Raw genomic sequence first — 57,671 nt, 5'->3', positions numbered from 1 at the left:
AAGCTGGGCTTTATGGACCGATCGTGATCGATCCACTGGAGCCAGAGCCTTTCAGCTTCGATCGCGACTACGTCGTGATGCTGAGCGATTGGACAGACCTGGACCCGACGGCCCTGTTCGATCGTTTGAAGAAGATGCCGGGCCATGACAACTACTACAAGCGCACGGTCGGCGATTTCGCGCGCGATGTGAAGCGCAATGGTCTGTCGGCCACGTTGGAAGATCGCAAGATGTGGGGCGTGATGCGAATGACGCCCACGGATCTGTCCGACGTCAACGCCAACACCTACACCTACCTGATGAACGGCACGACCTCTCTGGGCAACTGGACCGGGTTGTTCCGCAGTGGCGAGAAGGTGCGTCTGCGTTTCATCAATGGCTCTGCCATGACGTACTTCGATGTGCGTATTCCGGGGTTGAAGATGACCGTGGTCGCGGCGGATGGCTTGTACGTCCATCCGGTTTCGGTCGACGAGTTCCGCATTGCAGTAGCAGAAACCTTCGATGTGATCGTGGAGCCCTCCGGGCAGGACGCATTCACCATCTTTGCCCAGGACTCCGGTCGCACCGGCTACGTCAGCGGCACGCTCGCCGTGCGCGAAGGACTACGCGCGCCTCTTCCGTCTGTGGATCCCCGGCCGCTGCTGACGATGGCAGACATGGGCATGGATCATGGATCGATGGATATGTCTGGCGGCAGCAAGGGCATGGAAGGCGGCTGTGGTGCAGCCATGGGCATGCCCGGCATGACCCCACCTGCCAGCGGCAATGAGGCCTCGGCCCATGCGGGTCACGCGATGCCCGCCGCCGGCGATGGTGCCATGGCCGGCATGCAGCATGGGGGCATGCAATCACACCCTGCCAGCGAGACCAACAATCCGCTGTTGGACAACCAAGCCATGAGCGTGACTTCGCGCTTGGACGATCCGGGCAATGGCCTGCGCGATAACGGCCGTCATGTACTGACGTATTCCATGCTCAAGAGCACCTTTGAAGACCCTGACGGACGCGACCCCGGTCGCGAGATCGAGCTGCATCTGACCGGACACATGGAGAAATTCTCCTGGGGTTTCAATGGTCAGAAGTTTTCCGATGTCGAGCCGCTACGGCTGAACTACGGCGAGCGCATGCGCATCGTATTGGTCAACGACACGATGATGACCCACCCGATCCATTTGCACGGCATGTGGAGCGATGTGGAAGACGATAGCGGCAACTTCATGGTGCGCAAGCACACGGTGGACATGCCGCCAGGCAGCCGACGTACGTATCGCGTGCGTGCCGATGCGTTGGGCAGCTGGGCGTTCCATTGCCACCTGCTCTATCACATGGAAGCCGGAATGATGCGCACGGTGAGGGTCGACGAATGAACATCAATAGACGCAATACCACCCTGACTGCGCTGACCCTGGCTATCTCGCTGGCCCTGGCCAATGCGGCCAGCGCCCAATCCATGCAGCACGGCTCCATGCCGATGGAGCAGGGCGCGCAGACCCAGGCTCAGGATCACTCTGCACATCAGGCGCCGACATCAAAGCCTGCGCCAGCCCCCAAACCTACAACACCGGCCAAGACCAGCGAAGCGACTATCGATCATGCGGCGATGGGCCATGCCGCGCCGCCGGCTCAAGCAGCCGAGCCTGCCATGCAGGGCATGGACCACTCGCAGATGGGGCACAGCTCGCCCGCGAGTACACCTGCAGCGCCCAAAGCGCAGACGCAGCCGATGCAGGGCATGGATCACAGTCAGATGGCACAGCCCGCTGCGTCCGACGCCTCCAGCACGTCCACGCCTGCGATGCAGGGGATGGACCATTCGCAGATGGGCCACGGTTCGCCCGCATCCGCTACGCCAGAAGCTGGCATGCAATCGATGGAGGGCATGGACCACAGTCAGATGGGACATGGGCCTGTCGCACCAACGCAGCCGCGCACCCCGATTCCTGCGGTGACCGAGGCTGATCGTCAGGCGGCCATCGCGCCCGCACACGCGCATCCGGTGCATGACAATTCGATCAAGAGCTACGTACTGCTCAATCGCCTGGAAGCCTGGGATGCCGATCCGGGCACCGGGCTGGGTTGGGAGGGTCAGGGTTGGATCGGTACGGACCTCAATCGCGTCTGGTTCCGCAGTGAAGGCGAACGCACAGATGGTCAGACCGAGTCGGCTGATCTGGAAGTGCTCTACGGCCGCAGTATCTCCACGTGGTGGGATGTGGTGGCCGGTGTGCGCCATGACTTCAAGCCGGGGGCTTCGCAGAACTTCGCCGCTATTGGCGTACAGGGCTTGGCACCGATGAAGTTCGAAGTATCCGCCACAGCCTATCTCGGCGAAGGCGGCCAGACTGCTGCCAATGTCGAGGCCGAGTACGAACTGCTGCTGACCAATCGGCTGATCCTGCAGCCGCTGGTGGAGGTCACGGCGTATGGCAAGAACGATCCATTGCGCGGAATAGGTTCGGGTCTGAGTACCGCTGAGGCGGGCCTGCGACTTCGTTATGAGTTCACCCGAAAGTTCGCTCCCTACATCGGCGTGGTGTACGAGCGTGCGTTTGGCAATACCGCAGACATGCGACGCGAGCATGGCGAGTCTTTTGAAGACACGCGCTTGGTCATCGGCCTTCGTACCTGGTTCTAAGGGGAACTGACAATGAAATCCAACAAGAAGATGTGGGTATGGCTCGGCGCCGGCGTGGCATTGGTTGCGGTGGTCGCAACCGCCGCGGTCTCTCTGGGCGTGTACAACGTGGCCGCTGATGATCCGCATAGTCGCCCGGTGTATGCGCTACTTGAAACGGCGCGTGAGCGTTCCATTGAGGTGCGCGCCGCCAAGCTTCAGGTACCCACGAACCTGGATGATCCTGAGCGTATCCGCCAGGGTGCGGGCAACTACAACGCTATGTGTGTGACCTGTCATCTTTCGCCAGATGCGGCGGCCACCGAGATGAGCAAGGGTCTGTACCCCGCGCCACCAAACCTAAGCAAGCACCCGGTGGGTCCAGCTGAGGCGTTCTGGGTGATCAAGCACGGCATCAAGGCCAGCGGCATGCCTGCGTGGGGCGGCAGCATGGACGATGAGTTCATCTGGAACATGTCGGCCTTCCTGCAGAAGCTGCCCAAGCTGGACAAGGCCGGCTACCAGGCGTTGGTGGCCAGCAGTGATGGCCATTCACACGGTGGCGGTGAGACCGGCGGGCACTCGCATGGCGAGGAAGCGGGTGCAGATCACCATGGCGGCGGTGATAGCGAAGAGATGGGTGATGGCCATGGCCATGGCCAGGGGCATGAAGCAGGTGGCATGGGCATGGACATGAGCAAGCCTAAGGAAGGCACCACGCATGTGCATGCCGACGGCAAGACGCACGTGCATGCGGCCGAGCCGGCAAAGCAACCTGCGCAGGCCAAGTCCGAGGGCGAGCACGATCAGCACGGCTCCATGCCAGCCAAACCAGCCGAGCCAGCTCCCAAGGCCGATGACGGCCACGATCACCAGCATTGATCCCTTCATGGAGCTGCCCCGGCTCCACGCCCGAGCGCCTCGGCGCTCGGGCATCTCTTAAGGAAGCATGATGAACACTTCACGCAGCTGTCTCTTTCTGCTGGCCACGGCCTTGTCGCTGACCGCATGCGCGCGCCCCGAATCGGCTGTCAATTCAGAGGCGGCATCGGACGCCCAATCTCCGACATCGGCGGCTGCGCAGCAGGTCACTCAACCGCAGCGTCCGTTGCCGTTGGTCAAAGTACATAAGAGTGCGACCTGCGGTTGCTGCCAACTGTGGGTGGAGCATCTGGAGAAAGCAGGTTTTACGGTTGAGGTGCACAACAGCGAAGACCTCAACCCGATCAAGGCGCGCTTGGGCGTTCCCTATGGACGCGGCTCGTGCCATACCGCCGAGATCGATGGCTACATCGTCGAAGGTCATGTGCCGGTGCAGGACATCCTGCGCCTGCTTCGTGAGCGCCCGGTAGGCCGTGGATTAGTGCTACCGGGGATGCCCGCCGGTTCTCCTGGTATGGAGATGCCCGACGGACGTGTTCAACCCTATACGGTGGAATTTGTACTGCCCGACGGCACCACGCAGCCTTACGTCCTGCACGGTCAACGCAGCTGACAGTTTGCTCGCGATCCCTTCTTCCAGACCAGAGTGATCCATGTCCCCTCATTCCCACGATGAAGCCGGCAAGGCGATGCCGCAGGGTGCCAGCGATGGTCCAGACTCGGTGCGTGATCCGGTATGCGGTATGCAGGTCTCTGCGGCTAGAACGCCGTACCACGCCCTGCATGGCGGAACGAAGTATCACTTCTGCTCAGCCAAATGCCGAGAGCGGTTCATCACCAGTCCCGTCCGCTATACGGACGATGCTCCCCAGCAAGTTGAAGTGACCGCCCCAGCAGCGGTGGCCCAACCCAGCGGTACCCACGCCACGGTCTACACCTGCCCGATGCATCCGCAGATTCGTCAGCCAGGTCCCGGCACCTGTCCGATCTGTGGCATGGCGCTGGAGCCGGAGATGCCCTCGCTGGAGGAGGACGACAATCCGGAGTTACGCGATTTCACCCGAAGGTTCTGCTGGACATTGCCCTTGACCTTGATCGTCCTGGTCTTGGCCATGCTGGGACACCGTCTGCCCGGCTCGTCCACGCAGGCGCGCACCTGGATTGAGCTCGTGCTGAGCGCTCCAGTGGTGCTCTGGGCGGGGTGGCCATTCTTTGAGCGCTGCCTACAGTCCATCGGCAATCGCAGCCCCAACATGTGGACGCTGATCGGCATCGGCGTGGCCGCCGCGTTTGGCTACAGCGTGGTGGCCACCGTTGCACCGGGCCTGTTTCCGGACTCTTTCCGCGAGCATGGACGGGTAGGGGTCTACTTCGAGGCGGCAGCGGTCATCGTCTCGCTCACCCTGCTCGGACAGCTGCTGGAACTGCGGGCGCGTTCCAAAACCTCGGCGGCCATCAAGTCCCTGCTGGGATTGGCGCCCAAGACGGCTCGCCGCGTCAAACCCGATGGGGGCGAAGAGGACGTTGCGCTGGATCACGTGCACGTGGGTGACCTGCTTCGCGTACGACCGGGCGAGAAGGTGCCGGTCGATGGGGAGGTCATCGAAGGCCGCACCAGTGTCGATGAGTCGATGCTGACCGGTGAACCCATTCCGGTGGAGAAGGCTGTCGGTGATCACGTTATAGGCGCCACGCTCAACGGGACGGGCGCCTTGGTCATCCGGGCGGACAAAGTCGGATCCGGGACGGTACTGGCGCAGATTGTGCAGTTGGTAGCCCAAGCCCAGCGCTCCCGCGCGCCGATGCAGCGTATGGCGGACAAGGTGGCGTACTGGTTTGTCCTGGCCGTGCTGGCCACGGCGGTGCTCACGTTCTTCGGATGGGGTCTGTTTGGACCCGAACCGTCCTGGACTTTTGCCGTCCTCAATGCCGTATCGGTTCTGATCATTGCGTGCCCGTGTGCCCTAGGTTTGGCTACCCCCATGTCGATCATGGTCGCCACTGGCCGCGCTGCGCAGGTCGGGGTCCTGTTCCGCGATGCTCAGGCGATCGAGCAGCTACGTCTGATCGACACGTTGATCGTGGACAAGACCGGTACGTTGACCGAGGGCCGTCCAGCCTTTCGCGACACGCTCTCCTACGCCGGTTTCGATGCCGATCAGATCCTCAGCTTGGCTGGCAGCTTGGAGCAGGGCAGTGAGCATCCCTTGGCCGAGGCCATCGTGGCGGAAGCCCAGCGACGTGGCTTGAACCTGGTGGCCGCCCAAGATTTTGATTCGCTCACCGGTCAAGGCGTTCGCGGGCGCGTGTCCGATCAGGATGTGGTGCTTGGCAACCAAAGCTTGATGGCATCGGTAGGGGCTGATGTTGCGCCCTTGCAGAGCAGCGCCGAGCGTCTGCGCAAGGAAGGCGCCAGCGTGATGTTCCTGGCGGTCAATGGACGATTGGCCGGCGCCATTGCGGTAGCAGATCCCATCAAAGTCACGACTTTGCCTGCCTTGAACCTGCTACGTGCCGATGGCCTGCACGTGGTGATGGCCTCCGGTGACGCACAGGCGACGGCCGAGGCCGTGGGGCGCACGCTGGGCATCGAGGATGTGCGTGGCGGCGTCAAGCCGCAGGACAAGGCCGAACTGGTCCAGCAACTCAAGGCCCAGGGTCGTCGTGTGGCCATGGCTGGCGACGGCATCAACGATGCGCCGGCCCTGGCGGCAGCCGATGTGGGCATCGCGATGGGGACGGGCACGGATGTGGCCATGTCCAGCGCCCAGCTCACCCTGGTCAAGGGTGATCTGAGGCGCATCGTGCAAGCCCGTGCCATCTCGTCTTCGACGGTGGCCAACATGAAGCAGAACCTGGGCTTCGCCTTCGTCTACAACGCCATCGGCGTGCCTATCGCCGCCGGCCTGCTGTATCCCAGCTTCGGCCTTTTGCTCAGTCCGATGATGGCGGCCCTGGCCATGAGCCTGAGCTCGGTTTCGGTGGTCACCAATGCCTTGCGTTTGTCCGGCTCCACCGTTGTTGCCACCTCCCCCCCTGACCGCGCCGATGAGCCTGCGCGCGGCCATTCCTGTCACTGATGGCTCATATCCCACAAGGAGTACTGCAATGAAGCGTTATGCCTCCCTCTCGATGATGGCCCTGTTTCTGATGGCGGGCGCGGCCTTCGCCGGCGGCCAGACCACCACGCCCACCACCGACCACGGTCAGCACAAGCCGATGGACCACAAGAAGCAGGAGCATGGTCAGCACAAGCCGGCCGCGGCCGATGCCGATTTCACCAAGCTCGATACCAACAAGGATGGTGCGCTGTCCAAGGAAGAACTGGCCAAGCACAAGCTCGCGCCGCACTTCGGCATGCTTGATGGCAACAAGGACGGCAAGCTGAGCCCGCAGGAATTCGCTGCCGGCAAGGGTATGTAACTGCTATCTCCCCGGGGGCTGGTTCCTTGGCCCCCGGGATTCGGCGATGTTCTGCCATTCCCACGGAGATCGACATGTCTTCTTCGCACGGTAAGCACGAAAGCACGCACACGCAGCATTCAGAGCAACACGCCTCGCACGGAAGTTCCGGTCAGACGCATCAGGGCCACTACGGTCGCCTGCTGCTGATGATGGCCTTGTCGTTCCTGGCCATGTACGCCCTGATGTATGCCATGGTCGATCAGTGGGCCAACGTCTATAACAACGTCAACCAGTTCTACATGGCGGGCCTGATGGCCGCGCCGATGCTGTTGATCGAGCTTTGGCTCATGTCCAGCATGTACCCCGATCGTCGGCGTAATCTGATCCTGGCCGGCGTGACCGTGGCGTTCATGCTGTTCTGCTGGTGGGGAATTCGCACGCAGGCAGCGGTCACTGACAAGCAGTTCATCCGTTCGATGATTCCCCACCACGCTGGCGCCATCCTGATGTGCGAGGAGAATCGCCTGAAGGACCCTGAGTTGGTGAAGCTCTGCCAAGACATCATCACCTCGCAGACACAGGAGATCGCGCAGATGAAGCAACTGTTGGCTGAGCGCTCCCGCTAGCTCACTGCCTTTTGCCAGCCGGTATCACCCCATTGAGCGTGCGCACTGACCATGCGGTGGATCAAACGCGCGGCCACACGTGCGGTGGCCTGATCCGGATCCAAGGGCGGACACAGTTCCGCCACGTCGACCACACGTACCTTGCCCGAGGCCATGACCAGATCCAGCAGGGCTTCCAGGACCTCCAGACTCACTCCGCGTGGGTTGGGGGCACTCACGCCCGGGGCCACAGCCTGCGGCAGCACGTCCAGGCACAGCGTCAGGTAGATCACGTCAACCGCCTCACACCACGCACGCAGCACCTCAGCCTGTGCCAGCCAGTTCCAGGTGCACAGCACGTCATCGGTGAGGTAATGGGCGCCTTCGCGCTCGGCCGTGGCGAATAGACGCGGTGTGTTGCCGGATCGACTTACACCAATGCAGTGATACTGCAGCGGGGAGCCACTGCTGCGGGCATGCTCCAGTGCCTGCAGGAAGGGCGTGCCCGAGCTCGCACTGCCTTGCTCACGCAGATCAAAGTGTGCATCGAAGTTGAAGATGCCGATGCGAGCGTTGGATGCGCCCAGGTGACCCCGCAGTGCGGCGTAGCTGGCATAGCCGATCTCGTGCCCGCCGCCCAGACCAATCACCCAATTTCCCTGATCCAGCAGTTGCTGCGCTCGATGGGAGTAGTGGGCCTGCGCCAACTCCAATGCCTGATCCGCGCAGGTGATGTCGCCCGCATCGTAGAGCGGAGCACAGTGGAGCACGGGCAGGTTGGCCAAGGCGTTGCGAAGTGCACCGGGTCCTTGTGCGGCGCCCAGTCGGCCGCTGTTACGACGAATCCCTTCATCGCTGGCAAATCCCAGCAGAGCAATGCCGGGCGCCCCAGGCTGCGGGTCCAAGACCACCCTTTGGTGCCAGCGTTGCGTATCGGCGGTGGCCGGCAGGTCCACGCGTCCGTGCCACGCCAGATTCACGCGCGCAGATCCTGCAGCGGCCAGTCCAGGAACGCGCGCAAACCGCCCCGCTCGATCAAGGCTTCCATCGCCTGCATTTCCGGGGCCAGATAGCGATCCTCATCGTAGCGGGGGACCTCGCTACGCACCTGTGCATGCACTGCCTCCAATGCCTGCGAAGACGCCAGCGGCCGCCTGAACTCAATGCCTTGGCAGGCGGCGAGCAGCTCGATGGCCACGATCCGGCGCACGTTGTCGGCTACCTCGCGCGACTTGCGCGCGGCGAAGGTGGCCATGCTGACGTGATCCTCCTGATTGGCCGAGGTGGGCAGGGAGTCCACGCTGGCCGGGTGGGAGAGGGTCTTGTTCTCGCTGGCCAGGGCGGCCGCGGTCACGTGCGCGATCATGAAGCCGGAGTTCACGCCCGGATTGGCGACCAGGAAGGCGGGCAAGCCGGAGATCGTGGCATCGATGAGTAGGGCGATGCGCCGTTCCGACAGTGCGCCAATCTCGGACACCGCCATCGTCAGCTGGTCCGCGGCAAAGGCCACCGGCTCGGCGTGGAAGTTGCCGCCGGAGATCACCTCGCCGGTGTCGGTGAATACCAGCGGATTGTCGGAGACTGCATTGGCTTCGGTCAGCAGCACGTGGGCGGCGTGCTGCATGACATCGCGCACCGCGCCCATGACCTGAGGCTGACACCGAAGGCTGTAAGGGTCTTGCACGCGGGTGTCGTTGTGAAGGTGCGATTGGCGAATGGCACTGCCGGCCAGCAGCCGCTGGTAGTGCGCAGCCACTGCTATCTGGCCCGGCTGGCCACGCACGGCGTGGATGCGCGGATCGAACGGAGCATCGGAGCCGCATGCCGCATCCACGCTCATCGCGCCGGTTAGCACGGCGGCTGCATAGACTTGTTCGGCAGCAAACAGCGCCATCAGCGCAATACCCGTGGACACTTGGGTACCGTTGAGCAGCGCCAGCCCTTCCTTGGCGGCCAGTCGGATGGGAGCGATCCCGGCGTCTTGCAGCGCTTGGCTGGCCGACATGATCTGCCCGTCGACGCGTACCTGGCCTTCGCCCATGGCCGCCAAGGTCAGATGCGCCAAGGGGGCCAGATCACCGGATGCACCGACCGAACCCTGGGCGGGGATACAGGGCCAGATCCCGGCGTTGTAGACCGCGATCAGGGTGGTCAGCGTCTGCTCGCGCACACCCGAGTAGCCCCGCGCCAGGGAAGCGATCTTGGTGGCGAAGATCAGGCGCACGCAGGCATCGTCGAGCAATGGCCCCATGCCCACGGCGTGCGAACGTACCAGGTTGGTTTGCAACTGTTCCAGTTGCTCGCGTGGGATGTGGACTTTGGCCAGTTTGCCGAAGCCGGTGTTGATGCCATAGGCCGGCTCGCCGGCGGCCACGATGGCCTGCACGGCCTGCGAAGAGGCGCGGACGTTGTCCCAGCAATCTGCGTCCAGGGCGATGGGATCAGTCCCTTGCGCGATCTGCCGCAGCTGGGCCAACGTCAGCTGGCCCGGTGTCAGGGTAAGCATGCGATTCACTCCAGAATGGCCGGCAGGGTCAGGCCATGCTCACGGGCACAGGCCAGTGCCTGCTCGTAACCCGCATCGGCGTGGCGCATCACGCCCGTGGCTGGGTCGTTCCACAGCACACGCGCCAGCCGGCGATCGGCTTGCTCGGTGCCATCGCACACGATGACCACGCCCGAGTGTTGCGAGAAGCCCATCCCGACGCCGCCGCCATGATGCAGGCTCACCCAGGTCGCACCGCCACTGGTGGCCAGCAGCGCGTTGAGCAGCGGCCAGTCCGCGACCGCATCGGAGCCATCGCGCATGCCTTCGGTTTCACGGTTGGGGCTGGCTACTGAGCCGCAGTCCAGGTGATCGCGTCCGATAACAATCGGTGCTTTGAGCTCGCCATTGCGCACCATTTCGTTGAAGGCCAGCGCGGCCTTGTGGCGCTCGCCCAAGCCCAACCAGCAGATCCGTGCGGGCAGACCTTGGAAGGCAATGCGCTCGCGGGCCTGGTCCAGCCAGTGGTGAAGATGCGTGTTGTCAGGAAACAGTTCTTTGACCTTGGCATCGGTCTTGTAGATGTCTTCTGGATCCCCGCTCAGGGCCACCCATCGGAACGGGCCCATGCCGCGGCAGAACAGCGGACGGATACAGGCGGGCACGAAGCCGGGGAAGGCAAAGGCGTTGTCCACGCCCTGATCCAGCGCCACCTGGCGGATGTTGTTGCCGTAATCGATCGTCGGCACGCCCATGGCGTGGAAATCGAGCATCGCGCGCACATGCGTGGCACACGAGGCCGCAGCAGCCTGCGCCAGCTCGCGTCGCTGACCATCGTCACCGCCGCGCGCCTGTTCCCACTGTGAGAGGGTCCATCCGGCGGGCAGATAGCCATTGATCAGGTCATGCGCTGAGGTCTGATCGGTCACGGCGTGAGGGCGGGAACCTCCATTGCGCGCGCGCGCGACGAACTGCGGCAACAGTTCGGCCGCATTACCCAGCAAGCCCACCGATACCGGCGTCGGGCTGTGTTCGATGATCTGCAAGGCTTCATCGATGGAGTAGGCCTTGTGATCGACATAGCGGGTGCGGATACGAAAATCGATCCGAGACTCCTGGCACTCGATCACGATGCTGCTGGCCCCGGCTAAGGTCGCCGCCAACGCCTGCGCGCCCCCCATACCGCCCAAGCCGGCGGTGAGGATCCACTTGTTCTGCCAGTTACCACCATAGTGCTGGCGACCCAGCTCAACGAACGTCTCGTAGGTCCCCTGCACGATGCCCTGGCTACCGATGTAGATCCAACTGCCGGCGGTCATCTGCCCGTACATCATCAAGCCCTTCTTATCGAGCTCGTTGAAATGCTCCCAGGTCGCCCAATGAGGCACCAGGTTGGAGTTGGCGATCAGTACGCGCGGTGCATCCGGATGCGTGCGGAACACGCCTACCGGTTTTCCCGATTGCACCAACAAGGATTCATCGTCCTCTAGCGCCTGCAACGTGGCCAGGATGCGATCAAAACTTTTCCAGTCACGCGCGGCACGACCGATTCCACCGTAGACCACCAGATCTTCCGGGCGCTCGGCCACGTCGGGATCCAGGTTGTTCTGGATCATGCGGTAGGCCGCTTCAGTCAGCCAGCTCTTGCAGTGCAACTGGGTGCCGATCGGAGCGCGAACGGTGCGCGTAGGGGAAGCGGAGCGTTCCAAGGTATCCATCAAATCCTCAAGGGGTCAGGGGGGCGCCAACCTGGAAGGTGCCCACAAAGCGGTAACGAGATGCCGGGTGAATCAACCGCACAAAGCTGGCCACCTGTCCGCGCGACCATGTACGTCGGGTCAGCACCAGCAACGGATCGCCTTCATTGACCTTCAGTTGCGCAGCCAGACGCTTGCTGGCCGTCTCGGCTTCAATCACATGTTCGGCGCGCTCTAGCGGCGCAACGCGCATCAGGTACTGGTGCGGAATCTCGGTGTGGAAATCGATGTCCAGGTAATCCGGCGCCACGCTGGGTTGCACAAAGCGATCCTCCAACTGCACGGGCTTGTCATCGCTGTGGTGGAGCAGGCGGCTGTGGAACAGCTCCGTGCCCGGTGTCAGGCCGAAGTTGGTCGTCACACTGGAGCGCGCCTCGACCGTCTCGCAGATCAGCACCTGGACCGAGTGTGTCTGGCCGCGGGACTGAATCTCTTCGCGAATGTTGCGCACCTCAAACATCGCCGATTCGGCCTTTGGCCCGGCGACGAACGTGCCCACGCCTTGCACTCGGGTCAGCACGCCGGCGTCGGTCAACTCGCGCAGCGCTCGATTCACTGTCATGCGAGACAAGCCGAACTTGGCCGTCAGTTCGTTCTCGCTGGGGACGCGACTGCGCGCGGGCCAGTCGCCGTTGGTGATGTGACGCAGGATGAAGTGCTTGAGCTTCTGGTAGTGCGGCTTGGGTTCGTCCATGGCCCAAGCATTACATGTCTATACAACCAGTCCAACCACTTTCGATGCTGTGCTGCACAAGCAGTTGACACTAAGAATTTCCTCGTGCTATTGCTGTGGTATAGACAACCTGCGGGTTCGCCACACGCTCATGCCTTCGCTTCGCGTGCTACTGCGTATGTTCCTGATCCTCGTGCTCTGCGCGGATGGGATCCTGAGCGCGCAGGCCACCACGCGGATGGCCGTGCGGCATATTCCTCCCCCAGGTGCGGTGAATGGCACCCACTCGGTGCACGGCGGCGCGCGTGTCAATGAACGCGTCAAGATTAGTAACGATTGCAACAAAATTCGTCCCGGTGGCATGCAAGCCGGGCAGGGTGATCAGAACGATCATCAGTGCGACTGCAGCACCACCTCCTGCGACTGCAGCTGTGTGCTCACCTTCTTCGCAGGGCGTGTGCCGGTCATCTTTGCCGCCCAGCACGCCCTGACGAGCACCTACCTACCTACGCCTGAGTTGCCGCCGCTGCGACGACAAGTATCCCGGCTGTTCCGACCTCCCATCGGCTAATGCTGCTTGGTCGCCATTGATTGGCGACGTCTACGCACGCCCTGATGTCGCATAGGCCCCCACGTCTGGGGCACCAGGGTCATACGCATGCATTGCCCTTCGGGGGAGAGAGAACCCATGTACTTCAAGCGCAATCCTTTGGCGGTATCCGTCGGTGCCCTTCTGTGCGCCGGTTTTTCCACGGTGGCTCTGGCTCAGCAGGCTGAACAGGGCGCCACGAGCGAGTCGGCTAAGACGCTGGACACCGTCCAGGTCACCGGCAGCCATATCAAGCGACTGCAGCTCTCCGGTGTTGGTCCGGTCAGTGTGGTTGATGCGGAAGCCATCGAGCGCTCCGGCGCCACTTCGGTGGAGACGCTGCTGCAGCGCCTACCGGCGTCGGCCGGCTTTGCCGGCAGCCAGTCCAATGCCTACTGGGCCGAGAACGGCTACGGCACTACCCAGGTCAATCTGCGCGGCCTGGGCATTAACCGCACGCTGGTTCTGCTCAATGGTCGTCGTGTGGTCAATGGTGGCACCGGTGCCAACAGCTCGGTGGACCTGAACATCATCCCGGTAGCGCTGATCGAGCGGATCGAGGTCCTCAAGGACGGTGCCTCAGCCATCTACGGCGCCGATGCCGTGGCGGGCGTGGTGAACATCATCACCAAGAAGAACTACGACGGTGCCGAGGCGGCAGTGCGGTACGGACAGACCTTCGAAAGTGATGGCGAAGAAAAGTCGTTCGATTTCGCCTGGGGTATTACGTCGGACCGCGGTTCGTTGATGGCCGGCATCAACTACTCGGAGACCGGCGCGGTCAACATGGCCTCACGCGCACCGTGCGGCTTGGGTGAGGTCGACGGGCAACTCGAATGTGTGGGCAGCTCGGCCACCATCGGTGGGCGCGCATTGCTAGCCGACGGCTCGCGTGTGAACTTCAACCAGGATCCCAATGGTGACGGGGATTTCTATGAACCGTATTCGGCGGCCAAGCACAACTACAACGGCAATCCCTATCTCAATGCCGTCAATCCGATCAAGCGTTTGAGCTTCAGCCTGTTCGGCGACAGCACTGTGAATGAAACCACGCGCGTGTTCACCGAGCTGATGTTCACCAACCGCCAATCCGATCAGCTGGCCACACCCGGCAGCCTGGGTGTCTATCGCCCGATCAACATCGCGGCCAGCCACCCGACCAACCCGACCGGCCAGGACCTGCTGCTGCAGCGCCGCCGTCTGGAAGAGGCCGGCCCGCGCGAGTTCTTCCAGGAAACCAATACCTTCCGCGTGGTCGCGGGCATTGAAGGCCAGTTGGGCATGAACTGGGACTGGTCGGCCGCGCTGAATTGGGGCCGCAACACTGGTGTGGATGGCTCGACCAATGTGGCGAACCTGGACCGGGTGGATGACACGCTCAACACCGCGCTGTGCAGCAACACTCCCGGCGCGGCGATCCCCTGCGGTGACTATCTCGGCTACGGCGACCTGACCCCCGAGGTGCTCAACTACATCCTGTTCAGGACGCGCGACAACGGCGGCAACGACCAGAAGAGCTTCACCGCCAACATCAGCGGCCAGCTATTCGAGATGCCGGCCGGTTGGGTGGGCTTTGCCTCCGGCATCGAGGTTCGCAAGGAGCGTGGTTGGCGCGATCCCGATCCGCTGACGGTACTGGGCATTGCCAACACGAACCAACAGGATCCGATCGCCGGTGAGTACACGGCCAAGGAAGCCTTCGCCGAGTTTGCCGTGCCGCTGCTTCAGGACAGCGTGATCGCCGAGAGCCTGACGCTCAATGCCGCCGTGCGCTACTCCGATTACGATCTGTTCGGCGAAGACGTGAACTACAAGGTGGGCCTGGATTGGCAGATCGTGCCGTCCTTGAAGGTGCGCGCCAACTACGCCACGGCTTTCCGCATCCCCAACATCCCCGAGTTGTTTGGTGGCGTAGCCGAGGGCAACCTGACCACGACCGATCCCTGTAGCGGCTGGAGCAGCTTGCCGGCTGATTCGGTAGTGCGTCAGAACTGTCAGGCGTACGGCGTGCCGGCAGGTTACGTACAGCCGGGCAACACGATCCTGACCACCTCCGGCGGCAATCCTGACCTCGAGCCGGAAGATGCCAAGTCCCTGACCGTGGGTGCGGTGTGGACGCCGAGCTTCTTGCCGGGACTGACGCTGACGGTGGACTACTTCAACATCAAGATCGACAACGCGATCCAGCGTATCGATGGCTCAACCAAGCTGTCGATCTGCTACAACACCCCGGGCCTGGCGCATCCGTTCTGCGGCAATGACAACTTCACCCGCAATCCGATCACCGGTGAAGTGGACTTCCTGTCGTCCCAGCCGGTCAATGCGGCCAACGAACGGGTACGGGGCATCGACCTGGGTGGTCTGTACGAGTTCGCGGTTGCTGGCTTCGATTCGACCTTGAGCGTGGATGTGTCCTATCTGGACCAGTACGACGTGCGGCCGTTCCCGGGCGCGGATGTGATCGAGTACGCCGGCAAGATCACTGGTGGCCGTGGCAGCTTTACTCACTGGCGCGCCTTGACCTCGCTGACGATGGAACGCGAAGCCTGGTCCGGTTCTTACAGCTTGCAGTACATCGGCAAGGCGGATGACATCAACGCTAGCCCCGGCGACATTGGCGATCACGCACCCAGCGTGACCTACCACAATGTCCAGCTCAAGTACGCACCGAACAAGACTTTCGATGTGTCCTTCGGCATCGACAATCTGTACGACAAGAAAGCCCCGTTTATCCAGAGCTACACCGACGCCAATACCGACACGATGACGTATGACCTGCTGGGTCGTCGTTGGTACGCCCGCGTGGGATACCACTGGTAAGACCTGCTTGGCCTGCTCCCGTCCTGGTGACGGGAGCAGGCGTTGTCCTCTTGTCGAACGAGATCACTATGAAATCGGCTTTCTGGGCACGCAAGGCCCACAAATGGATTGGCCTGATCATTGGCGTGCAAGCGCTGCTGTGGATGATCAGTGGCGTGTACATGACGGTCATCTCCTTGGACATCATCCATGGCGATCACTTGGCCCATGCCCATCAGCAGCCGCTGGTGGCACCCACCCACTTGTCCGGTGAGGAACTGCAGCGGCGCTATCCGGGCATGACGCAGGTCAAGCTCAAGCGACTGCTTGAGCGGGATGTCTACGAGATTCACGCGCGCGATCAGGTGTACCTGCTGGACGCCACGACGGGGGAGGTGCTCTCCCCAGGTGATCAGCAGATGGCGATCGCCTTGGCAAAAGACGTCTATCAGGGCCAGGCACCCGTAGCTCGGGTCGAGTGGGTCACTCAGGCGCCACAAGAAGTGGCCACCCGCCCGGTTCCCATGTGGGCGGTGCACTACGCCGATGCCGGTGAAACCACCCTGTATTTCTCGCCCTATAGCGGCGAGCTACTGGCGCGGCGGCACAGCCTGTGGCGCTGGTTTGATTTCCTGTGGATGTTCCACATCATGGACTACGAGGCCCGTTCGGACGTCAACAACACCTTGTTGCGCGTGGCCTCGGCAGTTGGCTTGGTGTTCGTGCTCAGCGGTGCCTGGTTGTTGTTCTACAGCTTTCGCAGGAGGGCCGCAGCATGACGCCCTGGATGAGAACGCTGCACAAATGGGTCGGCTTGATCATCGGCTTGCAGTTGCTGCTTTGGATGGCCAGTGGCGTGATGATGAGCTGGCTGGACCACGATCAGGTGCAGGGCCATGAGTTCCAGGCGCACGAGCATGCGGCCCATGAGTGGCCTGCCAATGCCCGTTCGCCGGCCAGTTTCCTGGGTGGAAACAAGAAAGTCAGTCGCGTCAGTTCGGGCTGGTTGCTGGATACCCCGGTCTATCAGTTGGCCGATGCCCAGGGCATTACCTTGGCCAACGCCGTGTCCGGCCAACCCATTGCCTTGGACGCGGCCTGGGCCACACGCCTGGCGCAAGCCTCCTATACCGGCCCCGGTACGTTGAAAGCACCGCGCCTGTTGGAGTGGAGTGGTGAGGTACGCGATCACGAAGGCCGACTGTGGCGCGTGGATACCGACGATGGCCAGGACACCACGGTGTACCTGTCTGCGCAGACGGGCGAGGTGCTTTACCACCGCAACAAGACCTGGCGCCTGTTCGATGTGTTCTGGATGTTGCACATCATGGACTACACCGGGCGCAAGAACTTCAACAACCCGTTGGTGGTCACCGCCGCGATCGGCGGTCTGTGGTTGGCCCTGACCGGCATCTGGCTGCTGTTTGCCAGCTTCCATTGGAGCGAGTTCGTGCCGCGCCGCTGGCGTCCGGCCCGCGAGTTGTCGGTATTCGGTCCGGATGGGACGCGGCTGCGTACCGTCCGGGCGTCGGCAGGCGACAACGTCTACGTATCGCTGGCGCGCGAAGGCGTGCAACTGCCGTCCAACTGCGGAGGAGGGCAGAGCTGCGGCCTGTGCGAGGTGCGCTTCCGCGGCGCGGCACCCAAAGCCACCGCGGCCGATCGCGCCCACCTAGGCGCGAGCAAGGTCAAGATGGGCTATCGCCTGGCCTGCAACCTGGCCGTGACGGAAGACACCGATGTCGAGGTGGCTGGCGGGGCTAGTCTGTGGACCGAGTATGGCGCCACCGTGGAGCAGGTCACGGCCGTGACGCCTTTCCTGCGCGAGATCGTGCTCAAGCCCGATGAGGCCCCCGGGCCGGAATATCAACCTGGCGCTTACTTGCAGGTGCATGTGCCCAACTACGAGGTACCGGTGAACAAGCTCGTGCGGCCCGAGCACCACCATCAGGAGTGGGCGGGCGTGGACCTGCCCGAGAAGTTGGTCAACCGCGAACCGGTTCGTCGGGCGTATTCGCTCGCCTTGCCTGTCGATCAGGCACAGGGGCGACTGACCTTGCTGGCCCGCTTCAGTCCTGGACGATCGGACAAGAAACGCCATCCTCCTGGCAGGGGCTCAACCTACCTGTACACGCTCTCGCCCGGAGATCGGGTCTGCTTCAGCGGCCCCTTCGGCGACTTTGCGCTCAAGCCTCACGGACGGGAGAAAGTGTTCATCGGTGGCGGCGCCGGCATGGCTCCGTTGCGCGCGATGATTCGGACGCTGTTGGCGGGGCAGGGCTGTGAACGGATCCATTTCTGGTATGGCGCGCGCAGTCTCAAGGAAGCGCCCTACATCGAGGAGATGGAGCGCCTGGCCCAGCAGCACGAGAACTTCAGCTGGCATCTGGTGCTGTCGGATGAAGCGCAGAACGACGATGCGTTATTGCGGGGTCTGGTGCATGAGGTGGCGCATGACCGCCTGCTTAAGGCCCATCAGGCCTTGGCCGATTGCGAGTTCTACTTGTGCGGACCGCCGGCCATGCTTAAGGCCACACGCGAGTTGCTGACCCGGCTGGGTGTACCCGACAGCCAGGTGGCTTTCGACGACTTCAAGATCTGAAGTAGCCCCGCCGGCCGAACGTGCCGGCGGGCGGCGTGTACCGGATTTTTCCCCTGCACTCGTCCCAGTGAGTGGACGTGCTTGAGCCTGCCTGATGAATCAGCGAGTAGCCCGGTGACCACGGCGCTGGATGAGTGGTTCATATCCCATGTCCTGCCGCTGGAAGGCTTGATCCATGCCTTCCTGCGCCGGCATGGACATGAGGACAGCGAGATTCCTGATCTTAGGCAGGACGCTTACGCACGCATCTATGAAGCCGCGCGACGGGGCTTGCCCGCGCAGACCAAGCCCTTTGTCATGACCACCGTACGTAACCTGCTCATCGATCGTATCCGCCGCTCTCGCATTGTGTCCATCGAAGCGATGGCCGATGTGGAGCAAGCGGTCATGCAAAACGATGAGGTCACGCCTGAGCGACATCTAAGTGCCCGTGATGAACTGCGCCGCTTGCAGCAAGGCTTGCAGAAACTGCCCCACAAATGTCGACAGATTGTGGAGTTGCGCAAGATCTACGGTCTATCCCAGCGCGAAGTAGCCGGACGGTTGGGGATCGCCGAAGATACGGTAGAGCGCCAGACTCTGTTGGGTATGCGGGCCTTGGCAGACTTCATGCTCGGCGGTACCGGCAAGATCCAGCGTCCGTCACGGCGCTTCAACAAGGAACGTTCGCAGCCATGAGCCCACACAAGGACATCGAACAGGTCGCGGCGCAATGGATCAACCGTGCCGAGTCCCCACAATGGACTGCACAGGACCAGATCCAGCTGCAAGCCTGGCTGGAACAGGACACCGCCCATCGTGTGGCCTGGCTTCGTTTGAAGTCGGTGTGGACGCGCGCAGACCGGTTGGCGGCCGTGCGCGCCGTGCAGCCGCCACGCATACACCGTTGGCGAGCGCCGATGCGCTGGGCCATTGCCGCGAGCGTTGCCATGCTGGCGGTGCTGTTCACCCTCACGGGGTGGGGCCCTGGCACGCGCTACAGCACCGAGGTTGGCGGCCGGGAGGTGATCGCCCTGTCGGACGGTTCCCGCCTGGAGCTCAACACGCACACGCAGCTGCGGGCGCAGGTGGACCCCTCGCTGCGCCACGTGTGGCTGGACAAGGGCGAGGCATTTTTTGATGTGAAGCCCGATCCGGCGCACCCGTTCGTCATCCACGCCGGCGAGCATCGTGTCGTGGTACTGGGAACAAAGTTCTCGGTCAGGCAGGAACGCGAACGCCTGGAAGTGGCCGTGCTGGAAGGCAAGGTACGCGTTGAGCCGCTGGTGGCCAAACCGGGACGGCCGCCGGTGATCGTGCAGGGCGGGGGGCTGCTGTATAGCAAGCCGGCGGGCACGCTGGTGGCAGTCAACGCTCAGGACAAGGTGCGCCGGTCCTTGAGCTGGCGCCATGGCACCCTGGAGTTCGATCAAACCACGTTGGCGGATGTGGCGGCCCAGTTCAATCGCTACAACGATAAGCAGTTGGTACTGATGGATCCGGAAACGGCCCACATGCGTGTGGGCGGCAGTTTCGATGCCACAGGTGTGGATGCCTTCGCACGTCTGTTGGCCACCGGCTTCAACCTGCGCGTGGAGACGCAGGGTGATCAGATTCGCGTCTCCCAGCCGCACTGAGACGCCAGCAGAAATCAATCTGAAATATTTCATACCGGAAGCGTGCCGTCCTCTCGTCACAGATATCAGGCCGATTCGCGCCGACCTGGGGAAAATGCATGGCACGTACGAAAGTGGCGAGGACAGCATTGGCTGTCATGTGTGGTCTGGTCATCGCGGCCTCCGCCGCTGCACAAACGAACAGTTTTGATATCCCCGAAGGGGATCTGAAAGTCGCGCTGGAAGCCTATGCCCGGCAATCGGGTGTTCGCCTGGTCTATTTGAGCGAAGATGTTCGTGATCGACGCACCGCAGGCGCCCGTGGGGACATGTCCCAGGATGCAGCGCTGAACCGCCTGCTCGCCGGAACCGGGCTGACGGTCAAGCGCGATCAAAGCGGCGCGCTGGCGATCGTGCGAGAAGGTGCCAACACGCCGACGCCTACGCGCAACGCACCGACTTCCGGTGTAGGGCAAGACGGTCCCGATGCCTACAGCGCCTCCCTCTCCGGCGGCGCCGACGCCTCAACGCCGTCGGCCGCTTCACCCACCACCTTTGATGCGGTCCAGGTGACCGGCAGTCACATCAAACGCGCCCAGATGTCCGGTGTGGGCCCCACCACGGTCATTGATGCCGAGACCATCCAGAGCTCCGGTGCCGTCTCGGTCGAGACGCTGCTGCAGCGCTTGCCTGCATCGGCCGGTGCAGCCGGCTCGCAATCCAACAACTTCTGGACGGGTAACGGAAACGGCACCACCCAGATCAACCTGCGTGGCTTGGGCGTCAACCGCACCTTGGTACTGCTCAACGGCCGACGCGTGGTCAACGGTGGTACAGGCGCCAACAATTCGGTGGATCTGAACGTGGTGCCCTTGGCCCTGGTTGATCGCATCGAGATCCTGAAGGACGGCGCATCGGCCATCTACGGCGCCGATGCCGTGGCCGGCGTGGTGAACATCATCACGCGCAAGGAAATGGATGGCGTGGAGCTATCCACCCGCTATGGTCAGACTTTCCAGGGCGATGGCGAGATCGGCTCCTTCAACCTGGCCTTCGGTACCACCGGCGAGCGCAGCTCAATGTCTGGCGCCCTGACCTATGCCGAAAGCGGCACGATCACCATGGCGTCGCGGGCACCGTGTCCGTTGGGTGTGGTGGCCGGCACCCTGCAGTGCGTGGGCAACTCGTCCACCATCGGTGGGCGAGCCCGACTGGCCGATGGTCGCGTGGTCAACTTCAACCAGGATCCCAACGGGGATCCACGCTCCTACGAGCTCTATGATCCGGCCAAGCACAATTACAACTACAACTTGTTGCTCAATGCGGTCAGCCCGATCAAGCGAGTGGGCTTGAGTGGCTTTGGTCAGTTCGACCTGACCGAGAACACCCGTCTGTTCACGGAACTGATGGCGACCAATCGCCAGTCCAATCAGCGTGCCTCACCCAATACCTTGGGGGTGTATCGCACCATCCGGATCGCCGCCACCAATCCCACCAATCCCACCGGCCAGAACCTGACCCTGGAACGTCGGCGTCTGGAAGAAGCCGGGGCGCGCATCACCGAGCAGGAGGTCGATACGTTTCGCACCGTGCTTGGTTTGGAGGGGCAGTGGGGCGACAACTGGGCGTGGAATGTCGCGATGAACTGGGGCCGCAACTCTGCTACGGACAGCTCGACTAACATCGCCAACCTGGATCGAGTAGAGAACACTCTCAACACCAGCCTGTGCAGCAACACACCAGGGGCGGCTATTCCGTGCGGCAACTACTTGGGCTACGGCAACCTGACGCCCGAAGTGCTGGATTACATCCTGTTTACCCAGCGCGGCTCGGGTGGCAACAGCCAGCAGGGTTTTAGCGGCACCATTTCCGGCGCCCTGTTCGATTTGCCCGCCGGTAGCGTCGCCTTCGCCTCGGGCGTGGAGTTTCGCAAGGAACGCGGATGGCTGTACCCAGATCCGCTGGTAGTCAACGGCAGCGCCAACATCGTGCGTCAGGATCCGATCGAAGGTGAGTACTCGGCCAAGGAAGCCTTTGTCGAGTTTGCCGTCCCGCTGCTGCAGGACGTCCCGTTGGTGGACTACGCGACCCTGAACCTGGCCGGCCGCTATTCCGACTACGACCTGTTCGGCAGCGACACCAACTACAAGGTGGGGCTGGATTGGCAGGTGGCCGAACCGCTGAAGATTCGTCTCAACTACGCGACGGCTTTTCGTATCCCCAGCATCCCGGAGTTGTTTGGCGGCATCGGCCAAGGCAGCCTGACCACCCTGGATCCGTGCAGCAACTGGAGCACCTTGCCCGCGGACTCGGTGATTCGGGCCAACTGCCAGGCCGCCGAGGTGCCGACCAACTTTCGTCAGTTGGGCAACACCATCCTCACCACGACCGGCGGCAATCCCGACCTCAAGCCTGAAGATGCGCGGACCTTCACGGCAGGCTTTGTGTGGACCCCAGGCTTTGCGCCGGGGCTGACGCTCACGGCCGATTACTACCGTATCCGCATCGAGAATGCGATCCGTAGCATTGAAGGCTCGGTCAAGCTGCGTGCGTGCTACACCACGCCGAACTTGGCCCATCCGTTCTGCTCACCGGCCAACTTCACTCGTGATCCGGTCACCGGTGAGGTCAACTACCTCTCGTCCCAGCAGGTCAATGCGGCCAGCGAGGAATCCGAAGGCGTGGATATCGGTGTGCTGTATCAATTCGATGTGGCCGGCTGGCAGGCAAGCGCGAGTCTGGACGCCTCGTATCTTGAGCGCTACGACGTCACTCCCTTCGCCGGTGCCACCACCATTGAGTACGCCGGCAAGATCACCAGCGGCTTGGGTAGCTACACCCAGTGGCGTGGCTTGGGCTCACTGCGCATGGGCAAGAACCGTTGGACTGGCGTCTATTCGGCGCAGTACATCGGCAGCGCGGACGACATCATCGCTGTACCCGGCACGATCGGCTCGCATGTGTCCAGCGTGGTGTACCACAACCTGCAACTGAGCTACGGCATCAAGAAGAAATGGGACATATCGGCCGGCGTAGAGAATGTGTTCGATAAGAAGGCGCCGTTCGTTCAGAACAACCCCAACGCCAACACCGACACCATGACGTACGACTTGCTGGGTCGTCGCTGGAACGTCCGTTTTGGTTACCACTGGTAAGTCACGATCCCAAGGAGCTACACATTATGAGAAACACGCAACTATCCGCCGCACTATTGCTGTTCGCTGTGGCCGGCAGCGCCGGCGCGCACGACCTGTTTGTCGCTTTCTCCAAGCCCGGCACCGCAGCGGGCGAGGCGAACACCGCCTTGGTGAACAACGGCACCTTCGATGAAAGTGCTGGCGCAGTCACCCGGGCGCGTCTACAGGACGTTTCGCTAAGCCATGGTGGTGCCAAGGCGGCCCCGGACTTGGCCAGTTGGAAAGAGGTCGGCAAGCAAAGCCAGCTCACCGTGCATCCGGCGGGCGAGGGCACCTATCTGCTGGGCGTCTCGACGATGGCTTCCACCAGCACCCGTACGGCCAGCGAGTTCGGCAAGTACCTGGAGTTGGAAGACTTGCCCGATACTCTGGCCACCTATGATGCGAGCAAGTTCCCCAACGGTGTCACCTACAGCTACACCAAGCATGCCCGTGCCATTGGCCAGGTGGGCACGAAACTGACCGACGACTTCGCCGCCTCGCTGGGCTATCCGTTGGAGATCCGCCTGGCCCGCAATCCTGGAAGCGTGAAGGTCGGCGAACAGCTGTCGTTCCAGGTGCTGCAGCAGGGCACGCCAGTGCCCAACCTGCGCGTGTACGTCGGCCATCGTGCTGACACACCGGTCAAGGGCGGGCACGGTAGCGCCACGCTGCTGCGTACCGATGCCCAAGGCCAAGCCAGTTTCCAGGTGAACGCCGCCAAGACCTGGTACATCCACACCAATCACATGGTGCCCTCTACACAAAAAGGGTTGGATTTTGTGTCAGATCGGGCGTCCCTGAGCTTTGAGATTTCCCCGCACGCCGGGCACTGATAAGTAAGCACGTAGGCGGTACTCTCCCCTTTGACGCCAGTCATGACTTCTTCCATGACTGGCGTCTTTTTGTGGAGACGCACCTCAAGTGCTCAGTCTGTCTCTCATTGGTCGCCCCGCGCCGCGCGCAATCCACGTCGCCGCACCAGATAGAACGCTGCGGGAATCACCACCATGGAGAGTACCGGTGCGGTGAGCATGCCACCCAGCATCGGCGCGGCGATACGTTGCATGACCTCCGAGCCGGCACCGGCACCGATGAACAGCGGAAACAAGCCGGCCAGGATGACGGCTACCGTCATCGCCTTGGGGCGTACGCGCTGCACGGCACCTTCGTAGATGGCCTCTTGCAGGGTAGCGACATCTTCCGGCGCACCGCTGGCCAAGCGCTGCTCCCAGGCATGACGTAAGTACAGCAGCATGATGACGCCGAACTCAGCCGCGACGCCGCCCAGGGCGATGAATCCGATCATGCTGGCTACCGAAATCGCATGGCCCAGCCCCCAGATCAACCAGAAACCACCCACCAATGCCAAGGGCAAGCTGAGCAGGATGATGGATACATCGCTGAGCCGGCGGAACACCATCCAAATGACCAGGAAGATGATCGCCAACGCCGCGGGCACCACCCACTGCAGGCGTGCCAATGCCCGTTGCAGGTACTCGTACTGCCCTGACCAGGCCACCCCATAGCCGGCGGGCAGGCTCACCTGGGACTGCACTGCGGCTTGCAGGTCCTCGACCACCGATCCCAAGTCGCGATCGGCCACATCCACGTAGATATAGCCCACCAACCGGCCGTTATCGCTCTTGAGCATCGGCGGGCCTGGGCTGACCGACAGCTCCGCCACCTGGCTCAAGGTCAGTTGCACACCGCCTGGCGCGATCAGCGGCAGATCCTGCAAGGCCTGCAACGAGTCACGCTGGCCACGGGGGTAGCGTAAGACGATGGGATAGCGCTCGCGCCCCTCGATCGTTTCCCCGATTGGATCACCGCCAACGACCGTGGCAATCAGTTGCTGGAGTTGGCCTTGAGTGAATCCATAACGTGCAGCGATCTCCGGGCGCACCTGTACATCGACATAGCGCCCGCCGGTGACGCGTTCGGCCAGTGCCGAACTCACGCCGGGCACAGTCTTGGCGACCTGCTCGATCTGCTGGCTCAGGCGCTCGATCTGCTCCACATCCGGTCCGGAGACCTTGATCCCAATCGGGCTCTTAATGCCGGTGGCCAACATATCGATGCGATTGCGAATGGGCGGTACCCATAGATTGGTCAGACCGGGAATCTTGACCGCGGCATCCAATTCCTGGCGTAGCTTCTGAGGGGTCATGCCCGGGCGCCATTGATCCCGCGGCTTGAAGGTCACGGTGGTCTCAAACATTTCGATAGGTGCCGGATCGGTCGCACTTTCGGCACGGCCCGCCTTGCCGAACACGTGCTCGACCTCCGGTACGGTTTTGATCATCCGGCCCGAGAGCTGAAGCAACTGGCGCGCCTTGTCGGCTGACAGGCCTGGCAGCGCTGTGGGCATGTACAACAGGCTGCCTTCTTCCAAGGGCGGCATGAACTCACTGCCCAGCCGGCTGAAGGGGATCAAGGTGAGCACCAGCAGCAGGCCGCTGAGCAGCAAGGTGACACCGGGATGTTTGAGGACCCACAGCAGGATGGGCCGGTAGCCGGCGATCAGGATGCGATTGATGGGGTTCTGCTGTTCCGGGCGAATGCGGCCGCGGATCAGGTAGCCCATCAAGACGGGGATCAAGGTCACCGACAGGCCTGCTGCGGCGGCCATCGCGTAGGTCTTGGTGTAGGCCAGGGGCGAGAACAATCGCCCTTCCTGCGCCTGCAGGGCAAAGACCGGCACGAAGGATAGGGTGATGACCAGCAAGCTGGCGAACAGGGCCGGTCCGACCTCGGCAGCCGAGCGGGCCATCAACTGCCAGCGCTCCTCACCTTGGGGTTCCCGGCCGTGCGCTTCGCGCCAGTGCTCCAGGTGCTTGTGTGCATTTTCGATCATCACCACCGCTGCATCGACCATCGCACCAATGGCGATGGCGATGCCACCTAGCGATAGCAAGTTGGCGGATATCCCCTGGGCGTGCATCACGATGAAGGCCGCCAGGATGCCCAAGGGCAGGGTGATGACGGCCACCAGCGCCGAGCGTAAATGCCACAGGAACAGCAGGCATACCATCGCTACGACCAGGAACTCCTCGCCAAGCTTATGGGTGAGGTTGCGCACTGCATCCTGGATCAGCTCGGAGCGGTCGTATACCGGGACCACTTCCACGCCCTCGGGCAAGCTGGATTGCAACGCCTGTAGTCGCGCTTTGACGTTCCGGATGGCCCCCAAGGCATCCTTACCGGTGCGCAGGACGATCACGCCGCCGGCCACCTCACCTTGACCATCCAACTCTGCGATACCACGACGGAAGGTCGGGCCGCGACTGATCGTGGCCACCTCGCCAAGCAAGACGGGGATGCCATCGTTGCCGGTCACCGGCACCTGTTCGAACGCCTCCTGTGTGCGCAGGTAGCCTTCGCTGCGCACCATCAGTTCGGCTTCGCCTTGTTCGATCACCGAGCCACCGGTAGCGCCGTTGGCCGCATCCACCGCCTCGATGAGCTCGGCCACCGTCAGTCCACGGGCCGCCAACGCCTGCGGATCGGGCTGGATCTGCCAGGCGCGCACCGCACCGCCCACACTGGCTACTTCAGCCACGTCCGGCACAGTCTTGAGCTCATAGCGAAGAAACCAGTCCTGCAACGCACGCAGTTGCCCCACATCGCGTTGACCGGTCCTATCCACCAGGGCGTACTGGTAGATCCAGCCCAGTCCGGTCGCATCAGGACCCAGCGCTGGATTCACGTTAGGCGGAAGTCGATCGCGCACCTGGCTCAAGTACTCCAATACCCGAGAGCGAGCCCAGTACAGATCAGTGGCATCGTCAAACAGGATGTAGACGAAGGAATCACCGAAGAAGGAAAAGCCGCGTACCGCCTTCACACCGGGCACGGACAACATTGTGGTGGCCAGCGGGTAGGTGACCTGGTCTTCGATGATGCGCGGGGTTTGCCCCGCCCATTGCGTGCGGATGATGACTTGGGTATCCGACAGGTCCGGCAGCGCATCCAGCGGCGTGTTCTTTACCGACCAGATGCCGACCACCGCCAGCAGCGCAGCGGCAACCAGCACCAGCACACGATTGGCGATGCAAGCATGGATCAGACGCGCGATCATGGCGTGCCCTCCATCGCTTCGGACATGACCTCGCTTGCCTGGCAATCAGCGGCTGCGGCGGGGCCGAACTTGGGTACCAGTTGCATATCCATGAACGGTGACTTGCCCGGCTTGTCGAAATGCTTCTCCGGCACCATCGGGTCATACCAGTACTGCACCGGGCAGCGCGGCGGCGTGGAGGGGGAGGTCTCTGGCGCGACAGGCGCAGGCTGTCTGGACGGTGACGGCACAACCGTGCGTGCCTCGTGCCCGGCGTCATGGCGCTCGTTTACACCTGATGCGCTGGTAGGGCCGGTTGGCTGCGTAGCGCCCAGGCGCTCCAACGCACCGGAGAGACTGGCTTCAGAGTCGAGCAGGAACTGACCGGAGACCACCACGCGTTCACCACCGACCAAGCCGGCCACGATCTGCGTGCGCCCTTGCACGCTACGTCCAGCACTCACCCGTACTGGCCGGAAGCTCCCGTCCGGATCCTGCACGATGACCCGGCTGTCCCGCCCGGTGGCAATCAGCGCCTCCGTGGGGACGACCGGCAGGGGCTGCTCGGCATCGGGCTGCACCAGCACCTCGGCGAACATGCCCGGCACCAGCCGACGCTGCGGGTTGCGCAGCACAATTCGCGCCCGCTGCGTGCGACTGGCCATGTCGACCTGGGGAAGCAACGCCTGGATCTGTCCGGCAAAGCGCTCTGCCGGCCATGCACTGACCGTGGCCTGCACTGAGGTCCCCGGTCGCAAGGTGCCCAGCGCCGCCTGGGGCACCGAGGCCTCCAGCCACAGCGTGTCCAGCCCATTGATCTTGAAAAGTGGCGTACCGGGCATCACCGTCTGCCCCTCGCGTGCAAGGATCTCGGTCACGACACCATTGTGGTCTGCGCCAAGCACGACGCCACTTCTGACCGAGGCGCCAGAAGGAACGCCCAACGAACGCAAACGTTGTTGCGCGGCGCCCTGTAGCTCACGCGCGCTCGCGGACTGAGCTTGGCTCAGCGCATGGGCTTCGGCGATGGCGGCGTTCCATGCCGGGGCCTGCACTGTGGCCAGCGCTTGACCACGACGAACCTCGGTAAACGGCGCCTTTACCTGCACGTGGGTGATCAAGCCTTCCATGCGCGCACTGACCACGGTTTCCTGGGTCAGATCCCACGTCAGCGTGCCCGGCACGCGTACGGCACTTCCTAGTGACTCTACCGCCACTTCTTGAGTGCGTATGCCCACGTTCTGCTGCAGGCGCGGATCGATCTGCGTTCCGCCCCCCATGGCCTCATCTGCGTATTTGGGCAGCAACTCCATATCCATGAACGGAGATTTGCCCGGCTTGTCGAATCGCTGCTCCGGCGCCATGGGGTCGTACCAGTACAGCACCTTGCGTGCTTGATCTGCGCCGCTCTTGCCGATGGGTGGGGTGGTATCAGAGGTTCGAGTCATCCAGGCATAGCCGCCGGCAAAGCCGAGCGCGAGCAACCCGAGGGCCACGGCGAGCTGTGTGAGACGCGTTTTGGTCGGGCTCATGGCGTGTTCTCCTCATGGGGCAGCAGATAGGCCAGTGCCGCCCAGGCACGGCCCTGTTCGCCCAGCAGGCGGGCGTTCTCCAGTTGCAGTTCGATCTCATCGCGCCGCGCTTCCAGCCACGGCTGCAGGTCGGCACCGGCGCCGTAGGCAGCCAACGCCGTGCGTGCGCGATCGCGCGCCAAAGGCAGGCTCTGCGTGTTCTGACGCTCTAACTGGCCGGTTAATCCGCGCCATCGCGCCATCGCGCGGTGTACCGACTCGGCTTGGATGCGCCGGGCCTCATCGCGCTCTGCGGACACCGCCTCCAGCTCGGCCCGTCGTGCCGCGATGCCTCGTGCTTGGCGGTTCTTCTGGAACAGCGGCAGGCCCACGCCCACTTCCACCATGAGCATGTCGCTGCGCGCCATGCCGTCGGGTGCGCGCTCGCGACGTCCGTAGGTGAGTTCTACACTCCAATCCGGACGGGTCTGGGCCACCGCCGCATCCACCTGGGCCTGGGCAACGTCCTGGCGTGCCTCCCAGGCCAGTAGCGGCGCGTGTTGGTCCAGCTTGGCCAGCAGTTGGGTGGGCTCCAATGGCAACTGCGAAAAATCCGGGGCCGGACCGCTGGCCAGTACCGTTTCAGGTGAGATACCCAACCATCGCGCCAGACCGGCCTGTGCCGCGGCGTGCTCCGCATGTATCTGTTCGAGGCGATCGTCCAACTGCAGTAGCGCGGCCTGGGCGGCAAGCACGTCGCTGGCCCCTGCCGTGCCGCCTGCCAAGCGCGCACGCGCCGCACGCTCGGCGATGCGCGCCGGCTCGCGCAAACCCTCCAACGCATCTACGGCCTGCTGGGTACTCCACAGCTCGATCCAGGCCTGCGCAGCTGCTTGGGCCACCATCTGTTGTTCGGCCAACGACAGTGAGCGCGCTTGCGCCAGCGTCGCTTGAGCCAGCGCTTGCTCGGCACGTCGTTTCGCACGCGCAGGAAACTCCTGCATCAGACCGACCTGCTGGGTGGTCATCTCATCGGCGCGCAGGCTGAAGGCATCGGGTCCGCTGACGGGCCAGTTCGCCAGCCCCACGATCAAACGTGGGTCGGGCAGCGCGCCAGCACGCGCGGCTTCTTCAGTACTGGCATCGATCTGGGATCGGCGCACCTGCAGGGTAGGGGCGTTGGCAAGCGCCCGTTGTAGGGCTTCTGTGTAGCTGATCGGGATAGCGGGCGGTGCTGCCACCACAGGACCACTGAGCGCCAGGGCAAACACGAATCCACACGCCATCCTGCGCCTTGCATGCAAGAAGAAAGACATCTCCATAAGACCTCCGGACAAACGACAACGAGCGCGCTGCAATGCATGCAGCACGAGCACGGGTCAATCCAGGAGGGGGCTTAAATCAGCAGGCTACAGAAGCGCTGCAGGGGAGGCGGATCGGACACGCACACCGGAACATCCCGATAGAACTGCGCGTGTACCGGTGGCAACAGAGCCTGCGCCAGCGCGAAGGCGACCAGCGCCGGCTGGTAAGGCACTTGAGGGGCCTTCGCATCGGCCGTGGTGATGTGATCGCGCAGGCAATGCTGGTCGCACAACGCCGGAGCATCGGGATCCGGCGCGGGCATCTCTTCGCAACCGACCATCAGGGTCGCTTGTCCAGCTTCCACCGATTCCAGCGGACAGGCGTAGGCCACCAGCGCCAGCTGCTGCAACAGCAGCGCCCACAGTCCCAGCCATGCCAGTCGGGCACGAGGGCGGGAACGCCGCCATCGCCTGAGCAGCTTCACCATGACAGCTCACGCACGCCCGAAGCAGCGCCTGCGGACGCTGGGCGGATCAGGGTAGGGGACGTGCCAGCTCTCATGATGGCCAGTCTAGCCCTCTTGGGGCCGACTGGCATTGATCAAGATCAAGCCGCAGCAAGGTTCCAGCGTAAGGCAAGCTGCACAAATAGCGGTATCCGAATGGCCTCCGCGGCCTGCCTGGCTCCGGATCTAACACCATTGGTCCTGACTAGTCGCCTCGCGCTGTAAAAATTGGGTATCCGGAATCTGGTGTGGGTTCTGGCTCCTTGGGTCTTTGTAGCTATCACTTTCAAAGAATGGATTTTGGTGTTGGACGGCTGAGCGGATGTGCTAGAGTAAAAGTCGGATTTCAGTGTGGGTTCGCCCAAGGTGCTGAGTGACGGACTTTCTCCAGCTGCGAAGCCTGAAGACGCTTGAAATCCTGACCAGCGAGGACAGTTACGTCGTCAAGGCCGAAGGCGTCAATCAGTGGGTGACCTGCCCGCTGTGCAAGACCGGACGCCTGCATGGTCACGGCTCACAGGAACAGTCGTTTCAGGACACACCGACGCACGGCAAACCCGTCGTGATCTTCATCCAGCGCCGTCGCTATCGCTGTACAAGCTGCACCAAGACCTTGTTTGAGCCTGTGGCGGACCTTGATGGAAAACGCCAAGCCACGGCGCGTCTGGTGCGTTATATCCGCGACCAGTCCTTCTCCAAGACCTTTGCGGCCCTTGCCCGGGAAGTAGCCGTGGACGAAAAGACGGTCCGCCACGTCTTCGACGATTTCATCGAGGAGGTCGAGGCCAAGACCCAGTTCCGGACGCCGCGGGTGCTGGGTATCGACGAGCTCAAGATCATCGGCCAGTACCGGGCCATGATCACCAACGTCGAGCGCAAGACCGTGTTCGATATCCGCCCCAGCCGGGCCAAAGCCGAGTTGATGCCCTATTTCCGCGACCTGCGGGACAAGGACTCGGTCGAGTGGGTGGCGATGGACATGTACCACGTATATCGGCAGGTGGTGCGCGCCACGCTGCCACAGGCCCGGATCGTGGTCGATCGATTCCATATCCAGCGCATGGCGAACGACGCGCTGGAGAAGCTGCGCAAGCGCATTCGCAAGGATTTGTCCACCCGGCAGCGCCTCAAACTCAAGGACGAGCGGTTCCTGCTGCTCAAGCGGCAGCACGACCTGACAGGGAGAGATATGGACCGGATGCGGGAATGGTTCCAACAGTTCCCGCTCCTAAGCGAAGCCCACGCGCTCAAGGAAGGATTTCTGTCGATCTGGGATCAGAAGACCCGCCCAGCAGCAGAAGCCGCCTGCGCGAAGTGGCAGGCCAATATTCCGACCGAATTGGCGGCCACGTTCAAGGACCTGACCACCGCCGTGCACAACTGGCACGACGAAATCTTCGCCTACTTCGAGCAGCCGATTACCAATGCCTATACTGAGTCAGTCAACCGAGTGGCCAAAGACATGAACCGCATGGGCAGGGGTTACAGCTTCGAGGTGCTTCGGGCGCGCATGCTCTACGACAAGAAGGCGCGCAAGGATGGCTCGGTTATCGAAACCGTGTTGGTCGATGACGACGACCCAATGACCACGGACTTCGTGTTCCAGCGGATGACCACGGCGGCAACGCGCAAGAAGAAGATCACGCGCGTGGTCGAGTACGGCCCCTATCTCCCGACGCTGGCGCGGCTACTCGAAGAGGGGTATTTCGAATAGTCCTCAGCCCATTGTGCAAGAGGCGGCGCTTCAGCCTGAATTTGTGATTCAGCCGATGAAGCATAGGTAAGAGGCCCAGCCACTACCCCGCGCAACAGGACAGTTGCTTTACGTCCTTGGTGAAGGTTTGTGCCGCGAGTTTCAGCCCCTCGACCATCGTCAGGTAGGGGAATAACTGGTCGGCCAACTCTCGCACCGTCATGCGGTTGCGAATCGCCAGTACTGCGGTTTGGATCAGCTCGCCTGCTTCCGGGGCTACCGCTTGCACGCCGATCAGTCGTCCCGAACCGGCCTCCGAAACCAGCTTGATGAAACCGCGCGTGTCGAAGTTGACCAGCGCCCGGGGCACGTTGTCGAGCGTCAGCGTGCGGCTGTCGGTCTCGATACCGTCGTGGTGCGCTTCGGCTTCGCTGTAGCCCACGGTGGCGACCTGCGGGTCGGTGAACACCACCGCCGGCATCGCCGTCAGATCCAGCGTCGCGTTGCCACCCGTCATGTTGATTGCAGCGCGGGTGCCGGCCGCCGCCGCGACGTAGACGAACTGCGGCTGGTCAGTGCAGTCGCCGGCGGCATAGATGTGCGGCACGGTAGTGCGCATCGCGTGGTCGATGGTGATGGCGCCTTGCGCATTGACCACCACACCGGCCGCGTCGAGGTTGAGCGTGCGGGTGTTTGGGGTGCGGCCGGTGGCGAACAACAGCCGGTCGGCATGCAGTTCGCCGCGTTCGGTGGTGAGCACGAATTCCCCATCCTCATAGGCGACCTGGCTGGCCTGGGTGTGGTCCAGCACTTCGATGCCTTCGGCGCGGAACACGGCCGTGATGGCCTCGCCAATGGCGGGGTCTTCGCGAAAGAACAGTGTGCTGCGCGCCAGCATGGTCACCTTGCTGCCCAGCCGGGCAAAGGCCTGCGCGAGTTCGACGGCCACCACCGACGAGCCGATCACGGCCAGCCGATCGGGGATCGTGTCGCTGGCCAGCGCTTCGGTCGACGTCCAGAAGGGCGTGTCTTTCAAGCCCGGGATCGGTGGAATCGCCGGACTGGCCCCGGTGGCGATGAGGCAGCGGTCGAAACTCACCTCGCGCATCCCGTCGTCAGCGGTTGCCACGGTCAGCGTGTGCGCATCCTTGAATCGGGCATCGCCGCGCAGCACGGTGATGGTCGGGGTGCTCGTCAGGATGCCTTCGTACTTGGCGTGGCGCAGTTCATCGACGCGCCCCTGCTGCTGAGCCAGCAAGCGCTTACGCAGAATCTTCGGCGAGGCGGCGGCAATGCCGTCATCGAACGGACTCTCGCGACGCAGATGCGCAATGTGGGCAGCGCGGATCATGATCTTGGACGGCACACATCCGACGTTGACGCAGGTGCCGCCGAGAGTGCTGCGCTCGATCAGCGTCACACGCGCCCCTTGCTCGACGGCCTTCAACGCCGCCGCCATCGCCGCGCCGCCGCTGCCGATCACGGCCACGTGCAGTGCAGCCTCATCGTCCTCGCGCTTTGGTTCGCCGCCCAGCCGCTCTTGTGCATTGTTCAGCAGGTCGCTGGGTTGCCCCGGCGCATCGGCAAGCTGCGCTCGGTAACCGAGTGCGGATACCGCCGCGACCAGCGAGGTCACGTCCGCGGCGGTACCTACGCTGGCCTCAATCGCGGCCCGGCGCTGTGGGTAGGACACTGAGGCCGAACGCACGCCGGGCACCTTTTCCAAGGTCTGCTTGACGTGCTCGGCGCACGACCCGCAGGTCATGCCATCGATGTGCAGCGTGATCGCCTCGGTCATGAGCGTGTGCTCACTTCTTGACGGTAGACGGGTAGCCGGCGTTCTCGGTGGCTTTGGTCAACGCGGCCGGAGTGGTCTTGGCATCGTCGTAGGTTACCACCGCCTCCTTGGGCTCCCAGGTCACCTTGGCCTCGATGACGCCTTCGACCTTGGTCAGCGCCTTCTTGACCGTGATCGGACAGGTGGCGCAGGTCATGCTCGGCACCGACAGCGTGACGGTTTTGGTGGCGGCCCAGGCGGGAGCGCTGAGGGCAACGGTCAGAGCGAGCAATGCGACGAGTTTCTTCATGGCAATCTCCTTTCAGTAGAACAGGGGCATGAGGTAGGGGAACACGAGCGCGATCAGCACCAGGGCGGTGACGATCCAGAAGATCACCTTGTAGGCCGTCCGCACCTGGGGCACGGCGCATGCGTCGTCCGGCGCGCAGGCGCGAGCCGGCCGGAAGATGCGACGCCACGCGAAGAACAGCGCCACGAGCGCCACGCCAATGAAGATCGGCCGGTACGGTTCCAGCGCGGTCAAGTTGCCGATCCAGGCGCCGGAGAAACCCAGCGTGATCAGCACCAGCGGACCGAGGCAGCAGGTCGAGGCGAGGATGGCGGCGAGGCCACCGGCGGCCAGTGCACCGCGGCCGTTGCTGGGGTCTGCCATGTGAGGGATCTCCTTCCGAGACGTTGCGTGATGCGCTAAGGTTACTTCCGTAGTCAAGTACGGAGTCAAGCGCGATGGTGAACGATCCGCAAACACTGACCATCGGGGCTTTCGCCAAGGCCGCTGGGGTCAACGTGGAGACCATCCGGTTCTATCAGCGCAAGGGGTTATTGCCAGAACCAGGTCGGCCCGTCGGCAGTATTCGCCGCTACGGATCGGCGGACGTGGCGCGGGTGCGTTTCGTGAAATCCGCCCAGCGGCTGGGGTTCAACCTGGACGAAGTCGGCCAACTCCTACAGCTTGAGGACGGCACTCACTGCAGCGAAGCCGCCGAGCTGGCTGCGCTCCAGCTCACCGACGTGCGCACCAAGATGGCGGACCTGACGCGAATCGAAGCGGTGCTGTCACGGTTGGTCAACGAGTGCCATGCGCAGCGAGGCACTGTGTCGTGCCCGCTGATCGATTCTCTGCACGGGAGCTAGGCGCGTGGCTTAACCCGGTTTTCCGTTCCACTGCGCCTCAAACCCCAGTTCGAGCCGGGGGCAAGGTGACCTGCCACTGATTGTTTCCTTGCACCGACATGCGCCAGACAAAGCCCACACTGAAGGCTAAAAGCGCGTAAGCCTTGCGATACCAGAAACCTACCGAACGAGAGCTGTCAGACAAGAAGGGCTAGTGCGGTCTTCCCACACTAAAATCCGGATACCCCAAAAATTCCCCGCTCCAATCAATTCAGAGGAGAGCGGGGTAATGGAAGCTTGCAGTCTGCCATTTACCTCGCTGCCGCCTCGGCTTCGTGGAGCTTTGCAAGCTCCTCGTATTCCGTAGCGGCTTCTTCCTTCAACTTGACCAGCTTATCGCAGTGTCTGGCCAGAGTTTGGTCCGTGGCCGTCCCACTCTTGAAGGCTTGATGATTATGGCGATACGTGTTGCGCATCGTCTTGTGCGTTTCGGCTTCTGCCAGGGCTTCGCGGGCCAGCGTGCGGTAATACGCGGCGATGGCCAGATGGTTCTCCGGCTTGTCCGCGATATCGTTCAGGAGCGTTATGACCGGTTCTTCGGTGGGCTGCTGCGCATAGACCGGAATGGCTACGGCGAACATCGCACACAACATCATGACCCAAGACGCTTTGACAGACTTCATTGAAATCTCCTGATGGGCTGGGGAGGTATGCCCGGTGCCAGCCTAGGAAAGCCCTTCTTTCATCTGAATGACCCATTCATTACATTTCTGCAATGCGCTGGTCACTTCGGGGGCGGCTGAGCGCGTCCACGAGAGGAGCGAATTCAATACGCGCATCACTTGATCCAAAGGTCTTGGTTGAATGACGAGACGATTGCAGCATCGTAATGGCGGGGTCATCCCGTCGACAGCTTGCCGTACGTAGGGTGGAAGCGAACAAGCCGGCCGCAGACGCGGACCGGTTTCTTTTGTGGGTGCGCCGCATCCGCCGGTTCCCGAATGGGGATCGCCGCCAACTTATCGGAGGTTGTCATGAGGCATTATCGTCGGCCCTCGCTGGTGATGGTTTGTTTGCTTGGTGCGACGCTCGCCGGCTCGGCGCTGGCCGATGACGACAAGCACAATCATGGTCAGTCAGGCGCCATGGGGCAGCCGCCCGCCAGCACAAGCGCCCCAGCGGCGCCCCATCCTCCGGCGGCACATGCTTCAGATCCACAGTCTCCTGCTTCCCAGAATTCGCCTGCCTCGCCCGATGCCATGGCTTCGCACATGGAGGAGATGGCAACGATGATGCGTGAACGGGGAAAGGCCATGGAAGCGATGGGCCGCCAGATGCAGGAAGGCAGCATGCAGATGCATCAGCAGGCCATGTCGATGAAGGCAGGAGACACGTCCACGCACAATGACATGGACATGTCCGCCGCGATGCAGCACATGGAACAGATGAAGAAGGATATGGAGAACTGCGAGCGGCAGATGCAGCAAGTCGATTCGACCATGCAGAAGATGGATTCGAGCATGGGCGGCGGCATGGCCAAGAAGAAGATGGGCCATATGTAGGAGGCGGCCGCTGTGTCGACGGAGAGCTTCATGGGGTGGAGGCGAATCGTTGCCCTGACCGTGCTGGCGATGTCGCTGGCGTATGCTGCGGCCGGCGCTCAGACAACTGCCGATCCGCACGCTGTTCATCCACCGAACAAGACCAACAGCACGGCGGCCGCTGGAACGACAGCCGCGCAAGACAGCAGTTCGATGGGTGGCATGCCGATGGAACCCACGCCGTCGGCTGACGCGCCGATGGGCGACGACGATCACGCTGACCAAGCCGCAAACATGGCGGCGCCGCAACCGGCTGTCGGGGGCGCACCGATGCAAGGCAGCAGCCCGATGCAGGGCATGCCGATGGGCACCCCAACCCCGGCTGACGCAGGCATGGGCGATGACGACCATGCCGCGCATCACCCTGACGCGGCTGGCGGCATGCCGGCTGCGGCAGGTGCGTCGATGGGCGGCTCCATGGGCGGCATGATGGACGACATGATGCGTGGCTGCCGCGGAGACGAGTGCGGTCGCGATCGGCGCCTCAACAAGCTGCTGTATCCCCAACTGATGGCGCTGCCGGACCTTCCGCCGGAGCGGCGTGCCAGCGTCGAGCAGCTCGCCCACCATCGGATGCACGAAGGCATCCAGCAGTTGGCGACCCTGTCGTCGGAGGCGTCGCATGCGGTTCAACGCAACGACTACGCCGGCTTGCAGGAGGCGTCTGATCGGATGCGCGTGGCCTGGGGCGAGTTTGACAGCGGCCTGTCGGCCTACCGCGCGCTGGCCGAAGGACAGGCGCCGCGCGGCATCGCGTTGGACTGGTTCCGTCGCGAAATGAATCTGACCGATCCCCTGACCACGGTCCCGGCGCACGGGGTCTTCGGCCTGTCGGGCTTTCACTACTTCACGATGGCGCTGCTGTCGGCTTTTGCCTTGCTGGGTGCGTGGATGTACGTCGCCCGCAACCGGCGTACGAACGCGGTGCTGGCCACGTTGCGCACGGGAGCACCGGCGTCTCCGGCGTCCTCCCCGGCACCGCGTGCCGGCGCATCGCCAGGCCCCGCGGTACAGGCACCTGCCGTTGCTTCGCCCGAAGGCGCCCCGCAGGCGCGCACGCCTGCGTCCACCACGGGCAGTTGGGTCGGCAAGCTGCGGGTCGCGCGCATCTTCCCGGAGACATCCCGGGTCAAGACGTTCCGCCTGGCACCCGTCGAGGGGACAGGTGCCCTGCCTTTCGAGTTCGAGCCCGGCCAGTTCCTCACGCTCTCCGTGCCCTCGGAAGGGAAACAGGTCAAGCGCTCTTATTCGATCGCCTCATCGCCATGCTGCCATGGCTGGTGCGACCTGACCGTCAAGCACGAAAGCGGCGGCATCGTGTCCGGATACCTCCACGAACACGTCCAGGAAGGCGATCTGCTCGATGCGTCCGGCCCGTACGGCCGCTTCACCTTCCGCGGCGTCGAGTCCGACAGCGTCGTGCTCTTGGGGGGCGGTGTCGGCATCACGCCGTTGATGAGCTCGATCCGCTACCTGACCGACCAGAGCTGGAACGGCCGGATCGACCTGGTCTACGCCTGCAAGGACCTGGAGAACGTGATCTTCCACGACGAGCTGAACCAGCTTGCCCGTCGGCATCCGAACCTGCATGTGTCCATCGTGTTGAGTGAGGAGTCATCAGAGGAGTGGACCGGCGCACGCGGGTTCATCACCGCCGAACTGCTGGGGCAGATCCCCGAGATCCGCTCGCGCCGCATCCACCTGTGCGGTCCGCCGGTGATGATGGATGCGGTGCGCAACGAGCTGGGCAAGCTGGGCATCGATCCGGCGTCGATACACTCCGAGCTGTTCCTGAGCCCGCCCAAGCCGGCGACGCCCGAACCGGGCCAAGCCGGCGACACCGCTGCGGCCGTGACATGCCGCTTCGAGCGATCCGGGAAAAGGGCGCCGCTGATCGCCGGCCAGACCGTCCTCGAGGCCGCCGAAGAAGTCGGCGTCCCGATCGAGTACGCGTGCCGGCAGGGCTACTGCGGCATCTGCAAGGTGAAACTGCTCTCGGGCGAGGTCACCATGGCGGTGGACGACAGCCTGACCCCGCTCGACCGCTCGTCGGGGATGATCCTGGCCTGCCAGGCGAAAGCGTCGGCCGACATCTCGGTGGATGCCTAGATGGGCAGGCACGATCGCATCGCCGCGACGATCATCGTGTCGATGCTGGCGGTGCTGTGGCTGGGCTTCCTGGTACACCGCGCTCCGTTCTTCGCCGGTAGCCTGTGGGGTGGCGTGTTCGGCGTCGTGGGCGCCGCGTTCTTGCTGGTGCCGCTCGTCTACACCGTGGTCAAGCGCAGCGCCACGCTACGCCGCGCATTCACCCGCGAGCACAGCTTCGCCGCATTGCTGCAGGCGCACGTGTATTTCGGCCTGATCGGCGCGCTGCTGGCCATCATCCATAGCGGGCACAAGTTCCAGAGCGTGCTCGGGATCGCGCTGACGGCGTCGATGCTGCTGAGCGTGCTCACCGGGTTCATCGGCCAGCATTACCTGCGCTACGTCGCCGAGAACATCCGCGAGAAGAAGACACAGCTCGACGGCCTGTGGCGCCTCCTGGATGGGGCGTACTGGGCCTACGCGCAGGCGCCGGCAGGCGGCGCCGGCACGGCCAAGGCCGGCGCCGAACTGCTGCCGCTGGCGTCCGGCGCCGGCGACCTGCAGTACTCAATCCAGTTCCAGGAGCGGGTGCGCAAGCTGTTCACCGGCTGGCTGTCGGCGCACATCGCGTTCTCGATCGTCTTCTATCTCCTGCTGGCGCTGCACATTTGGGCCGGCATCTACTTCGGGCTGCGCTGGTTCAGATGAGTCGAAAGGGAACGATCATCGTCGCGCTGCTCGCGGTGCTGGCGTCGGTGGCAGCACTCGCGCTGTGGAAGGCGGTGCCGCAGACGCTGCACGTCGCGACGTGGCAGAGCATGGCCTCGCCTGGCCCACTGTCCAGCGCGCATGCGTTCCTGCAGGAGGATTGCGCGGCGTGCCACACGCCGGTCAAGGGGGTGCAGGATGCGACCTGCGTTGCCTGCCATGCCAACGAAACCGCCCTCCTGCAGCGGCAGCCGACGGCGTTCCATGCCGACATCGCCGAGACGAACAACTGCGTGGCCTGCCACAAGGAACATGACGCCGGTCGCAGCCTGCGCGGCATGGACCATGCGGCGCTGACCGACATCATCGTGCGATGGCTCGATCGTGCTCCGGAGCGCCACGAGGGCGCGCTGCTGCTCGCGCACGTGAAGGCGCACAGGCCAGAGGCGCTGCCCGGCAACGTCTCGCTCGCCAGCGGCATGACCTACAAGGAGACGCTGCTGGACTGCGCGAGCTGCCACAAGACCACGGACCCTCACGTCCAGGTGTTCGGAAACGATTGCGCGACATGCCACGGCACCGGCACGTGGTCGATCGCCGGGTTCAGGCATCCCTTGCCCAGTTCCACCGAGTGCGGCCAGTGCCATCTCGCGCCGCTCAGCCACTACAAGGAGCACTTCTCGATGATGTCCAAGCCGATTGCGGGTGTCCGGAATGCGCAGCCCGAGCAATGCTACCTCTGCCACCAGACCACGTCTTGGAACGACATTCGCGGGGTGGGCATCTACGACCACCATTGACCGGACAGGCCGATGAGCGTCGACTTGCCACATGCCGCCATCGGAATCGCGGTGGCTGGATTCGAGTTGTTCGGTGTCGGCGTCATCACGCTGGGAAGCCTGTTGGCGTGTGGGCGGTTCGCCTTCCTTCACACGAAGGTCGGGATGACGGCGCGCTATCACGCCCTGCGGCAGGAGCTCGGCGGCACGATCGTCTTGGGCCTGGAGTTCCTCGTGGCCGCGGACATCATCCGCACCGTCACCATCGATCCCTCGCTCCAGGGCGTGGCGATCCTTGCGCTGATCGTGCTGATCCGCACCTTCCTGAGCGTTGCACTGCAAATCGAGATCGAACGAGGATGGTCGTGGCGGCGCCGTCGACCGGCGGCGCCCGACCACCCGGATGATCCCGGCTGAGCGAACCGGCCCACACGCTCAAGGCACAGCGTCGTGCGACGACCGCGCTGGCGAGAGCCCCTTCGCTGCTTGCAGCCGATCAATGGGACTTGAACGCTCCGCCGGGCGGCGCGTCAGGGATCGACGCCAATCGCCTGGTAGCCCGCCTTGGTCAGGGCGGCTTTCACGATCTCGCTAGGCTGCTCGGACACGACCTGCACCAGTCGGGTATGAACGTCAGCCTGAACCCGGGCATCCGGGTCGACGGACTGGATGGCGCGCGTCACACCTCGGACGCAGCCGCCGCAAGTCATGTTCTGGATGTGAAATGCGTGCATGGGGCACCTCCTGCTGATTTGTGTACGGTTAGGATGGGCCTTGCCATCGTTGGAAGGTCAAGGGTTTTCGCGGGCCATGCAGGGGTTGACCTTCCCACCGTAGGAACCCGCAGACTTGTTTAGTGACCATTGCACCGGCGAGATGAACACCATGGATTCCGTTGCCCCAAGCGCCTCCCTGCGAACGAACGCTGTGCGGAAGACCGAACTCGCCATCGAGGGCATGACCTGCGCGTCCTGTGTCGGACGTGTGGAGCGCGCCTTGCGCGCCGTCCCTGGCGTGATGGCGGCGCGCGTCAATCTGGCGACGGAGCGCGCAGTCGTGGAAGGCGGCGCGGACTCCCCACTGCTGATCCAGGCCATCGACGACGCAGGGTATGCGGCACGGCCGATCGACCGGGCGGCCTTGCGCGAGGCCGATGACGCAGCCCGCAAGGAGGCCGAGCAGGCGGCACTGAAACGCGCGGTGGTCGTGTCCATTGCGCTGACCTTGCCGGTCGTCGCGCTGGAGATGGGCTCGCACCTCGTTCCCGGCCTGCATCACCTGATCGTGCGCACCATCGGCATGCAGTGGAACTGGATCATCCAGTTCGCGCTGACGACGCTGGTGATCCTCGGGCCAGGCCGGCGCTTCTATCAGCAGGGTTTCCCCGCGCTGTTGCGCCTGGCGCCGGACATGAACTCGCTGGTGGCGGTCGGCACCTTGGCCGCTTACGCCTACTCGCTGGTCGCGACCTTCACGCCCGCGCTGTTGCCCGCGCAGGCGGTCAACGTCTACTACGAGGCGGCGGCCGTCATCGTCACCCTGATTCTCATCGGCCGGTCCCTGGAAGCGCGGGCCAGAGGGCGCGCCTCCCAGGCGATCCAGCGGCTGGTCGGGTTGCAGGCGCGGACCGCGCGCGTGCGCCGTGACGGGCAGACGGCCGAGATCGCTCTCGGCGAGGTGGCGCCGGGGGATACCGTCGAAGTGCGGCCCGGCGAACGTGTACCGGTCGACGGCGAGGTGATCGAGGGCGACAGCTACGTCGATGAGTCCATGATCACGGGCGAGCCGGTGCCGGTGGCGAAGACCGCCGGCAGCGCGGTGGTCGGCGGCACGGTCAACCAGAACGGCGCGCTGGCGTTCCGCGCGACCGCAGTGGGCGAGTCCACGGTGCTCTCCCGGATCATCCGCATGGTCGAGGAAGCACAGGGCTCCAAGCTACCCATCCAGGCTCTGGTCGACCAGGTGACGTCGTGGTTCGTCCCGGCCGTGATCGGCGTGGCGCTGCTGACATTCCTGCTCTGGCTCGCCTTCGGCCCCTCACCGGCGCTGACGTTCGCGCTGGTCAACGCCGTCGCCGTGCTGATCATCGCCTGTCCCTGCGCGATGGGGCTGGCCACGCCCACCTCGATCATGGTCGGCACCGGGCGCGGCGCGGAAATGGGCGTGTTGTTCCGCAAGGGCGAGGCCTTGCAGTTGCTCAAGGATGCCAAGGTCGTCGCGCTGGACAAGACCGGTACGCTGACCGAAGGCCGGCCGGTGCTCACCGATCTGGAACTCGCCGAGGGCTTCGACCGGGCGCAGGTGCTGGCGCGGATCGCGGCCGTCGAGGCGATGTCGGAACACCCGGTCGGCCGCGCCATCGTGGAGGCCGCCCAAGCCGAAGGCCTGGTCTTGCCGGAGGTCGCCGGCTTCAGGTCCGAGACCGGGTACGGCGTCGAGGCCAAGGTGGACGGATTGGGTGTCCAGATCGGTGCCGACCGCTACATGGACCGGCTGGGGCTGGATGTGACCGCCTTCGCCGGCAACGCGCAACGGGTGGGCGACGAGGGCAAATCGCCGCTCTACGCAGCGATCGGCGGCAAGCTCGCGGCCGTCATCGCCGTGGCCGATCCGATCAAGGACACAACCCCCGAGGCCATCGCCGCGCTCCACGTGTTGGGTCTCAAGGTGGCCATGATCACCGGCGACAACCGGCGCACGGCCGAGGCCATCGCCCGCCATCTGGGCATCGACGAGGTGGTCGCCGAGGTGCTGCCGGAGGGCAAGGTGGAGTCGGTGCGCAGGCTCAGGGCCTTGCATGGCCATCTGGTGTTCGTGGGCGATGGCATCAACGACGCGCCGGCCTTGGCGGAGGCCGAGGTGGGTATCGCCATCGGCACGGGCACCGATATCGCGATCGAGGCGGCCGACGTGGTGCTGATGTCGGGCAGCCTCAAGGGCGTGCCCAACGCCATCGCGCTGTCGAAGAGGACGATCCGCAACATCCGGCAGAACCTGTTCTGGGCGTTCGCCTACAACGCGGCCCTGATCCCGGTTGCCGCGGGTGTGCTGTATCCGGCGTACGGCGTCTTGCTCTCGCCGGTCTTCGCCGCAGGCGCCATGGCGTTGTCGAGCGTCTTCGTCCTCGGCAACGCACTCAGGTTACGGCGATTCCAACCGCCGACGACGGCCGCGTCGGCTGGCCAACTGCCGGCTTCGAGGGGTGCCGCCGCTTCGGCGAGTTTCGGGGCGGCGGGCTTGGGACCGAAAGGAGAATGAGGTGAACATCGGTGACGCGGCGAAGGCCTCGGGTGTATCGGCCAAGATGATCCGCTACTACGAGCAGATCGGGTTGATTCCACCGGCTGGCCGCACGCACGCAGGCTACCGGGATTACACCGAAAAGGACGTCCACGTGCTGCGCTTCGTCCGGCGCGCGAGGGATCTGGGATTCTCCGTCGCCGAGATCGATGGCCTGTTGCAGCTCTGGCGCAACCGCCGCCGGCGCAGCGCCGACGTCAAGCGTATCGCCCTGGACCACATCGAGGATCTGCAACGGCGGATCGCCGACATGCAAGAGATGGCAGCGACACTCCAGCAGCTGGCGACATGCTGCTCGGGGGATGACCGTCCCGATTGCCCGATCCTGGCCGATCTCGAACAGCCGTCTGCGGCGGCGGCGAAAGAACCCAAGCGCCGACGCGGCGCGGTCGACGACCGTGGTGTCGGCAAGCGCAAGGCCCAGCGGGGGTAAGGCGCAACCGCCCAAGCATCGAGGCCTCTGGCAGGGCGAATGACCATGAAATGACGGGAATGTAATGGATGGGTCATCCCGCCGAAAGTGACCCCCTCCTAGGCTGGTCACCATGACGCGAGCACCACGCCCTTGCGTTCAACCCCGACCGTTGCCTGGATCCTGTGCGGCCCATCTGGCAAGCATTCCGGCCACCGTCACGTGGCTTGTCATGCGCACGCTGACCCGCGTTCCTCACCACGCTGGCGCTTTCTCCGGCGCGCGTGGCCGGCACCCAGATCGTGGCGATGGGCCGGGCGGGCTCGATGTCAGCCGATACCGATCATAGGAGGTCATGCATGCGATCCAGACTTTCAGGCACGAACGCCGCCGAGCAGCTGCTGCTGTCTCGAAGGCAGTTCGTTCAAGGATTGGCAGCGGGTGGCGCAGTGCTGGGCCTGGGACTTTGGCCGAAGCAGAGCTGGGCGCTCCGCTCCCCTGGCCAGCTCGAAGTCCTGTCGGGCACGCAGTTCGACCTGACCATAGGCGAGACCCTGGTCAACTACACGGGCAAGACGCGGCCCGCCATCACCGTCAACGGCTCGGTGCCTGCACCGATCCTGCGCTGGCGCGAAGGCACGCGGGTGCAGCTCAGGGCCCGGAATGACCTTCCCCCCGGCTCGATCCACGGCGACGCGACGTCGATCCACTGGCACGGCATCCTGCTGCCCGCCAACATGGATGGGGTTCCCGGCTTCAGCTTCGACGGCATCAACCGCGGCGAGAGCTACCTGTACGAGTTCGATGTCCGCCAGAGCGGAACCTACTGGTACCACAGTCATTCGGGGTTCCAGGAACAGGGCGGCATGTACGGGCCGCTGATCATCGACCCCATCGATCCGCCTCCGTTCTCCTACGATCGAGACTACGTGGTCTTCCTGTCCGATTGGACCGACATGGACCCGGCGCGCCTGTTCGCCCGGCTGAAGAAGCTGTCGGAGTACGACAATTACTACCAGCGTACGGTGGGCGACTTCTTCCGCGACGTGCGCCGGGACGGCTTGAGCGCGACGCTAAGCGATCGCGAGGCATGGGGACGCATGCGCATGACGCCGACGGACCTGTCCGACGTCAACGCGCATACCTACACCTACCTGATAAACGGGACCACGTCGCTGGGCAACTGGACGGGACTTTTCCGTGCCGGTGAGAAGGTGCGCCTGCGTTTCATCAACGGTGCGGCGATGACCTACTTCGACGTCCGCATCCCGGGCCTGAAGATGACGGTCGTCGAGGTCGACGGCCAGTACGTCCACCCGCTGACGGTGGACGAGCTGCGCATCGCCACTGCCGAAACCTTCGACGTGATCGTCGAGCCTACCGGGCAGGACGCCTTCACGATCTTCGCCCAAGACTCCGCGCGCACCGGCTACGTCAGTGGCACGCTTGCGGTCCGCGAGGGCTTGCGTGCTCCGGTACCGGCGGTGGACCCGCGGCCGCTGCTGACCATGGCCGACATGGGGCATGGCGGCCACGGTGCCCATTCCGGACTGGCGGCCGCATCGGCCGATCCGCATGCCGGGCATGGCGCCGCGCCGGCGCCGGACCCCCACGCGGGCCACGGGGCGGGGGCCGTGGCCGCCGATCCGCATGCCGGGCACGGCGTTCCGGCCGCACCAGGCGCGCACTCCGCGCATGAAGGCGGCGGCATGCAGATGCAGACTCATCCGGCCAGCGAAACGGGCAATCCCCTGGTGGACATGCGGACCATGACGCCGGAGCCGCGACTGTCCGATCCTGGGATCGGTCTGCGCGGCAACGACCGCAAGGTGGCGACGTATGCCGACCTGAAGAGCCTGTTCGAAGACCCCGACGGTCGCGAGCCGGGGCGCACGGTGGAGCTGCACCTGACCGGCCACATGGAGCGCTTTGCCTGGTCGTTCGATGGGATCAAGTTCGCCGACGCCGAGCCGCTGCGCCTCAACTACGGCGAACGCATGCGCATCGTGCTGGTGAACGACACCATGATGTCGCATCCGATCCATCTGCATGGCCTGTGGAGCGATCTTGAGGACGAACAGGGCAACTTCCACTTGCGCAAGCACACCATCGACATGCCGCCGGGCACGAAGCGCAGCTACCGGGTGCGCGCCGACGCGCTCGGTCGCTGGGCCTACCACTGCCATCTCTTCTTCCACATGGAATCCGGGATGTTCCGGGAAGTGAGGGTCGAAGAATGACGAGCGTGAGAACATCGATGCGTTGGGCTGCGCTGGCCGCAGCATTGCTGCTCCCTCCTGTCGGCGCCCACGCGCAGCACGCCGGTCATGGCCAGCCTGTCCCGTCGAGTCCGACTGCGAACCAGCAGGAAGAGGACGCGACGACAGCGCAGTCTCCCAATGCCGGCATGGACCACTCGCAGATGGATCATGGACAGCATGGTCGCCCACAGGTCGACCACTCGCAGATGGATCATTCGCAGCATGATCGTCCGCAGGTCGACCATTCGCAGGTCGACCATTCGCAGATGGATCATTCCCGGATGGGGGTGTTCGACTCGCCACGCGAACCCATCCCCGCCGTCACGGATGCCGATCGCCTGGCGGCATTTCCGACGCTGAAGGACTACCACAAGCATGGAACCAGCCTGAACTCCTTCTGGCTTATGGATCAGCTGGAAGGGGCGAACACGGATGAAGGCAGGGAGATCGCCTGGGAGGGAATCGGCTGGGTCGGTAGCGACATCAACCGCCTCTGGCTGAGGACCAAGGGGCACGCCCTGGACGAGAACCTGCAGCGCGCGCGGGTGGAGGCGATGTACGGACGCGCGATCCATCCCTGGTGGGATGCCGTGGTGGGCGTGCGCCGGGATTTCGGTGACTTCGGCGGAGGCGGAACGCCGCGCACCTGGGCCGCGTTCGGCGTTCAGGGGCTGGCGCCCTATAAGTTCGAGGTTTCCGCAACGGGTTACGTCGCAGAAGGCGGCAAGACGGCGGCGATCGTCGAGGCCGAGTACGACATGCTGTTCACCAACCGGCTGATCGCAAGCTGGGGTGTCGAAGCCAACTGGTTCGGGCAGTCCGATCCGGCGGAAGTCATCGGGTCAGGCTTGAGCACGGTAGAAGGAGGTGTGCGATTGCGCTACGAGATCACGCGGCAGTTCGCGCCCTATATCGGGTTCGAGCGCGAATGGAGCTTCGGCGAGACGTCCGACCTGCGCAGGCTCAGCGGTCATTCCCGAACCGACAACCGCTGGGTGGTCGGCCTGCGCTTGTGGTTCTGACGTAGATGCGTTTGGGGTTGGGGAGATGGCGGGGTGGTGCCATCGTAGGAGGGCCTGGAATGCAACCCGCATCAGGCCATCGAACACGAAATCGAAGGTCATATGCGTCCACCCCGAATCTCATCGTTGCGTCGTGGCATTCAGATTGTGGTCGCTGCCCTTGGATTCGGTTTGGCATGGTGGCGCCTGCGGAAGACCACGCCATCGGTGCTGGCGGAGCGATTGCGCGAGACGCTGGAGGGGCTGGGCACGACTTTCGTGAAGCTCGGTCAAGGCTTGAGCTTGCGTCGCGACATGCTGCCCGACGCGTACCGCGTGGTGCTGGAGGACTTGCATAACCGGGTGCCGCCGTTCTCGTCGCAGCTTGCCGAAGCTGCCATCAAAGATGCGTTCGGTCAACCGGCGGCAACGCTGTTCGCACGGTTCGATGCAATTCCCTTTGCTGCAGCGTCCGTGGCCCAGGTTCATCGAGCCCGTACGCACGACGGGCAAGAAGCCGTGGTCAAGGTTCGCCGCCCCGGTGTCGTCTCCCAGGTCAAGACCGATCTTCTGCTGCTGCGCTTGCTGGTGAGGATTTTGCTTCCTGTGTGGCCGCAGCTCAGGCGGCAACAGCCGCTGGCGCTGATCGACGAACTCGGCATGCAGTTGCTTGCAGAAATCGATCTGGATCACGAAGCGCGGAATATGCGGCGTTTGCAGTCAGCAATCGCGGGGCTGCCAGGCGTCATGATGCCCCGCGTCGTCGAGCCCTATGTCTCGCCTAACGTACTGGTTCAGGAATACAGCAGCGGCGTCGTCGTCACCGACTTCGCCGGAAGCGACCGAGGGCGCGCCATTGCCGATCAGTTGTTCAATGCCTATCTGCACCTCTTGTTCGTTCGCGGCGTGTACCACGCCGACCCACATCCAGGAAACCTGTTCGCGATGGCGGATGGGCGACTGTGCCTTCATGACTTCGGCTCGATCGGATACCTAGATCCAAAGGCGCGGCTGGCACTCGCACGCATGATCGCTGCCGTGCCCTATGCGGATGCGGACGAGGTGCTGGATTCGGCGCTTCTTCTGGGTTTCATCGTTGCACCCGTGGACCGTCGCGAGTACACGCGCGCCATCGGCGAGATTCTCGACAAACTGGAGAGCCTGCCCGTCACCGAGTGGTCGCTGGCCGAGATGGTGTGGCGGATCTCAAGCCTGGGCGGAGGAGAGCGTTTCCGGCTGCCCCGGCATCTGCTGGTCCTGATCCGAACACTGTTCCTGGTCGAGAACACGATTCGCCAGCTCGATCCGGAGTTCAACCTGCTGGGAAGTTTCGAGCTCCACCGCGAAACCCTTGCAGCTTCGTTGAGCAAGGAGGCGAGCCGCAGCCGGCGGCCGGTGGCCGAGCGTGCTGCGCGCACGGCCGACAGCTTGTCGACGATCGCATCAGAACTGCTCAGGTCGGCGATGGTGGATGATGGCAGGCCGAGCCTGACCATGTACCACCGGGGGCTTGAGGCATTGCAGGCCAACATCAGCCGGACCGGCAACAGACTGTCGGTCGCGTTGATCACGCTGGGGCTTTACCTTGCTGGATCGCTCTTGATGCAGCACAGCATTGGGCCTCGCATCTGGGGCGACATGCCGTTGTTCGCGGTCGTCGCGTATTTGCTGGCCCTATTGCTGTCGCTACGCCTGGTTCTGGCGATCTCGCGCTCCGGTCACTTGTGACGACTGGCGCCTAAGCCTTCATCCGCCGATCCACTACGCAACCAAGCCGCGACCACGAATCGTCAGGCCGCGCCGAGCCTTCTCGGCATGGCGCCGAACACAAGCGCGAACCACCATTCCATCGCCTCGTCGCGATGCTTGCGCCCATCTTCGATGGCCTGGGTAACCTGCGCGATCACCGCCTGCTCCTGCGCCGCGAAGGGGTTGTCCGCGGGCAATGGCGTCCGCTCCTTCCTGATCAGGGGCGCCAGGGCCGCGACGGCGTGCATCCAAGGGCTGAAGGCCTCCGAAAGCAGGTAGCGGCTGGTGCGCATCGGATGCAGCCATTCCAGCGCCGGGGCGCTCCAGGGATTGCTCATGGCGCTCACGACGGGACTCACGAACGTCTTGTAGAACAATTCGTTCGTCTCCGACATCCCTCGCACTTTCTCGAACGCTGCACTAGGGACATCGAACCGCAGGTCCTCGACCTGTCGCTCCTCGAAACGGACGGTGTACTGCGACCGCGCGCAATCCGGGTCGCCGGTAGGGTTGTCGATCCTCATCTCGTAGAGGCCCGGGGCCAATGCCTCGACGTCCGCCAGGGTCTCCAGGATGGCCCGATGCTCGAAGCGGGCGACCTTCGCGGAGACGAAGATCCCCAGGTGACCAACATGCGGGTTGGTCAGGTAGACGATGCGCTGATCCGCCTGCTTGAGCGCGTTCGTGTCGGGATAGACCACGGGAATCCAGCCCAGTGCCTGGTGAGGCGGCGTGATGTTGTCACCGTAGGAGGCGAAGACCACCAGCGGGTTGCGGATGCGCTTCAGGTCGACGGCGCAGTGCTCGTCGATCCGCAGTTTGCCTTCCTCAAGACGGTTGCCGATGAACAGGTTCTCGACAATGGCGACGATCTCTTCGCGGCTCATGAAGTACCAGGCATTCCACCAGCGCTCGAACTGGAGGAAGCGATCACGCTCGGTATCCACATGAGCGAAGAGGTTGGCGTACTTCTCCCACACGCCTTCCGGCTTGAGATTCTCGAAGTTCTGGATGAGCCAGGCGCCGTCGAAACGACCATTGCCCAGATCCGCGAGCAGATGGGTCATCCACACGCCGCCCACGAATCCTCCGGCGAGCCGCATCGGGTTCATACCCGCGGCGCCCGCCCAGTAGGACAGCGGCGATCCGTTGAGCACGACTGGCCCGCTCAGGCCCTGGCAGTCCGCCGCGAGCAGCGTGAGCGCCCAACCCGCCTGGCAGTTGCCGTACAGCACAGGAGGCAGGCCGGGATGGCGCCTCGCCTCTTCCTCCACGAAGCGCCGCAGCGCCTGCAACACGTCCGCGAGCGTCTGGCCGGGACATGGTTCAGGATAAAACGAGACGAAGTAAACGGCATGGCCGCGATGCAGCGCGATACCGACTTCGGAGTCGGTCTTGAAGCCGCCGATGCCTGGGCCATGTCCGGCACGCGGATCGACGACCACCACGGGCGGCCTGGAGGCATCCAGGCAGTCTTCGATGCAGTGGTCCCCGGCCCGCGTGATGCGAAGGAGCGCGTAGTTGGCCGGACGCTCGAAGCGCCGGGCATCGAGGAGGGTTTCGTAGTCGAAGTCCAGCAGCGGAGGCTTGCCCGCGCGCTCGTGGGCGATCATGTCGTCGGCCCGCTGGCGCAGCGTGTCCCAGAACAGCACCGCGCGCTCGAACACGTCACGCGAGTAGCCCACTGCCTGAGCGAAGTCGTACACGGCAGAACCTGCAAGCGCTTGTTCGGCGGAATGATCTGTCGACACCGACGGCACGGCTGCCACGGGTGATGCGTGAACAGCCCTTTCGCTTCTGGATCTGCCCGCAGCGCGCTTCGCTGAACGAGTCAGAGTTTCACGTGGGCGCATCTTGGCCTCCAATGGAGATACTGCCGCGACGTCTCAAGTCGCGATTTCGATGATGTCCGGGTTCCGGGACGCATATTCCATGGCATAGGCCAGTTCACCCGCGGTGTCGGCGTACAACTGAAGCAGCGGCTGTCCGATGCCGACGTCAGCTCCCAGCATGACCTCCATGGTGACGCCGGCGGCCTTGGCCTCGGGCGCACCGGCCAACTTAGCGAGCTGGGCAATCTTGCGGTTGTTGATCTGGACGATCCTCCCAGCACGCGCCGCAGTCAGGGGCCGGATGTGCAAGGCCCTGGGCGGCTCGCGCATGCCGCCCTGCGCCTGGCAGATCCGCTGGAACTTCGTCCAGGCCTGACCGTCAGCCAAGGTGGCCAAGGCCAGCGCATAGCCTGCTCCTGGCTCTGCCGCGCCGCCGATTTCGAGCGCGGCGCCGGCGAGCACTGCGGCCCGGTGCCGCAGATCGCCGGGCGCATCGGGTTTGTTCTGAAGGACGGCGAGAATATCGTGCGCTTCGAGGGCGGGGCCGATCCCTCGGCCCACCGGCTGGCTGCCGTCGGTGCGGATGCACGTCGCGGCCAACCCGAAGTGCGCGGCGACCGCGATCAGGCGGTCGCCCAGCCGATCTGCGGCTTCCTCCGTGCGGACCTTGGCGGTCGGCCCGACCGGGATATCGAGCACGACGTGATTGGAGCCCGCCGCGATCTTCTTGGACAGCACGGAGGCGATCAATTGCCCCTCGGTGTCCACGTCCAGTTCCCGTTCCACGCGAACGAAGATGTCGTCGGCGGGACTGAGATGCACAGCACCGCCCCAGGCGATGCAGCCGCCTTCCTGATCCACGACGCGCCGCATGGTGGCCAGGTCAAGATCCACAGGCGCCAATGTTTCCATGGTGTCGGCGGTGCCCGCCGGCGACGTGATCGCGCGCGATGAGGTCTTGGGCATCACCAGGCCGTGGGCTGCCACGATGGCGACGACGATCGGCGTGGTCCGGTTGCCTGGCAGTCCGCCGATGCAGTGCTTGTCCACCACCACCGGAGCGTTCCACGTCAGGCGCTCCCCGGCATCGATCATCGCGGCGGTCAGATCGACCGTTTCCTGTTCGTCCAGCGGCAGGGCCGCACTGGCCGTCAGGAACGCGGCTAGATGCACGTCCGTGTAGCGTCCCGCCGTCACGTCCGCGACGACGGCTTGCAGCGCGGCCGCATCGAGCCGATGGCCATAGATCCGCCGTCGAACGCTGGCCAAGGAGTCCAGGGCGGGGGCATGGGAGACCTCAATGGGGGCGCCCTCGGCGACGCCCAGCCGTTCCCAGGCGGATTCGGAGAGTGCGGCTTCGCCTGGCGCAACCAGATCGCCATCGGCCTGATAGAGCACTGCCTGCACCTGTCGCCCACCGGCCGAAAGCAACACCTGCGATCGTGAGGCGAGTCCCTCGGCGCGGCACACGTGGCAATCCGTGCGCATGACCGCAATCGACTGGTGTTGGGCATAAAGCCCCAGGCGCCGAGCGCGTAGCGTCGGCGGCGAATCGGCCACCTGGGCATCACGCGCGTTCATAGTTCGAACACCTGCCCGAAGCGCGGCACCGAGACAGGCCAGCCGTTCTCCTTGTCGATGCGTACGCGCAGCGCCTCGGAGGCCTCCGGTTCGCCATGCACGACGAAGATCCGCGAAGGCGCGTGCCGAAAACCGGAGAGCCAGCGCATCAGCTCGTTGGCATCGGCGTGCGCGGACAATTCCGGCAGGTTGGCGACCTGCGCATTGACCGGCACCCATTGACCGTGAATCCTGATTTCGCGCGTGCCTTGCAGCATCGCCTGGCCGCGCGTCCCCGCGGCCTGGTAGCCGGCGAACAGGATCGTATTCTCGCGCCTGGGCGCGAACGCTGCGAGATGGTGCAGCACGCGACCGCCCGTCGCCATGCCGCTGGCCGAGATGACGACCTTGGGGAATCGGCTGGCGGTGATCTGTTTGGATTCCTCGACCTCGCGTGTATACGTGGCGATCCCGCAGGCGGCATGGCAGATCTCGGCGGGCAGGCGGTGGTCGGCGAGGTGATCGCACAACAGCTCGCTGGCGTTGATCGCCATCGGACTGTCCAGATAGATGGGCACCGAACCCAGGCGCCCGGCCTGGCGCAGCTTCCAGAGGTGATAGAGCAGCAGCTGCGCCCGGCCCACCGCGAAGGCGGGAATGACCACCGTACCGCCGCGGCCGACCGTTGTCTCGATGACCGCCCCGAGTGCCTCGGCGGCATCGCTCGGGGCATGGGTCCGGTTGCCGTAGGTGGACTCGATCACCACGTAGTCGGCTTCGGTCACGGGCTGCGGATCGAACAGCATCGGGTCGTCGTAGCGTCCCAGGTCGCCCGAGAACACGATGCGCTTGCCGCCCCAGTCGATCTCCACGGTCGCAGCGCCCAGAATGTGCCCGGCGTAGCGGAACGTCAGTGTCGCGCCGTCGGGAAGCGCGAATGGCTTGCCGAAGGGCACGTTGGAGAACTGCTTGAGCGCGCGCTCGGCATCCTGCACGGTGTACAGCGGCAGCGCGGGCTTGTGCTTGCTGAAGCCCTTGCGATTGGCGTACTCGGCATCCTTCTCCTGCAGATGGCCGCTGTCCTTTAGGATCAGTTCGGCCACGTCGCGGGTTGCGGCGGTTGCGTAGATGCGTCCGCGAAAGCCGTCGCGCACGAGCCGGGGAATGTAGCCAGAATGGTCGAGGTGTGCATGCGTCAAGACCACTGCATCGAGCTCCTTCGGCGCGATCGGCAATGGCTCCCAGTTCAACTCACGCAGGTTCTTCAGGCCCTGGAACAGGCCGCAATCGACCAGGATGTGTTTTCCGTTGTGGCTCAGCAGGTGCTTGGAGCCGGTGACGGTGCCAGCACCGCCGAACGAGGTGAGATGCAAGATGGTGCTCCTCAAGATGTGGAGGGGGCAGTAAAGGAATCGGCATCCAACGGGTCGATGTCATCGAGAGGTTCGGGTGGACGGCGATGGCGCACGAGGCGGGCCTCTGCCTCAGGAGAGGCGGCAAGGAACTGCGCGATCAGGGGAGCCAGTGCAATCGCATTGCTCTGATGACGCACGGCATCGGTGGAGACGATGCGGCTGCATAGCTGCGCGAGTTGTGGATAGGCATCCTCGGCGAAGATGGCATGCACCACAGCGACCACGGGCAGCGCGAAGCCTTGCTGAGGCAGCTGCCGCGCGGCCTCGATCAGCGTGCGTCCGGAGGACGCAATGTCATCGACCAGCACGGGCTGGCGATCGCGCCAGGCGGACAGGTCGGACAATGCGACCTCGACATTGCGGTCGCCGTGGCGGATCTTGCGCAGGACTGCATGGGGTGCGCCGATGCGCTGGGCGATGGCCGCCACCCACTGCTCACTTTCCTCGTCCGGACCGATCACCAACGGCCTTTCCACCTCGCCGGTGATCCAGTCGGCCAGCAGCGGAGCGGCATGAAGGGTGTCGGCGGGCACGGTGTAGAGCGCCGACAGCGCCGGGTAACGGTGCAGATGGGGATCGACCGTTACCAGGCGGTCGAAGCTCGACGACACGAGACGGGCAAAGCTCCGGGAGGTGATCGCTTCTCCGGGGTGGAAGCGGCGATCCTGCCGCATGTAGGCCAGGTAAGGTGCGACTAGGATCACGTCGCGGGCACCGAGGTCGCGGGCGGCGTCGGCGGCGAAGACAAGCGACAGGAAGCCGGGATCGGGCTGGGCCAGGGTCTGCACGAGGACGACCGACTTGTCCGCCACCTCCGCGGCGATGCGCACGTAGCTTTCGCCGTCGGGGAATCGCCGGGTTTCCAGCTCTCCCAGCTCCCACCTTCCAGCGACCGCCAACTGGCGGGCGAATGCTTCGTTGCCGGGAAGGGGAAGGATCACTCGGCTGGAGGAATCTGTCGTAGTCATGTTTGTCGCCTGTAGAAACGGAGAAGCTGGGCATTGATGGCGACGATCACCGTGCTGGCCGACATGAAGACGGCGGCGATGGCAGGCGTCATCAGGAAGCCCGTACCGAAGGTGATGCCCGCCGCCATGGGCACCGCGATCGTGTTGTAGCCGGTCGCCCAGATCAGGTTCTGCACCATCTTGCGGTAAGTGGCGCGAGACAGGCCAAGGATGGCGCCGACATCGCGCGGATCGCTGCGCACGAGCACGACGTCGGCCGACTCCACGGCGACGTCGGTGCCCGCGCCGATGGCCACGCCCAGGTCGGCCTGGACCAGCGCCGGGGCGTCGTTTACGCCATCGCCCACCATGGCGACCGATAGCCCGCGGGCCTGAAGCTCCTGAATCTTCTGCGACTTCTGATCCGGGAGCACCTCGGCGAAGTACTCCGAGATCCCAAGTTCCTTGGACACCGATTCGGCCACGCCTCGGGCATCACCTGTCAGCATCACCGAGCGAATCCCCAGCCGGGTCAATTCGGCGATGGCATCCCGGGATTCGGACCGAACGATATCGGCAAGCGCGAACAGTGCGCGCGGCTGACCATCGCGTTCGAGTACGACGACGGTCTTGCCTGCCGATTCGAGCTGTCCCAGCCGCTCGTGGGTAATGGCGTTGCCCTGGCGGGCCAGATGACCTGGGCTGACGATGCGCACGCGCTCGTCGCCCACGTTGGCTACGATGCCTTCGCCGGTGATGTTGCGCACGTCGCTGGCCTTGGGGATGGGGATGTCGCGGCGCTTTGCCTCGGCCACGATGCCATGGGCGATGGGATGTTCCGACTGGCTCTCGGCCGCCGCGGCGAAGGCCAACTCCTGGCGCTCATCGCCCTCCTGCAGCATCACGATGTCGCTGACCCCGAATCGTCCCTCGGTCAGCGTGCCCGTCTTGTCGAACACGACCGCATCCAGTCGGCGCGCGCGCTCGAACGCGGCCCGGTCACGGATCAGCAGGCCGTTGCTCGCGCTCAGCGACGTGCTGACCGCGACCACCAGCGGCACCGCCAGGCCCAGGGCATGCGGGCAGGCGACGACCATGACGGTGACCATGCGCTCGATGGCGAAGTTGAGCGGCGCGTCGAGCACCAGCCACCAGACCAGCAGCGTGCCGACGCCCACGGCCAAGGCGATGTAGGTCAGCCAGGCGGCAGCGCGGTTGGCGATGTCCTGCGTGCGCGAGCGGGTCTGCTGCGCCTTCTTGACCAGGTCGATCACCTGCGACAGATACGTGGCATCGCCGGTTGCGGTGACGCGTATGGTGACGGCGTTCGCGCCGTTGATGGCCCCGCCGATCGCGGTGGCACCGACTCCTTTGGCGACCGGGCGGGATTCGCCGGTGAGCATGGCTTCGTTGAAGTCCGAGGAGCCCTCGGTGATCTCCCCGTCCACCGGCACCTTGGCGCCGGGACGGACGATCACGCGGTCGCCCGGCTGCAGTGCGCTGATCGGGACGTCGTGCAGGCTGCCATCGGCATCGATGCGGGTGGCACTGTCGGGCAACAGCTTGACCAGTTCCTCCAGGGCACGCGACGCCCCCATGACCGAGCGCATCTCGACCCAGTGGCCCAGCAGCATGATCGCGATCAGCGTCACCAGTTCCCAGTAGAACTCCTGCCCGGGAAAGCCGAAGGTCACTGCCACCGAGAAGATGTAGGCGGCCGAAATGGCCAACGCGATCAGCGTCATCATCCCGGGCTGACGCTTGCGCAGTTCGGAGACGACGCCGACCAGGAAGGGCCAGCCGCCGTAGAGATAGGCGACGGTCGACAGGGCGAACAGGAGGTAACGATCGCCTGTGAATGCCAACGCCTCGCCCAGGCCGAGCGCGTGCTGGATCATGGGCGACAGCGCGAGGACAAACGGGGTCAGCAGCAGCGTGACCCAGAAGCGTCTGCGGAAGTCGGCGACCATGGCGCCATGGTCGTGGCCGGCATGGCCTGCGTGACTCGAACCGGCGGCGCTTACGACTGCGCCGGTGCCGGGTGGAGACGCATGGACGTGTGCGCCGTGATCGTGCTGGTGGTGTGCGTGCGGGTCATGGTGACTCATTCGATCTGGCCTTCTCTATTGTTGAACAAGCGCCCAAGCCGCGGCACGAATGCAGGCACGTCGCTCGCGTAGCGTCGATACTGATCCCCGAACGTCGCTTCGACCTCGCGCTCCTCCCGCTTGGCGAGCCGCCAGTACATGACCAGCAGAATCGGCAGCATCACGCCCGTCACGAGTGTGGGCCATTGCAGGAAGAATCCGATCAGCACCAGGATGAAGCCCACGTACTGCGGATGCCGCACATGGGCGTACGGCCCGGTGGTGGCAAGCGATCCGGCGCGTTGAGCCTCGTGCAACACCCGCCAGCCGGCGGCGATCAGCCAGAACCCGCTGCCGATCAGCATGTAACTGGCCAGGTGGAACGGATTGAGATGAGGATCTCCCGACCAACCGAAGAGTGCGGGCCAGATGTGGCCGGCGTCGTGGGACAGCGGGTCCAGTCCCGGGAAACGATTGCCCACCCAACCCGCCAACAGGTAGAGCGTCAGCGGAAAGCCGTACATTTCCACGAACAGGGCGACGATGAAGGCGGAAAACGCGCCCAGCGAGCGCCAGTCGCGCGCCGTCGTCGGCTTGAAGAAGCTCAGGGCGAACAGAATGAAGATGCCGGCGTTCACCAGCGCCAGAAACCAGAGGCCGTAGGCGGGCGGGTTACCGGTCATCGCGGTCGCCCTCCTCCCGATGCGTCTGGTGGCCACCGTGACCGCCGTGACCGCGGTGCAGGAAGAAGTGCATGCCGA

Annotated in this window: 47 protein-coding genes (2 of these 47 cut by a window edge); 27 read left to right on the top strand and 20 right to left on the bottom strand. The window is 64.0% G+C overall.

Annotated features, from left to right (window positions below):
- The 7 genes from OY559_RS10315 to OY559_RS10285 all read left to right on the top strand — a co-directional run.
- Positions 1–1,370, top strand: partial view of a copper resistance system multicopper oxidase gene (locus tag OY559_RS10315; protein WP_046934797.1) — the 3' portion only. 499 nt of this gene lie to the left of the window's left edge; the window shows 1,370 of its 1,869 coding nt (coding positions 500–1,869); the start codon falls outside the window, past its left edge; the stop codon is at positions 1,368–1,370.
- The gene (locus tag OY559_RS10310) at positions 1,367–2,638 is read left to right on the top strand and encodes a copper resistance protein B (RefSeq protein WP_046934796.1); all 1,272 of its coding nucleotides are present in this window, start codon (positions 1,367–1,369) and stop codon (positions 2,636–2,638) included. The genes OY559_RS10315 and OY559_RS10310 overlap by 4 nt, the downstream gene beginning before the upstream one ends.
- 12 nt (positions 2,639–2,650) lie before the next feature.
- Positions 2,651–3,499: a c-type cytochrome gene (locus OY559_RS10305; protein WP_228903386.1), complete on the top strand. Its 849-nt coding sequence runs from the start codon at positions 2,651–2,653 to the stop codon at positions 3,497–3,499.
- Between the two features lie 70 nt (positions 3,500–3,569).
- Positions 3,570–4,112, top strand: a complete 543-nt coding sequence (locus OY559_RS10300) for a DUF411 domain-containing protein (protein ID WP_080955570.1) — start codon at positions 3,570–3,572, stop codon at positions 4,110–4,112.
- Positions 4,113–4,242: 130 nt separating this feature from the next.
- Positions 4,243–6,579 carry a heavy metal translocating P-type ATPase gene (locus tag OY559_RS10295; protein WP_277729977.1) on the top strand — a complete coding sequence of 779 codons (2,337 nt, stop codon included), beginning with the start codon at positions 4,243–4,245 and terminating at the stop codon, positions 6,577–6,579.
- Between the two features lie 28 nt (positions 6,580–6,607).
- Entirely contained in the window at positions 6,608–6,922 is a 315-nt protein-coding gene (locus OY559_RS10290; protein ID WP_049395166.1) for a hypothetical protein, read from the top strand.
- 74 nt (positions 6,923–6,996) lie between these two features.
- Positions 6,997–7,530, top strand: a complete 534-nt coding sequence (locus OY559_RS10285) for a DUF305 domain-containing protein (protein WP_277726209.1) — start codon at positions 6,997–6,999, stop codon at positions 7,528–7,530.
- Here OY559_RS10285 and hutG read toward each other — a convergent pair.
- From hutG to hutC, 4 genes are read right to left on the bottom strand one after another with little or no spacing between them, the layout of a single operon-like run.
- Entirely contained in the window at positions 7,527–8,489 is a 963-nt protein-coding gene (gene hutG / locus OY559_RS10280) for a formimidoylglutamase (RefSeq protein ID WP_277726208.1), read from the bottom strand. The genes OY559_RS10285 and hutG overlap by 4 nt on opposite strands.
- Positions 8,486–10,024: a histidine ammonia-lyase gene (gene hutH / locus OY559_RS10275; protein WP_198146936.1), complete on the bottom strand. Its 1,539-nt coding sequence runs from the start codon at positions 10,022–10,024 to the stop codon at positions 8,486–8,488. Before hutH ends, hutG begins: the two co-directional genes overlap by 4 nt.
- Complete coding sequence (gene hutU, locus OY559_RS10270) at positions 10,021–11,703, bottom strand: urocanate hydratase (RefSeq protein ID WP_277729976.1); 1,683 nt, start codon at positions 11,701–11,703, stop codon at positions 10,021–10,023. The genes hutH and hutU overlap by 4 nt, the downstream gene beginning before the upstream one ends.
- A 16-nt stretch (positions 11,704–11,719) precedes the next feature.
- Positions 11,720–12,445, bottom strand: coding sequence for a histidine utilization transcriptional repressor HutC (hutC, locus tag OY559_RS10265; RefSeq protein ID WP_065031427.1), 726 nt, complete (start codon positions 12,443–12,445; stop codon positions 11,720–11,722).
- Here hutC and OY559_RS10260 point away from each other — a divergent pair.
- The 8 genes from OY559_RS10260 to OY559_RS10225 all read left to right on the top strand — a co-directional run bounded on the left by OY559_RS10260 (position 12,444) and on the right by OY559_RS10225 (position 24,021).
- Positions 12,444–12,995: a CopL family metal-binding regulatory protein gene (locus tag OY559_RS10260; protein WP_277726207.1), complete on the top strand. Its 552-nt coding sequence runs from the start codon at positions 12,444–12,446 to the stop codon at positions 12,993–12,995. The genes hutC and OY559_RS10260 overlap by 2 nt on opposite strands.
- A gap of 117 nt (positions 12,996–13,112) precedes the next feature.
- Complete coding sequence (locus OY559_RS10255) at positions 13,113–15,833, top strand: TonB-dependent receptor (RefSeq protein WP_277726206.1); 2,721 nt, start codon at positions 13,113–13,115, stop codon at positions 15,831–15,833.
- 50 nt (positions 15,834–15,883) lie between these two features.
- Complete coding sequence (locus OY559_RS10250; protein ID WP_213605120.1) at positions 15,884–16,591, top strand: PepSY domain-containing protein; 708 nt, start codon at positions 15,884–15,886, stop codon at positions 16,589–16,591.
- Positions 16,588–18,414 (top strand): PepSY domain-containing protein, encoded by a 1,827-nt coding sequence (locus OY559_RS10245; protein WP_277726205.1) that lies wholly within the window; start codon positions 16,588–16,590, stop codon positions 18,412–18,414. The genes OY559_RS10250 and OY559_RS10245 overlap by 4 nt, the downstream gene beginning before the upstream one ends.
- Before the next feature lie 114 nt (positions 18,415–18,528).
- Positions 18,529–19,092: an RNA polymerase sigma factor gene (locus OY559_RS10240; RefSeq protein WP_277726204.1), complete on the top strand. Its 564-nt coding sequence runs from the start codon at positions 18,529–18,531 to the stop codon at positions 19,090–19,092.
- Positions 19,089–20,030 carry a FecR family protein gene (locus OY559_RS10235; RefSeq protein ID WP_052756063.1) on the top strand — a complete coding sequence of 314 codons (942 nt, stop codon included), beginning with the start codon at positions 19,089–19,091 and terminating at the stop codon, positions 20,028–20,030. The genes OY559_RS10240 and OY559_RS10235 overlap by 4 nt, the downstream gene beginning before the upstream one ends.
- Before the next feature lie 98 nt (positions 20,031–20,128).
- The gene (locus OY559_RS10230) at positions 20,129–23,164 is read left to right on the top strand and encodes a TonB-dependent receptor (protein WP_277726203.1); all 3,036 of its coding nucleotides are present in this window, start codon (positions 20,129–20,131) and stop codon (positions 23,162–23,164) included.
- Between the two features lie 26 nt (positions 23,165–23,190).
- Positions 23,191–24,021 (top strand): DUF4198 domain-containing protein, encoded by an 831-nt coding sequence (locus OY559_RS10225; RefSeq protein WP_277726202.1) that lies wholly within the window; start codon positions 23,191–23,193, stop codon positions 24,019–24,021.
- Positions 24,022–24,125: 104 nt separating this feature from the next.
- Here the strand turns inward: OY559_RS10225 and OY559_RS10220 are convergent, their stop codons facing one another.
- From OY559_RS10220 to OY559_RS10200, 4 genes are read right to left on the bottom strand one after another with little or no spacing between them, the layout of a single operon-like run.
- A complete protein-coding gene (locus OY559_RS10220) occupies positions 24,126–27,266 on the bottom strand; it encodes an efflux RND transporter permease subunit (RefSeq protein WP_277726201.1) in 3,141 nt (1,046 codons plus the stop codon).
- Entirely contained in the window at positions 27,263–28,777 is a 1,515-nt protein-coding gene (locus tag OY559_RS19750; RefSeq protein WP_343228714.1) for an efflux RND transporter periplasmic adaptor subunit, read from the bottom strand. The genes OY559_RS10220 and OY559_RS19750 overlap by 4 nt, the downstream gene beginning before the upstream one ends.
- Positions 28,774–30,132: a TolC family protein gene (locus tag OY559_RS10205; protein WP_277726200.1), complete on the bottom strand. Its 1,359-nt coding sequence runs from the start codon at positions 30,130–30,132 to the stop codon at positions 28,774–28,776. Before OY559_RS10205 ends, OY559_RS19750 begins: the two co-directional genes overlap by 4 nt.
- Before the next feature lie 20 nt (positions 30,133–30,152).
- Positions 30,153–30,548 (bottom strand): hypothetical protein, encoded by a 396-nt coding sequence (locus tag OY559_RS10200; RefSeq protein ID WP_277726199.1) that lies wholly within the window; start codon positions 30,546–30,548, stop codon positions 30,153–30,155.
- A gap of 391 nt (positions 30,549–30,939) precedes the next feature.
- On the opposite strand from OY559_RS10200, the gene OY559_RS10195 reads away from it, so the two are divergent.
- A complete protein-coding gene (locus OY559_RS10195; protein WP_019183731.1) occupies positions 30,940–32,280 on the top strand; it encodes an ISL3-like element ISStma11 family transposase in 1,341 nt (446 codons plus the stop codon).
- Positions 32,281–32,362: 82 nt separating this feature from the next.
- Here OY559_RS10195 and merA read toward each other — a convergent pair whose 3' ends face one another.
- From merA to merT, 3 genes are read right to left on the bottom strand one after another with little or no spacing between them, the layout of a single operon-like run.
- A complete protein-coding gene (gene merA, locus OY559_RS10190; RefSeq protein WP_277726198.1) occupies positions 32,363–34,057 on the bottom strand; it encodes a mercury(II) reductase in 1,695 nt (564 codons plus the stop codon).
- A gap of 10 nt (positions 34,058–34,067) precedes the next feature.
- A complete protein-coding gene (gene merP, locus OY559_RS10185) occupies positions 34,068–34,346 on the bottom strand; it encodes a mercury resistance system periplasmic binding protein MerP (protein ID WP_012480190.1) in 279 nt (92 codons plus the stop codon).
- A gap of 12 nt (positions 34,347–34,358) precedes the next feature.
- Positions 34,359–34,709 carry a mercuric ion transporter MerT gene (gene merT, locus OY559_RS10180; RefSeq protein ID WP_019183730.1) on the bottom strand — a complete coding sequence of 117 codons (351 nt, stop codon included), beginning with the start codon at positions 34,707–34,709 and terminating at the stop codon, positions 34,359–34,361.
- A gap of 74 nt (positions 34,710–34,783) precedes the next feature.
- Here merT and merR point away from each other — a divergent pair, with 74 nt between their 5' ends.
- Positions 34,784–35,191 carry a mercury resistance transcriptional regulator MerR gene (merR, locus tag OY559_RS10175; protein ID WP_012480188.1) on the top strand — a complete coding sequence of 136 codons (408 nt, stop codon included), beginning with the start codon at positions 34,784–34,786 and terminating at the stop codon, positions 35,189–35,191.
- 290 nt (positions 35,192–35,481) lie between these two features.
- Here the strand turns inward: merR and OY559_RS10170 are convergent, their stop codons facing one another.
- Positions 35,482–35,853, bottom strand: a complete 372-nt coding sequence (locus tag OY559_RS10170) for a hypothetical protein (RefSeq protein WP_056878756.1) — start codon at positions 35,851–35,853, stop codon at positions 35,482–35,484.
- Positions 35,854–36,204: 351 nt separating this feature from the next.
- Here OY559_RS10170 and OY559_RS10165 point away from each other — a divergent pair, with 351 nt between their 5' ends.
- Genes OY559_RS10165 through OY559_RS10145 form a run of 5 tightly spaced genes read left to right on the top strand, consistent with a single transcriptional unit; the run spans position 36,205 to position 40,763 of the window.
- Positions 36,205–36,732 (top strand): hypothetical protein, encoded by a 528-nt coding sequence (locus OY559_RS10165; protein WP_277726197.1) that lies wholly within the window; start codon positions 36,205–36,207, stop codon positions 36,730–36,732.
- A 30-nt stretch (positions 36,733–36,762) separates the two neighbouring features.
- A complete protein-coding gene (locus tag OY559_RS10160; RefSeq protein ID WP_277726196.1) occupies positions 36,763–38,880 on the top strand; it encodes a 2Fe-2S iron-sulfur cluster-binding protein in 2,118 nt (705 codons plus the stop codon).
- Positions 38,881–39,567 (top strand): hypothetical protein, encoded by a 687-nt coding sequence (locus OY559_RS10155; RefSeq protein ID WP_054665526.1) that lies wholly within the window; start codon positions 38,881–38,883, stop codon positions 39,565–39,567.
- Positions 39,564–40,367 (top strand): multiheme c-type cytochrome, encoded by an 804-nt coding sequence (locus tag OY559_RS10150; RefSeq protein WP_054665529.1) that lies wholly within the window; start codon positions 39,564–39,566, stop codon positions 40,365–40,367. The genes OY559_RS10155 and OY559_RS10150 overlap by 4 nt, the downstream gene beginning before the upstream one ends.
- Positions 40,368–40,379: 12 nt before the next feature.
- Positions 40,380–40,763, top strand: a complete 384-nt coding sequence (locus OY559_RS10145; protein WP_054665533.1) for a DUF1622 domain-containing protein — start codon at positions 40,380–40,382, stop codon at positions 40,761–40,763.
- A gap of 113 nt (positions 40,764–40,876) precedes the next feature.
- Here the strand turns inward: OY559_RS10145 and OY559_RS10140 are convergent, their stop codons facing one another.
- A complete protein-coding gene (locus tag OY559_RS10140) occupies positions 40,877–41,080 on the bottom strand; it encodes a heavy-metal-associated domain-containing protein (protein WP_277726195.1) in 204 nt (67 codons plus the stop codon).
- Between the two features lie 151 nt (positions 41,081–41,231).
- Between OY559_RS10140 and OY559_RS10135 the strand changes: the two genes are divergently transcribed.
- The 5 genes from OY559_RS10135 (at position 41,232) to OY559_RS10115 (ending at position 49,048) form a co-directional block, all read left to right on the top strand.
- Positions 41,232–43,604 (top strand): heavy metal translocating P-type ATPase, encoded by a 2,373-nt coding sequence (locus OY559_RS10135; protein ID WP_277729975.1) that lies wholly within the window; start codon positions 41,232–41,234, stop codon positions 43,602–43,604.
- A 1-nt stretch (position 43,605) separates the two neighbouring features.
- On the top strand, positions 43,606–44,079 hold the full coding sequence (cueR, locus tag OY559_RS10130; protein ID WP_054665540.1) for a Cu(I)-responsive transcriptional regulator: 474 nt from the start codon (positions 43,606–43,608) through the stop codon (positions 44,077–44,079).
- A 338-nt stretch (positions 44,080–44,417) separates the two neighbouring features.
- A complete protein-coding gene (locus OY559_RS10125) occupies positions 44,418–46,298 on the top strand; it encodes a copper resistance system multicopper oxidase (RefSeq protein WP_162407212.1) in 1,881 nt (626 codons plus the stop codon).
- A 302-nt stretch (positions 46,299–46,600) separates the two neighbouring features.
- Complete coding sequence (locus OY559_RS10120; protein WP_277726194.1) at positions 46,601–47,341, top strand: copper resistance protein B; 741 nt, start codon at positions 46,601–46,603, stop codon at positions 47,339–47,341.
- Positions 47,342–47,467: 126 nt separating this feature from the next.
- Entirely contained in the window at positions 47,468–49,048 is a 1,581-nt protein-coding gene (locus OY559_RS10115; RefSeq protein WP_277726193.1) for an ABC1 kinase family protein, read from the top strand.
- 62 nt (positions 49,049–49,110) lie between these two features.
- On the opposite strand, the gene OY559_RS10110 is transcribed toward OY559_RS10115, so the two are convergent.
- From OY559_RS10110 to OY559_RS10080, 7 genes are all read right to left on the bottom strand, one after another.
- On the bottom strand, positions 49,111–50,838 hold the full coding sequence (locus OY559_RS10110; RefSeq protein WP_277726192.1) for a DUF3141 domain-containing protein: 1,728 nt from the start codon (positions 50,836–50,838) through the stop codon (positions 49,111–49,113).
- Between the two features lie 117 nt (positions 50,839–50,955).
- Entirely contained in the window at positions 50,956–52,482 is a 1,527-nt protein-coding gene (locus OY559_RS10105; protein WP_277726191.1) for a thymidine phosphorylase family protein, read from the bottom strand.
- Entirely contained in the window at positions 52,479–53,837 is a 1,359-nt protein-coding gene (locus OY559_RS10100) for an MBL fold metallo-hydrolase RNA specificity domain-containing protein (protein WP_343125262.1), read from the bottom strand. Before OY559_RS10100 ends, OY559_RS10105 begins: the two co-directional genes overlap by 4 nt.
- An 8-nt stretch (positions 53,838–53,845) precedes the next feature.
- Positions 53,846–54,817, bottom strand: a complete 972-nt coding sequence (locus tag OY559_RS10095; RefSeq protein WP_277726189.1) for a ribose-phosphate pyrophosphokinase — start codon at positions 54,815–54,817, stop codon at positions 53,846–53,848.
- 23 nt (positions 54,818–54,840) lie between these two features.
- Positions 54,841–56,793 (bottom strand): heavy metal translocating P-type ATPase, encoded by a 1,953-nt coding sequence (locus OY559_RS10090; RefSeq protein ID WP_277726188.1) that lies wholly within the window; start codon positions 56,791–56,793, stop codon positions 54,841–54,843.
- Positions 56,794–56,927: 134 nt separating this feature from the next.
- Positions 56,928–57,593: a methyltransferase family protein gene (locus tag OY559_RS10085; protein WP_277726187.1), complete on the bottom strand. Its 666-nt coding sequence runs from the start codon at positions 57,591–57,593 to the stop codon at positions 56,928–56,930.
- Positions 57,583–57,671: the 3' portion of a DUF2933 domain-containing protein gene (locus tag OY559_RS10080; protein WP_277726186.1), read on the bottom strand. 157 nt of this gene lie beyond the right edge of the window; the window shows 89 of its 246 coding nt (coding positions 158–246); its start codon lies off the right edge, out of view; it ends in the stop codon at positions 57,583–57,585. Before OY559_RS10080 ends, OY559_RS10085 begins: the two co-directional genes overlap by 11 nt.

It is taken from the genome of Pseudoxanthomonas sp. SE1 (assembly GCF_029542205.1).
Taxonomy (GTDB): Bacteria; Pseudomonadota; Gammaproteobacteria; order Xanthomonadales; family Xanthomonadaceae; genus Pseudoxanthomonas_A.
This window is presented reverse-complemented; position numbering and strand designations above follow the sequence as displayed.

Bases quoted from the DNA above. Each gene is read 5' to 3' on its own strand.
- OY559_RS10310 (WP_046934796.1), top strand. From the start codon at position 1,367: ATGAACATCAATAGACGCAATACCACCCTGACTGCGCTGACCCTGGCT.
- OY559_RS10305 (WP_228903386.1), top strand. From the start codon at position 2,651: ATGAAATCCAACAAGAAGATGTGGGTATGGCTCGGCGCCGGCGTGGCA.
- OY559_RS10300 (WP_080955570.1), top strand. From the start codon at position 3,570: ATGAACACTTCACGCAGCTGTCTCTTTCTGCTGGCCACGGCCTTGTCG.
- OY559_RS10295 (WP_277729977.1), top strand. From the start codon at position 4,243: ATGCAGGTCTCTGCGGCTAGAACGCCGTACCACGCCCTGCATGGCGGA.
- OY559_RS10290 (WP_049395166.1), top strand. From the start codon at position 6,608: ATGAAGCGTTATGCCTCCCTCTCGATGATGGCCCTGTTTCTGATGGCG.
- OY559_RS10285 (WP_277726209.1), top strand. From the start codon at position 6,997: ATGTCTTCTTCGCACGGTAAGCACGAAAGCACGCACACGCAGCATTCA.
- OY559_RS10260 (WP_277726207.1), top strand. From the start codon at position 12,444: ATGGCCCAAGCATTACATGTCTATACAACCAGTCCAACCACTTTCGAT.
- hutC (WP_065031427.1), bottom strand. From the start codon at position 12,445: ATGGACGAACCCAAGCCGCACTACCAGAAGCTCAAGCACTTCATCCTG.
- OY559_RS10255 (WP_277726206.1), top strand. From the start codon at position 13,113: ATGTACTTCAAGCGCAATCCTTTGGCGGTATCCGTCGGTGCCCTTCTG.
- OY559_RS10245 (WP_277726205.1), top strand. From the start codon at position 16,588: ATGACGCCCTGGATGAGAACGCTGCACAAATGGGTCGGCTTGATCATC.
- OY559_RS10235 (WP_052756063.1), top strand. From the start codon at position 19,089: ATGAGCCCACACAAGGACATCGAACAGGTCGCGGCGCAATGGATCAAC.
- OY559_RS10230 (WP_277726203.1), top strand. From the start codon at position 20,129: ATGGCACGTACGAAAGTGGCGAGGACAGCATTGGCTGTCATGTGTGGT.
- OY559_RS10225 (WP_277726202.1), top strand. From the start codon at position 23,191: ATGAGAAACACGCAACTATCCGCCGCACTATTGCTGTTCGCTGTGGCC.
- OY559_RS10220 (WP_277726201.1), bottom strand. From the start codon at position 27,266: ATGATCGCGCGTCTGATCCATGCTTGCATCGCCAATCGTGTGCTGGTG.
- OY559_RS19750 (WP_343228714.1), bottom strand. From the start codon at position 28,777: ATGAGCCCGACCAAAACGCGTCTCACACAGCTCGCCGTGGCCCTCGGG.
- OY559_RS10200 (WP_277726199.1), bottom strand. From the start codon at position 30,548: ATGGTGAAGCTGCTCAGGCGATGGCGGCGTTCCCGCCCTCGTGCCCGA.
- merA (WP_277726198.1), bottom strand. From the start codon at position 34,057: ATGACCGAGGCGATCACGCTGCACATCGATGGCATGACCTGCGGGTCG.
- merP (WP_012480190.1), bottom strand. From the start codon at position 34,346: ATGAAGAAACTCGTCGCATTGCTCGCTCTGACCGTTGCCCTCAGCGCT.
- merT (WP_019183730.1), bottom strand. From the start codon at position 34,709: ATGGCAGACCCCAGCAACGGCCGCGGTGCACTGGCCGCCGGTGGCCTC.
- merR (WP_012480188.1), top strand. From the start codon at position 34,784: ATGGTGAACGATCCGCAAACACTGACCATCGGGGCTTTCGCCAAGGCC.
- OY559_RS10170 (WP_056878756.1), bottom strand. From the start codon at position 35,853: ATGAAGTCTGTCAAAGCGTCTTGGGTCATGATGTTGTGTGCGATGTTC.
- OY559_RS10165 (WP_277726197.1), top strand. From the start codon at position 36,205: ATGAGGCATTATCGTCGGCCCTCGCTGGTGATGGTTTGTTTGCTTGGT.
- OY559_RS10160 (WP_277726196.1), top strand. From the start codon at position 36,763: ATGGGGTGGAGGCGAATCGTTGCCCTGACCGTGCTGGCGATGTCGCTG.
- OY559_RS10155 (WP_054665526.1), top strand. From the start codon at position 38,881: ATGGGCAGGCACGATCGCATCGCCGCGACGATCATCGTGTCGATGCTG.
- OY559_RS10150 (WP_054665529.1), top strand. From the start codon at position 39,564: ATGAGTCGAAAGGGAACGATCATCGTCGCGCTGCTCGCGGTGCTGGCG.
- OY559_RS10145 (WP_054665533.1), top strand. From the start codon at position 40,380: ATGAGCGTCGACTTGCCACATGCCGCCATCGGAATCGCGGTGGCTGGA.
- OY559_RS10140 (WP_277726195.1), bottom strand. From the start codon at position 41,080: ATGCACGCATTTCACATCCAGAACATGACTTGCGGCGGCTGCGTCCGA.
- OY559_RS10135 (WP_277729975.1), top strand. From the start codon at position 41,232: ATGGATTCCGTTGCCCCAAGCGCCTCCCTGCGAACGAACGCTGTGCGG.
- OY559_RS10125 (WP_162407212.1), top strand. From the start codon at position 44,418: ATGCGATCCAGACTTTCAGGCACGAACGCCGCCGAGCAGCTGCTGCTG.
- OY559_RS10120 (WP_277726194.1), top strand. From the start codon at position 46,601: ATGGGGGTGTTCGACTCGCCACGCGAACCCATCCCCGCCGTCACGGAT.
- OY559_RS10105 (WP_277726191.1), bottom strand. From the start codon at position 52,482: ATGAACGCGCGTGATGCCCAGGTGGCCGATTCGCCGCCGACGCTACGC.
- OY559_RS10090 (WP_277726188.1), bottom strand. From the start codon at position 56,793: ATGGTCGCCGACTTCCGCAGACGCTTCTGGGTCACGCTGCTGCTGACC.
- OY559_RS10085 (WP_277726187.1), bottom strand. From the start codon at position 57,593: ATGACCGGTAACCCGCCCGCCTACGGCCTCTGGTTTCTGGCGCTGGTG.